We start from the raw sequence: 55,651 nt of genomic DNA, 5'->3' as shown, positions 1-55,651 counted from the left end.
ACCTTTCGATTTTCAGTCGAACGCTCTACCAACTGAGCTACAGAGCCTAGGTGACTAGTCACCATGACGGCCGGAATTTCTTCCAACAATCAGAGCGACCCTGACGGGACTTGAACCCGCGACCTCCGCCGTGACAGGGCGGCGCGCTAACCAACTGCGCTACAGGGCCTTGCGTTTCTTGCTTTTGCAGTATCTCTACCGCTTTTTTCAAGGCTTCCAGCCTACCAGACTTTTTCAGCCTGTTTGACCAGTTCCTTGCGTACCCCCAACGGGATTCGAACCCGTGCCGCCGCCGTGAAAGGGCGGTGTCCTAGGCCGCTAGACGATGGGGGCCAGAACCCGTTCGGAACAAAATAAAAGGCGTCAAGCAAGGCTTTCCGTCTTTGTCCTTTGCGTTTCTCCGAACTGGACTCTAAAACTATAGGGCCTCATCAGGAATTATCCAAAATCGGCGAAAAACCGCGCCGTTTGGCCGCCGTACAGGCCAAGATGGACGGATGGATGCCGTCGCAGCGCTCAATGAGATTGCTTTCTGGCTGGAGCGCGGACGCGCCGCCACGTTCAAGGTCCAGGCCTTTCGCAAGGCCGCGGCGGCCATCAGCGCCCTGTCTCCTGATGAGGTGGCTGAACGCGCCCGGACGGGCCGGTTGAAATCCATGAAGGGCATCGGGGACCGGACGTTCGCGGTGATCCGGCAGGCAGTGGACGGGCAGGTTCCGGACTATTTGGCCGACCTCCGCGAAAAAGGTGGCCAGCCGCTGGCCTCCGGCGGGGCCGGGATCAGGGACGCGCTCCGGGGGGACCTGCACAGCCACAGCGAATGGTCCGACGGCGGCTCCCCCATTGAGCTGATGGTGGCTGCGGCGGAGGTGCTGGGCCGGGAGTACCTCGCCTTGACGGACCACTCCCCCAACCTCACCATCGCCAACGGACTGTCGGCCGAACGCCTGCTGGACCAACTGGACGTGGTGGCGGCGGTCAACGGCAACGGCGGCAGCACCCGGCTCCTGACAGGAATCGAAGTGGACATCCTGGAGTCCGGCCAGCTTGACCAGGAACCGGAGCTGCTGGACCGACTGGACATCGTGGTGGCCAGCGTCCATTCAAAGCTGCGCGCGGACAGGAAGACCATGACCGCCCGGATGCTCGGCGGCATCCAGGATCCGCACACCAATGTCCTGGGCCACTGCACGGGCCGGCTGGTGGAGGGTTCACGCGGAACCCGGCCGCCGTCCGAATTCGACGCCAAGGAAGTGTTCGCCGCATGCGCGGAACATCACGTGGCCGTCGAGATCAACTCGCGCCCGGAACGGCAGGACCCGCCGGATGCCCTGATCCAGCTGGCACTGGAGGCCGGCTGCCTGTTCTCGATCGACAGCGACGCCCATGCACCCGGGCAGCTGGATTTCCTGCAGTACGGCGCCGAACGGGCCGCCCGCAACGGCGTGCCGGCCGAGCGGATTATCACCACCTGGCCGGTGGAAGAACTGCTTGCCTGGGCTGGCAAAGGATAAGGCCGGCGGCGAAGGCAGCCCCGGGGACCGCACGCTACTTGACGGCGTCGGCCAGCTTCTGCCGGAAGTCCGCCTTGGTGCTCAATGTCAGCTTCTCCCCGTTGAGGAAGAAGGTGGGCGTGCCGCTGACGCCCAGGGCATTGCCGTCGGCGATATCGGCCAGGATGCGTTCCTCGGTTTTCGGGTCGGCGACGGCGGCATCGAACTTTTCGAGGTTGAGGCCCAACTGCCCGGCATAGGTCCGGAACAGGGGCGCCTGGGATTGCTGGTTTCCGGCCCACTGCGCCTGGCTGTCGAACAGTTTGCCTGCCATCTGCTGGTACTGGCCCTGTTGCGCGGCAGCCTCCGCTGCCAGTGCGGCCTGGCCGGAATTGGGGTGGGCAGACAACGGAAAGTACCTGTTAACGAAGGTGATCCTGTCACCGAACTCGGCTTTGAGCTCCTCCACGAAAGGATGGATGGCGCCGCAGGACGGGCACTCGAAATCCAGGAATTCCACCAACTGCGCCTTTTCCTCGCTTGGCGTGGTGAGCCTGTGGCTGTCCGCCCGGACCAACTGTTCCACCCCGGTGGCCGGGGCTGCGGCCTGCGGGGGTTTGGTGGCGGTGAAGAGGGCGTACCAGGCGACGCCGCCCACCACAATGACGGCCAGCAGGATCCAGATGATCTTCCTGACAAGGCGCGGGGTATTACGGGCAGGAGCCTGGGGGGAGGACATAGTGGGCATCCTAGCCGAGGACACCGGCGTGACCGATTTCCGCCAGCCAGCGGCCCGTTGCCGCCGTACATTTGTCTCATGCCGCAAACCAGTCCCCATGAACCGCTGACCACCGCACAAGCAGCAGTGAAGCCCGTGACGGCCCTTGGCCTGGCCGCCATGGTGGTCACGGTGGTCCTGTGGGCGTCGGCGTTCGTTGGAATCCGGGCCATTGGCCCCCACTTCTCCCCCGGCTCCCTGACCCTGGGCAGGCTGGCGATTGCCGCCGTCGTGCTTGCCTTCCTGGTGGTACCGCAACTGCTCAGGAGCCGGGTCCTGCCCCGGGGACGTGAATGGCTGCCCATTCTTGCTTATGGCGTGATGTGGTTCGGCGGCTACAACGTGGCCCTGAACGCCGCCGAGCACATCCTCGACGCCGGTACCAGCGCCCTGCTGATCAACGTCAACCCCATCCTGGTGGCAATCATGGCCGGCATCTTCCTCAAGGAAGGCTTCCCGCGCTGGCTGCTCATCGGCAGCACCGTGGCATTCGCAGGCGTCGCGCTGATCGCCCTGGGGTCCGGGCAGCCACGTTCCGGGGAAAGTTCGACGGCGGACCTGGCCGGCGTGGCGCTTTGCCTCCTCGCGGCGGTGCTCGCCGCAGTCAGCGTCATCATCCAGAAGCCGGTGGTGCGGAAGTTCCCGGCGGCCCAGGCAACCTGGTTTGGCATCGTGGTGGGAGCTTTGTGCTGCCTGCCCTTCGCCGGCCAATTGGCGTCCGAAGTGCAGGCAGCCCCGCCACAGGCCACGCTGGGGCTGGTGTACCTGGGTGTCTTCCCCACCGCCATCGCCTTCACCACCTGGGCGTATGCGTTGTCCCTGGTGGACGCAGGGAAGCTTGCCGCCACCACGTACCTGGTCCCCGGCACCACGGTCTTCATTTCCTGGCTCCTGCTTGGCGAGATCCCCACCGCCTGGGCACTGGTGGGCGGCCTGGTGTGCCTGGTGGGAGTGGGGCTTACCCGGCGCCGCAGCCGGGACCGCGGACGGCAGCGGCCACTTCGGCGCTAGAGTCGGAGTATGCCAGCCAGCCTTCCGCCGGGGCTTCCGATTGTGCCCCTCGGCCCGGGTGAGCCGTCCGGGTTCACCATGTCGCCTGACGAGTTCGAGGCCGCCGTCCAGGATGCCCTGCACAGCATTCCGGACCGACTGGCACGGGCCATGGACAACGTGGCCGTCTTCATCGACGACGACTACGTGCCGGGACCGGGCGAAGACCCGGACACGGTGCTGCTGGGACTGTACGAAGGGGTTCCGCTGACGGAACGTGATTCCTGGTGGGAGGCCGGTTCCCTGCCGGACCGGATAACGATCTTCCGCGAACCCATCCTTGAAATCTGCGGGTCCAGGGACGACGTGATCCACGAAGTGGCCGTCACCGTGGTGCACGAGATCGCGCACCACTTCGGCATCTCCGATGACCGGCTGCACGAGCTGGGCTGGGGCTAGCCTTGTAGGCATGGGACACGAGCACAGCCACAACCACGGAATCACCGCCACCGGGCGGCACCGGAAACGCCTCGTGGCCGTCCTGGGGATCACGCTTGGCGTGGTGGTCATCCAGATCATCGGCGCTGTACTGTCCGGATCCCTCTCGCTGCTCGCGGACGCAGGACATATGCTGTCGGACGCGGCCGGCGTCACCATCGCCCTCCTCGCCTCCTGGATTGCGGGCCGCCCGGCAAGCGCCCAGCGGACGTACGGCTATCAGCGCGCAGAAGTCCTCGCGGCCCTGGCCAATGCACTGATCCTGATCGTGATCTCCGTGGTCATCTTCACCGAAGCGGTCCGCCGGTTCGGTGCGCCGCCGGAAGTGCAGACGGACATCATGCTTTTTGCCGCCATCCTCGGCGCCGTGGCCAACCTGGTGTCGCTCGTCATCCTGCGCACGGCACAGGATGAGAGCCTGAACGTCCGCGGCGCCTACCTGGAAGTGCTGGGCGACCTCCTTGGTTCAGTGGCCGTCATCATCGCGGCGGCGGTGATCATGCTGACCGGCTTCCAGGCGGCGGACACCATTGCTTCTGTCCTGATTGCCCTGATGATCCTGCCGAGGGCCTGGAGCCTGCTGCGGGATGTGGTGGATGTGCTGCTGGAAGCCAGCCCGAAGGGAGTGGAGGTGCAGATGATCCGCGAGCACATTTTGTCGGTGGCCGGCGTGACGGACGTGCATGACATCCATATCTGGACCATCACGTCCGGTGTTCCCGTCTTCTCGGCCCACGTTGTTGTGGAGGACGGAGTGCTCAACGCACGGGGCGCCGACCAGTTGCTAGATAAGCTCATCACCTGCCTGGGCTCCCATTTTGATACCGATCACTGCACCTTCCAGCTGGAACCCGCCAGCCACTCCGAGCACGAGACCCACCAGCACGCCTAAGCACGACACACCCCGCTGGCCAAGCTCCTAATGACATTGTTGTGGTTTATGTTATTGATGTGACTCCTGTTGCTAATGTGCATGTTGTCACGTAACCTCGGACTGCTGGGGAGCAGCTGAGGGGCATCGTCATGCCGCATCCAGAACCTCACTCCCGGCCTTACCGTTGCGAGGTCTCTGCAGATGGCTTTATCCGGATCCGGCCGCAGGACTGCCGTGCTGTGCGCCGCCGTCGTCCTTTTTGCATCCGTGGCAACACCGGCAGCCGCTGTACCGGCGCCATCTGCCCCGTTGACCGTTCCGGCCTCGCCAGACATCCCATCGCCCGAGGACATCGCTGCAGCAAAGGCCAGCGAGGCCGCAACGGCGGACCAGGTCAGTGCGATCGAGCGCATCCTTGCCGACGCGTCCACCGCCCAGCAGGCAGCATTCGCCGTGGCCATGCAGGCCAACAACTCGTACAGCGAGGCGCTGGTTGAACTGCAGCAGAGGACGGAAGCGGCATCCGTTGCCTCTGCCAGGGCGTCATCCGCCCGGGAACAGCAGGACAAGACCCGGAAGCAGGTGGGTCAGCTCGCCGGGGACCTGTACCGCAACGGGGGCCTGAACCCCACCCTCGGAACCCTTGCCAGCGGCGGGGAAAGCCTCCAGCAGGCAGCAACGCTCGAGGCCCTTTCAGCCAGCCGCAGCCGGGCCTTTGAAGCCGCGGACACCGCAGCCACCGCTTACCGTTCCCTCACCGCAGCTGCCGAAGACGCCACCAAAGCCGCAGACGACGCCGCGAAGACCGCCGAACAACGCAAGTCCCAGGCGGAACAAGCCAACGCCGCGCAGGTCAAGGCCGTGGCCGACGCGAAAGCGCAGCGGACCATCCTGGTGGACCAGCTGGCACAACTCCGCAACACCACAGTGGCGCTCGAATCGGCGCGCGTTGACGCACTGGAGAAGCAGCGCGAAGAGGCCCGGCTTGCGGCCTTGTCCGCCGCCGCCGACAAAGCCGCACAGGAAAAGGCGGCGAGGGATACCGCCGCACAAAATGAAGCAAGCCGGAACCAGGCTGCACAGAACCAGGCAGCGGGCCAGAACAGCCGTGCACAGGAAGCGGCACCGGTTGCTCCTGCGCCCGCTGCTCCCGCACCGCCTGCTCCTGCGCCGGTTGCGCCGGCCCCGGCGCCCGTTGCTCCAGCACCCGCAGCACCGGCTGCTCCGGCCCCCGCCCCGGCGGCTCCTGCGCCCGTTGCGCCGGCACCCGTAGCCGCCGCACCCGCGCCTGCACCGGCCCCTGCGCCTGCTCCCGCCCCGTCCACCGGATCAGGCACCTACGAGGCAGCCATCTCCGTCGCTTTGGGTAAGGTGGGGGCCCCGTACTTTTACCAGTGGGGCGGTACCGGCACCTATGGCTTTGACTGCTCCGGGCTGGTGCAGAACGCCTTTGCGGCAGCCGGCAAGTACCTCCCCCGCACGGCTTCACAGCAATACGCCGCCGCCCCGGTCCACGTTCCCATTTCGCAGGCGCGCCGCGGCGACCTGCTCGTGTGGGGTTCGGCGCCGAATTTTTACCACGTGGCCATTTACCTGGGTAACGGCCAGGTGGTGCAGGCACTCAACCCGCAGGAGGGCATCACCGTTTCCACCATCAGCTCCATGGTGGGCATGGACCTCTACCCCTATGCCGCCCGCTACTGACCGGCACGGCTGACCTTACCCATTGCGGGTCCCGCCTGAAGGGCCTAACTTTTCGCGCCGCCGTCGTCAGCTCAAAATGTCCTTGGTGACGAACCGGCCGTAGGCGAGCGCCCCGAACACTGCCACGTAGCCGGCCTGCAGGATGGCGTTGCTGGCAAAGGAATCCCACGCCAGTGGCTGGCGCAGCATGTCCCCGAAACCAAGCCAGTAGTGGCTGAAGAGCCACGGATGCAGCCACTCCAGCTGCGGCAGCTGGTCCGCGACCTGGGATACCACTGAAACCACCACCGTGGCGGCCATCGCTCCCACCGGCACCACGGTGAGGGTGGACAGAAACAGCCCGATGGCCGAGAGCCCGGCGAGTGACACAGCCAGGTAGGCAGCGATCAGCACTATGCGCAGGGCGGCTTCGGAGGGCTGGACCACCCCGCCGGAGAGCAGCGTCACGGGACCTACCGGGAAAAGGGCCGCGCCGATTGCTGCGCCCGCAAGGCCAACGGTCAAGGGCGCCACGATGCAGAAGGCCAGCGCGCCCGCGTATTTGACCAGGAGGAGCCGCACCCGCCCGGCCGGTGCCACCAGGAGGTAGCGCAGGGTTCCCAGGCTTGCCTCCCCGGCGATGGTGTCGCCCGCAACCACACCTACCGTGAGTGGCATGAACAACGGCACGGAAACCAGCATGGCGGTGAAGGCCACGAACAGGCCGTTCTGGGTGATCCGGTCAAGGAAGGCTGGTCCGCGCCCGGGCGGGACCGCGGACGAGACCTTCACCGCAACGGCAATCAGGACCGGGATGGCGGCGAGCGCCAGGAGCAGCGCCCACGTCCGCCGCCGGCCGAACAGGACCCTGAGTTCCGACGCCAGGAGGGACAACCCCGAACTGCGTGGCGCTGCAGCCGGGAGGGCAGTCCCGGCAGTATTCGGAATGTCCGCGGGCACACTACTGGGCAACGTCGAATCCTTCCCCCGTCAGGGCAACAAAGCGGTCCTCGAGGCTTTCACGCTCGACGGCGAATCCACGGACGCGGACGCCGGCCTGGACCAGGTGCGCCACGACGTCCTCGGGAAGCACTGCCGGGGACGGGGCGCCACTTGGCAGCGCCGCCAGGATTGTCCCGCCATCCGGTTGTGCCGGTTCACCCTGCCCGGGTTCAGCCTGGGGAGGGTCCGGTACCATCCCCAGCCCCGCCAGGACCTGGCGGGCTGCGCCGGCGTCGGGCGTCACCAGTCGGAGGCGGGTGCTCCCGGCCTGCCGCAGCTCGGCAAGGGGCCCCTGCGCCACGAGCTTCCCGGCGCTCATGACGGCAGCGTGGGTGCACATCTGGTCCACTTCGGCCAGCAGGTGGCTGGACACAAAAACGGTGGTGCCCTCATGCGCCAGCGACCGCACCAGGTTGCGGACTTCCCGGGTGCCTTGCGGGTCCAGCCCGTTGGTGGGCTCATCCAGGACCAGCAGGTCCCGTGGCGAGAGCAACGCGTTGGCAATGCCCAGCCGCTGCTTCATTCCAAGGGAGTATGCGTGCACCCGCTTGCCGGCGGCATGCTCCAGGCCCACGCGCTCCAGCGCCTGCTGCACCCGCCTTCTGCGCGTGGCGGGGATGGTGTGGGGGCTTGCGCTGTCGAGCCGGTGCAGGTTGGCGGTGCCGGACAGAAAGGGATAGAAGGCGGGTCCTTCCACCAGCGCGCCCACGCGCGGCAGCACGTCATGGAGCTTGCCGGGCATTTCCTGTCCGAGCAGGTTCACCGTTCCCTCGGATGCGGCAGCCAGGCCGAGCAGCATGCGGATGGTGGTGGTCTTGCCGGAGCCGTTGGGCCCCAGGAAACCGAAGACAGTTCCGTGCGGGACGGCAAGGTCCACATGGTCGACGGCGGCCTGCCGGCCAAAGTGCTTGCTGAGCCCGCGCGTCTCGATCGCCAGGCCGGAGTTCACCGGGCCGGGCCCCGTCCCGCCACCACTCCCCCGTCGGTCCACCACTTACTGGGCCGCTGCTGCTGCGGCCTGCAGCCTCTCCGGCGGCACCATTCCGGCGAAGATCCGTCCGTCGTCCGTGACCAGGACGTTGAGCAGGGCGGTGGAGAGCAGCCGGCCGCCGGGGACGGCGACGGCGGCCTGGGACAGCAGCGGGTCTTGCAGCAATGAGTCAGCTGCCGCAGCGGACCCACGGGCTGTGCCCAGCACGGTCTCCCAGCCAGTGCCGGTCACAGACACGTCCTTCCTGGCGTCTGGATGCATGCCGCCTGGGCTGTGCACATCCGGGGCGTCACGGGGCTTGTCCGGAACGGGAAGTTCCTTGACCGTGCTGCCCGGGGGCGGGGTGAAGTTGAAGACGGACTGGTCCGGAGCGTCCAGCGAGAGGCTGGTGAACCCGGAGCGGAACGCGGGAGTGTCCGCCCCGCGTGCGGTCACCTGGAGGGAAAGCGGCATTCCGTTTTCACCGTCGACGGCGATGGCCACCTTGCCTACCAGGGTCGCGTCGGTGCGCGGTTCAATGAGCAGGTTGTAAGCGGCGCGTCCGGCAACGGAAACGTCCGGTCCCACCGAAACGGCGGTGGTGGGGTCAACCTTGGCCAGGAATTTTTGCGCGAGTTCTGCCGGCGTCGGCGTTACGCCCGCCATGTGGTGGTCCTTGGACAGCGACGGGTCCTGGGCATGCTCCGGCAGGGTCACGTGGGCGGCTGTGTTGTCTTTGGATGAATAGAACCAGACGTCGCTGCCGTGGCGGACAACGTCCCGTTCGGCCAGTTGGTCCATCACCTGCACGCGGGCATTGTCCTTGCCGTCCAGGTAAACGCGCGCGGTGTGCTTGCCTGACAACAACTCAATGACGGAGGCGGCGCTCCCGGCAGCGGCGGGAGCGGATGGCTTGCCGGTGGCCGGCAGCCCGGGAAGTCCCAACTCAGCGGACTGTTCCACCGTCCCGGAGAACGAGTGCACCTGGTGGCTTGCCGCCAGTTCCAGGACCTGCGCGGGCGTCTTGGCCGGGAGCGGGTTGCTGGCACCGGCCGGAAGGGAGCCGGCCAGGGCGCCGGCAGCGATCACCAGCGGGGCCGCGACGGCGGGCAGCCACCGCAGCCACATCCGGCGGCCGTCCGTGACGTTCCGCCATGACCGTTTTTCCTGCGATCGTCCGCTGGAATCCAGCGTGTTGGAGCCCATAGGTAAAGACTACGCCGGTGCAGGTGGATGGGGGCCACCCGCAGCGCCCCCGTCCTGCACCGCGGGCCCTGGTGGCTCCGGCACCACGGTGCCCGCACCGCCGTCGACCGTTATCTTTTGGCCCGTGCTGATCAGGCCGGTGGCATCTGCGACCCCGACCACCGCGGGGATCCCGTATTCCCTGGCCACCACGGCACCGTGTGAATTGGCGCCGCCCATCTCCATCACCAGTCCTCCCGCCGTCAGGAAGAGCGGTGTCCAACCGGGGTCCGTTGACGGGGCTACCAGGATTTCACCCGGCTCAAGGCGGGCTCCGACCGGATCCAGGATGACGCGTGCCGCAGCAGTCACGGTTCCTGCCGAGGCAGGGCTGCCGGTGAGCGTACCTTCAGCCGAGATCCCGACGCCGGTCCGCACCGCTTCGGGTTCGGTCCCGTCCGAGAGCAGCACCCGGGGAATGTGCCGGCGCCTGAGCTCCTGGGCGTAATCCTGCCGGCGGCTAGCCACAAGCGCCCGGAAGTCCTGGACGGCCACTCCATTGGCCGCGGCGGTCCCGGACAATGGGACCCCGGACAATGCCTTCCTGGCTTCGGCAAAGTCCAGGAAGAACACGTCGTCCTGACGTTCGATGGTTCCGGCCTGCGCCAGCTCACTGCCCACCAGCAGCAGTTCCCGGCGGACTTCCGCAAGGCCTGCAACCAGCTGGTACTTTGGCAGCTCGCGCAGGCCGGCCAGCAGCCGTGCCCGGTGCAGCGCGGCACGCACCAGCCTTCCCCTGATCCGGCCGCGGGCGGCGGCGCGGGCAACGAGCAGGTCCACCTGCGCTTCCGCGTCTTCGATGGCCTTGCTGAACTGGGCATCGGGCGCCAGGGCAGGGTCCTCCAGCCGAAGGTAGTTGGCAAGGATTCCCAGGATGTGTGCCGGTTCCTCCGACCACCGCGGCAGGCCGACATCAATTTCAGCCACCGCGCGGTGTCCGTATCTGTCCAGGAACCGGGCCAGGCCTGCGTCGAGGCGAGGCGGCAGTTGCCCGGCCTGGAACGCGGCCGCCAGGACGTTGGGGTCACCCGTCATCAGCGCGTCACGTGATTCACGGTCTTCCCGGATTTCCCTGGCAAGATGCCACAGTTCCAGGTCCATTTCGGTGGTGACGTTGTTGGGCAGGCCACGGATCACGGGCTGCAGTTCGTCCCAGGCATTTCCGCCCAGCAGCTTCCCCGCAACGCCGAGCATCGCAAAACCCACGGCGGGGAGGGGAAGAATGGCCGGAACAATCGGGAACAGGCGCCGCCGCAGGAGCAACTCGACGTGGTCAAGGCGTGCCACCGCGCCCTCACCGCCGCCGAAATGCAGCGACGCCTCGAAGTCCTGCGTGAAGCGGTCCAGCCGCCGGAGGGCTGCCGCCGGCCGGAACAGCGCCCGGAGGAAGGTGCCGGGAACCTTGGCGCGGGCGGCGGCGGGGGCAACGTGACGCAGCAGCCCGAAGGGGCTCTTCGTGATCACCGAAAAAGCGGGGTCCTCGAACAGCTGCCGCATGACCGTCGCGGTCCGGGCTTCCATGATGTCGAAAACCCGGGGAACCAGCCAGCGGCCCGCCGTGCTGCGGATGGGAGTGGTGAAGTCGACGTAGATCCGCTGCCCGGCTTCCGCGTAGGGGGATGGCCCGCCCCGGGGATCAGGAACCGGGAAGCCGGCAGCTGTTGCTATGGAGGAGGCGATGAGGCGCACCGCCGCGAGGCCCATGGGGGTAAGCGGCCGGGTAAGCCCCTGGGCCAGGCTGAAGCAGAGATAGGCCCTGGTCCCCCGGGTGGCGGACCGGCCCTCAGGGATCCTGCCGGCGGCGCCGTTGCTCCTGGGGACCGGGTACAAAGTGGTGATCGGCCTGGACTGCGTGAGCCACATGCCCCCGGAACGGTCGATGGCCCACTCCGTGTCCTGGGGGGCGCCGAAATGATCCTCGGCCTGCAGGCCGAGACGTGCCAGACCTGCAATGTGCCAGTCCGTCAGGCAGGCAGCGCCAGTGGCCGAGGAAACATTCCGGGTCTGCGTCCCGCCACCGGGCAGGGGCCGTACCTCTACGCCCTTGTCGCCCAGCGTCCGCTCCAGGACCTTGCCGCTCAGGGCATCCACCACGAAGTGGTCCGGATTGACGGCGCCTGAGACAACAGCCTCACCCAGGCCCGGGCTGGCATCGATGACGATCTGCCGCCTGCGGCCGGTCAGGGGGTTCGCCGTGAACATGACGCCGGCCGCATCAGCGTCCACCATCCGCTGGACCACCACCGCGAGCGCCACGCCTGCGGGGTCGATCCCGAGGCTTGCCCGGTAGGCGGTTGCCCGGTCCGTCCACAGCGACGCCCAGCAATTGCGGACGGCTTCGAGCAGGGCGGGTACGCCGATGACGTTGAGGTAGGTGTCCTGCTGGCCGGCGAAGCTGGCGAACGGCAGGTCTTCCGCGGTGGCCGAGGATCTGACCGCCACCGGAACATCAGGGCCGAGGGCCGCGTAGGCCTCTTCCACCGCCTGCGAAACGGCCGCCGGAATCGGCGTTGCCCGGATCGCGGCACGTGCCGCTCCAGCCAGCCCGGCTATGTCGGGCGGTTCCGCAGCCCTGGTCTGTGCTGCGTCCCGTCGTGCGGCCGGCGCTGATTCCACGAACGCCGCATGGACCGCGGCCAGCGCGGGAGGCAGGGATCCGGGGACGCCGAGTGCCTGCCGGTAGGCGTCGGTGGTGAGGCAGAAACCGTCCGGGACCGGCAGTCCGGCGGACAACAGCTCTCCGAGGTTGGCCGCCTTGCCGCCTGCCAGGGGCAGCATTCCGGCATTGAGCCGGCGCAGATCCAGGACCAGTCCGGCGTCCGTGCCGGTGCCGGCTGTCCGCAACCCTGCCTGCTCCATGTTCCAGATCCCTTATCCGAGGGGCCGGTATTCCGGTGGTGCCTTGCTGCCGGGCCGGTGCCGGCTAGGCGGCGTCGCCCAGGATGGGACCGAACCGCGCACGGTCCGCCAGGCGGGGGTCCTCCCGGTCCGGGACCACCATCACCGGTCCCTTGGCGTGGTGGAGCACCCCGTCCGATGTTGAGCCCAGGAGCATTCCGGTGAAGCCGCCGCGGCCGCGGGTACCCACCACCACCAGCTCCACGTGCCGGCTTTCCTCCACGAGCACGTCCACCGGCGAACCGTCCTTGAGTTCGTAGCCGGCCTGCAGGTGCGGGTAGTGGCTGCGGAGCCACGCCATGCCGGCTTCCAGGGTGACCCGGATATCGTCAAACAACGCTTTCCGGTCCATGGGTGCGGGAACCCACGCCAGGGAACCGCTGTACTGGGGGACGGCGCAGATCACGCGGAGCGAGGCACCGAGCCGTTCGGCCTGGTCGGCTGCTTCCAGGACCGCAACACGTGCCTGCTCGGAGCCATCGACGCCGACCACCACCACGTTCTCCACGGGCCTGTGCCCGGACTTGGCCTGCTCTGCCTTGACGCGGCGGTCCTCCGTGCTTTCGCCCAGCCGGTCGGAGCAGAACAACGGGACCGTCACCGTGGGGCATTTTGCATGGGCCGGCAGGGCGCTGCTGACGGATCCCAGGAGGCGGCCCACGAAGCCGCCGCGGCCGCGGGTGCCCACCACCAGGAGTTCGGCGGTTTTGGAGATTTCCAGCAGCACTCCTGCGGCGTCGCCGTTCTCCACCGCGGAACTGACGTCGATGTCGTAGGCGGAAACCTTTTCCATGGCCTGCTTGGCGATGGCTTCGGCACCCTCACGGATGACGGAATCGTCCACCGTGGCATAGCCTCCGTCCAGTCCGGAAGCGGCGAAGATCGGCACGGAATAGGCGGTGACGATATGGAGCGGACGACGACGGCGCTGGGCTTCCCGTGCGGCCCACACCAAGGCGCACTGGCCATGGTCCGAACCGTCGACGCCCACCACGATGCCGTGCGGAGCGGCAGAAGCACCACCACCGTCCCGGGCCGGGTCCGGGTGCAACTCTCGTGAGCCCATGGGGGCCGCCTCCTCGCGATACGCCTGATGTTGCGGCTATTCTGCCAGAAAACGGACCGCCCGCCGCGCATCCAGGTCTCCAGCGGTGCGGGCAGGAAAAGGGCCGTTCCCGTTTCCCACTATTCTCCGTCCCCCAAGGCTTAGCAAGCCTGTTCAGGGGCGGTAAGGCGGGGTTATCCACAGGCCCTCGCGGGCGGTCCGGAAAGCGCCTTCACGTTAGCGGGAATGTTTTCTTCATTGGGCTATCCACGGCCGCATTTGTTCTGTAGTCTTCAGGACATTGTTGGTCCGGGACGCCAACTGCAATTTGCTGCGTGGACTGTCCCGGCCATGCGCTGCGGCCGTACTTGGGGTAACGGGACGCGGGCCGGCGAGGATGCCGGCACCTGCCGAAAGCTTCGAAGGAGGGAAGACTGTGGTGTCAAGCATGCCCGGGGATGCCGGGACCGAACAGACCACCACTGTGGTCATTGGCACCGGCCTGTCCGGGCTGGCCGTCGCCGCAGAGCTGCGCCGCCGCGGCGTGGACGCCATCGTGGTGGACGGACTGGACATCCTCGGCGCCCGCCAGCCCGCAAACACCTCCTCGCTGCAGCGCTGCGATGCCGCGGACAGCGACACTCTCCGGGAGCGCAACGAGATCCTGCGCCACCTGCGCAACTACGCGGCAAGCCACAGCGTGGATGTCCGGAATACAACCCGGGCGGTCCAGCTGACCATGCTGGAAGGCCCCGCGCATGGCGCCGCTCCGCAGTGGCAGGTGCACACACCCACCGGCATCCTGGTGGCCGACCACATCGTCCTGACCAGGTGCGCGCACAGCCAGCTGCGGCGCATGCTCAGTGACTTCGGGATTGCCGTTGGCCGGAACGTGGCAGCGGCCATGCGTGCCATCGGCATCTACCTGGTGGGGGTGGGCGAGCTGATTACGCCGTCCCCCAAGGAGGTACTGCGCCAGGCCAAGACGGTGGGCCAGGCCATCTCCGCCAAGGTCAACCCGGACAGCGGACCTTCATCCGGCGGCGCCTTCCCGGCAACGGGAAGCTTTGCGGTGCTGACCTGCTGACGGCCTTCCCGGTGCCCGCCGCCAGGCTGGACCCGTCCGGACCTGCCGCCCGGGGCTACCCCCGGCTGTCCTCGGCGCTGTTCCCGTCATCCCCTGCGTCCCCGTCGCCGGTGAGCCGGCGCCGGGCCATCACGCCGAGGGCCACCAGCAGCCCCACGGCGACGACTGCAAAAAGCAGAATGCTCCACTGGAAGGGCTCGCCGGCATTGGCAGGCCCGGATGGTTCCTCCGTTACCCCGGGCTGTGCCGTTCCCATCCCTGGAACCGCGCCCGCCGCCGTCGGGCTTCCCGTTGCGGACGTTCCGGACGCCGGGGCGGCGCCTGACGCCGCAGTGAAGGTGAACGTGCCCTCGATGGGGTGGGAGTCCGAGCCCACCACGCGCCACGCCACGGTGTACTTCCCTGCCGGGGCGCCCGGCCGCAGCTTTTGCGTTGCCACGTTGTCCGCAATCCGCGCCGCCCCTTCCGCCCATTCGGTGCCGCCGGCGTCCTTGACAGAGAATGATGAGCCGATGCCCAGCGGCTTGTTGCTGAAGGTTACGGAAACCTCGGCGGGCGGGGCCGCCAGTGCAGCACCCTGGGCGGGACTGGTGGACTCCGCGGCATCATGGGCGGAGGCCGGCCCGGCAAGGCCCAACAGTGCGGCCGCGAGGACCAGGGCAAGGAAACCGGGCACAAGGCCCGGCAACGGGCGGCGGACTTGGCGCATGGTGGGGCTGCTCCTGGTGTTGGCTTCCTTACAGACTAGGCGCATTTGCAGGCCCACTCCCTGCCGCACCCTTAGGATGCAGGTATTCCCACACACTTCCCCGGAGGACTAATGCTTAAGCAAGGCTCTGCCCTGGACCGGTATTTCAGGGTCACCGAGCGCGGTTCCAACCTTTCCCGTGAGATCCGGGGCGGGTTCGCCACGTTCTTCGCCATGAGCTACATCGTGGTACTGAACCCACTGATCCTGTCCGGTCCGGATTCGAATGGCACCACGCTGGGCTTCACCGCGGTGGCCGCTGTCACCGCGTTGGTGGCGGGCATCCTGACCATCCTCATGGGCGCCTGGGGCCGGCACCCCTTTGCTTTGGCCACCGGCCTGGGCGTGAATGCCTTCGTGGCTGTCACTGTAGCCACAAACCCGGGCCTCACCTGGCCGGACATGATGGGCCTGGTGGTTCTCTCCGGCGTCACCATGCTGATCCTGGTCCTCACCGGTTTCCGCACCGCCGTCTTCAAGGCGGTACCGGACGGCCTCAAGACGGCGATCGTGGTGGGCATCGGCCTGTTCATCGCCCTGATCGGTCTGGTCAATGCCGGGTTCGTGCGGCGCATCCCTGACGTTGCAGGCACCACGGTGCCCGTCGGGCTGGGCTTTGAAGGCAAGCTGCTGGGCTGGCCCACGGCCGTTTTCGTTTTCGGCCTGATCCTGACCATCGCCCTGGTGGTACGCAAGGTCAAGGGCGCCATCCTGATCGGCATCATCACCTCCACCGTGCTGTCCGTGATCCTTGAGCTGACCCTGCACATCGGGCCCAGCTTCGACGGCAAGAACTTCAACCCCCAGGGCTGGTCCCTGGTGGCACCGGCATTCTCCGGCTGGGCCGCCCCTGACCTCTCACTGATCGGCAAGGCCAACCCCTTCGGCGCCTTCGAGCACCTCGGCTTCGTGGCCGCAACACTGCTGGCCTTCGTGATCCTGCTCAGCATTTTCTTCGACGCCATGGGCACCATGGTGGGCCTGGCCAACGAAGCCGGCACGGTGGACGAGCACGGCAACATTCCCGACGTCGACCGCGTGCTCCAGGTGGACGCGCTCGGCGCCATCATCGGCGGCGGCGCTTCCGTCTCCTCCAACCAGATCTACGTCGAAGCCGGCGCCGGCATCGGCGAAGGCGCCCGCACCGGCGTCGCCTCGATCGTCACCGGCCTGCTGTTCCTGGTGGCCATGTTCTTCACCCCGCTGATCAACCTGGTGCCCTTCGAGGCCGTGGCCCCGGCCCTGGTGGTGGTTGGCTTCATGATGGTGTCCCAGGTGGGCAAGATCGACTGGCAGGACTGGGGCATCGCCATCCCGGCGTTCCTGACGTTCACCCTGATGCCGTTCACCTACTCCATCGCCAACGGCCTGGGTGCAGGCTTCATCGCCTACGTGCTGATCCGCACCGTCCAAGGCCGCGTCAGGGACATCCACCCGCTGATGTGGGCCGTTGCAGCTGCGTTCGCGCTGTTCTTCGCCATCGGCCCCATCGAGGCCGCACTGGGCATGTAACTCCCAAGGTATGGACACAGGGCTGGTGCGGCAGATGCCGCGCCAGCCCTTTTGTTTACACCGGCGTGTTCGGTGCCAGCCCCTCATCGCCGGACACCGCCAGGGCCTTCCTTTGGCGCAGCCGGTCCAGCCGGTTCATCAGCGGCGAAGTGGTGGCGCCATGGATCACGATGGACAGCGCCACCACCAGCCCAATGAAGGACCAGAGCCAGTGTGCCTGGTCCCCGAAACTACCTTCGCCCAGCGCGTAGGCCAGGTAGTACAGCGACCCGATTCCGCGGATGCCGAAAAATGAGAGTGCCACGCGTTCCCGCGGGCCGGTCTTGCCGCCCAGCAGGCCCAGCCAGCCGGCCAGCGGCCGGACCACCAGCAGGAAGGCCAGTGCCACCAGCACCTCCGTCCAGCCGATCCCAGCGAGCAGCCCGCGGGCGATGGCGCCGCCGAGCAGGACCAGGATCACCACGGTCAGGAGCCGTTCCAGCTGCTCCACGTAGGAGTGGAGCACCCGGTGGTAGCCGTGGGTGCGTTCAGCGGCCCGGATGGTCACGGCGCAGACAAACACCGCAATGAACCCGTAGCCCTGCACCATCTCCGTCAGTCCGTAGGCCAGGAACGTTGCCGCCAGGGCCACGAAACCTTCGGAATGGTTGGACAATCTGAGGCTTTCCGCCCGGGCGGAGAAGAACACCCGGGCGAGCAGCTTGCCGGTGAGGAAACCCGCCAGGAGCCCGATGGCCAGCCGCCACAGGACGTCCGTCCCGAACCATTCGCCGAACCAGGCGGACGGGTTTGCCCCGGCGATGCTGATGGCAATGGCCAGGTACACGAACGGGAACGCCAGGCCGTCATTGAGTCCGGCTTCGGAGGTGAGGCCGAACCGGACTTCATCTTCCTTGTCGGTGTATTCGTCCTGGTCCGCGGGTTCGCCCACCTGGACTTCGGACGCCAGGACGGGGTCGGTGGGGGCAAGGCTGGCGCCTACCAACAACGCCGCGCCCAGCCCCAGGCCCAGGAACCACATGCCCAGCAGGGTCAGGGCAAGGATGCACAGCGGCATGGCGACGCCCAGGAGCCGCCATGTGGTGGACCATCGCTTGCGTCCCACCGGGCGGTCCAGGGCCAGTCCGGCGCCCATCAGCGAGATGATCACGCAGATCTCCGCGAGGTGCATGACGAAGTCGCCGTGTTCCACCGGGTCCGGGTCCGGCAGCGAGGGAATCAGCGCGAACGCTCCCATGCCGGCGCCCAGGAAGACCATGGGCATGGACAAGGGCATATCGCGCAGCAGCTTCGGCAGGACCGCGGCGATGAAGACGGCCAGGCCGGCGGCGGCAAAAAGGATGTCTGGGGCTTCGAACATGGGGAAAAGGCTCTCCAGCCTGGAATGGTGGCGTGGATCCGGAAGCGGACACACCACGCTTCGATGGGGCGGACTGCTCTCACCATATCCCCTGGACCCCGCATCTCCCCGGCGCACGGGTTCTTGGATCCCGGACAGGACGACGGCGGCGCTGCTGGTTTTCGTGCCCGGCATGCGGTGAGCTTGAGGCATGTCCCTCCAGCTTCCCGCCGTCGACGTCCCGCCCCAGCCCTGGACCGGAAGGTTCGACGGCGACGGCCCCGGCCACCGCCGCTGGTGGCAGGCCGTGAACCAGCCCGGCAACGCCACGGCGGGAGCCGCGGGCGCGGACGTTGAGGCGGGGGCGGCGGCCGGCAGGCCCGTGGCCCTGCTGGGCTTCGCCAGCGACGAGGGGGTACGCCGGAACAAGGGCCGCACCGGCGCGTCCGCCGCCCCCGCAGCGTTGCGGAAGGCGCTGGGTCCGTTGGCTTTCCACCTGGACCGTCCGGTGTCTGACATCGGCGACGTAGCGGTAGCCGGGGAGGACCTGGAAGCCGGTCAGGAACGGCTTGGCCGGGCGGTGGCATGCCTGCTCGATGCCGGCCACCAGACCGTTGTCCTGGGCGGCGGACATGAGACTGCCTACGCGAGCTATCTCGGCGTCACTGCATCACCGGCTGTCCGGGACGGGCAGCGCCTTGGCGTCCTGAACCTCGACGCCCACTTCGACCTCCGTGACGAGCCCATGCCCAGTTCGGGGACTCCGTTCCTGCAGATGGCCCGCGCCGAAGCGGACGCCGGGCGCGAATTCCGGTACGCCGTCGTCGGCATCTCGGAGCCGAACAACACCCGGGTCCTGTTCGACACCGCGGATAAGCTGGGCGTGCGGTACCTGCTGGACGAGGACTGCGACGCGGACCGGGTCCGGGGCTTCGTGGCCGCGTTCCTGGCGGACATCGACGTGCTGTACCTGACCATTGACCTGGATGTGCTGCCCGCCGCGGTGGCGCCCGGCGTGAGCGCGCCTGCAGCCTACGGCGTGCCGCTGCCTGTCATTTCTGCGGTGTGCCGGCAGGTGGCGCAGAGCGGAAAGCTCCTGCACCTGGACGTGGCGGAGCTAAACCCTGCGTTCGACGTTGACGGCCGGACCGCCAAAACCGCTGCGCGTCTGATCAACACCCTGCTGCGGTGAAGAATGCCGCCGCCTGGCCTCAGGATCCTTTGAGGACGTACCGCCGTTCCGGCCGGCCCACGCCGTACTTGAGCCGCACCTCCAGCGTGCCTTCGTCGTGCAGGTACTCCAGGTAGCGGCGCGCGCTGACGCGGGAAGTGCCCAGCTCCTGGGCTACTTCGGCGGCCGAGACGTCACCGGCGGCGGCGTTGACCGCCGCCTCCACCAGCCTCAGCGTCTCAATGCTGCAGCCCTTGGGAAGTGGACGTTCGCTGCGGTCAAGGCCGAACACGCGGTTGACGTCCGATTGCTCGGCCACGTCCTTTGAGGCATCCAGGCTTTGGTAGGCGTTGCGGTAGTGCTCCAGGCGCTCCTGCAGGTCTGTCTGCGAAAATGGCTTGATCAGGTAATGAACAATGCCGCCCCGCAGCGCCTTCCGCACGGTTTCGACCTCCCGTGCGGCACTGATGACCAGCACATCCAGCTCCGGTGCCACGCTGCGCAGGCGCTGCATCAGGTCAAGGCCGTTGATGTCCGGCAGGTGGATGTCCAGCAGTACCAGGTCCGGCTTCAGCCGTTCGGTTTCCGCAACGGCCTGGGCGCCGGTATGCGCGGCGCCCACCACCGTGAATCCGGGCGTGCGCTGGATAAAGCCGGCGTGCACCTTGGCCACCATGAAATCGTCATCGACGATCAGGACCTTGATCATGGCTGGGTACTCCCTTGTTTCAGCACGGCGGTAAAGACAGCCCCATTATCGTTTGCCACCGTCAGGTTCCCGCCACTGCGGCGGCACACCACCCGGCACAGCGCCAGCCCAAAGCCGCGGCTGCCGGCCGGTCCGGGTTCCTTGGTGGTGAAGCCCTGGCGGAAAATGTGGTCCGTGGAGCCGCCAGGAACGCCGGGGCCGTTGTCCCGCACTGTCACCACAACGTCTTGTCCGGCCTTGCCCTCCACCAGCACCCTGACGGCTGCCTGCGGAAGTCCGCTGACGGCGTCGAACGCGTTGTCCACCAGGTTCCCCACCACCGTGGTGAGGTCCCGGGACAGCTCGTCATCCACCTTGTCCAGTACGGAGTCGGGGTCCAGCTGCAGGGCAACGCCGCGTTCGGTGGCGAGGCTCGACTTGGCAATCAGCAGGGCAGCGAGCGCGGGATCCTTGATCCGGCCGGTCACTTCATCGTTGAGCCGGGTCCGGTCCACGGTGGCACCGTTGACGAACTGGACCACGGAATCGTACTCGCCGATCTGGATGAGGCCGGAAATGACGTGCAACTGGTTGGCGAACTCATGCGCCTGGGCCCGCAGGGTGTCGGTGGCGGTGCGGGTGGTGCCCAGTTCCTGCTCCAGTTCCGAGAGTTCCGTGCGGTCGCGAAGCGTGGTCACCGAGCCAATCACCTTGCCCCGGGATTGGATGGGCACCCGGTTCATCACCACCAGCCGGTCCCCCACGAGCACCAGCTGGTCCGGCCCGGGCTGGTCACGGGTGAGGACTTCCTTGAGGGCGGGTTCGACGGCGAGGCCCGCCACCCGCTTGCCCACGCAGTCAGGCGGGAGTCCCAGGAGGGCACGCGCACTGTGGTTGGCCACCGTGATCCGCTCGTTCAGGTCCAGCGCCACCACCCCCTCCTTGAGGCCGTGCAGCATGGCTTCGCGGTTTTCCACCAGGCTGGTGATCTCGCTCGGTTCCATCCCCAGGGTCTGCCGCTTGACCCGCCGTGACAGCAGCAGGGAACCGGCGATGCCCAGGACGCTCGCAACGCCAAGGTAGGTGAGGAGATTGGGCACCGCATCACCCAGCCGCTCGAGCACGGTGGGATAGTTACGGCTGATGGAGGCGATGCCGATCATCCGGCCGGTGTCGTCCAGGACCGGAACGTGGGCGGACAGGAGCGGGGCGGGCGTCCCGCCCACCACTCCGGTCCAGGCCCTGCCTTCCATCACCCTGCTGGCGCCGAGCTCCAGCGGCTCGCCCAGCAGGCTGGGGTCCGAGGATGCCACCACGGTGCGGTCCAGTCTTGCCAGCGCCACCCGGGATGAACCGGACACGATCCGCACGGATTCCGCCACCGCCGGGAGCACGGCCCCGCCCCGCGGTTCAGCGTTCGGGAGGAGCTCGCGCACGGTCGGGTTGCCGCCCAGGGCCTCGGCGGCCGAAAGGGCACGCCTGCCTTCGATCCGTTCAAAGGCCGCAGCGGACTGGGCCAGGGAAATGGCCACGACGCCCACCAGGACAGCCAGGACAATGAGCAACTGCAGCAGAAGGTACTGCCCCGCGAGGGACATTCCTCGTCGTCGAGTCACAATGGGCTTCCTGGTGTTTGCTGGTGGGCCGGGGTTGTCCGGCGGCGCTGCCGGCGTCTTCTTATGCGCGCAAAAGTACGGGGTGCAGGGCCGCCGGTGGTACCGGGAACTATATCCCAAAGCCCGCGGCAGGGCGGTTGTGGGGTTTTGGAAACGTGAACGCAATGAACACAACTTTCTCTGCGTACACAAGAGCGATCCCGGTCACGGACACCCCTAGCATCGAAACCACAAGTCAGCCGCTGCTGATCAGATTTGTTTTGAGAGAAGAGGAACCCATGCGCCAGATCCGCGCATTGCGAATTGCCGCCGTTGCCGCCGGCATCGCCCTGATGGCCACCGGTTGCGGTGCCACCAGCAAGAGCTCCACCGGTGCCGAGAGCTCCGGCGCCGCTGCCGGACCCATCACCGGCCTGCAGATCATGGTCCCCAACACCCCCGGCGGTGGTTACGACACCACCGCCCGCGCCGCCGCAAAGGTCCTCGACGACGAGAAGATCTCCACCAACACGGAGGTCTTCAACCTTGCGGGCGCCGGCGGCACCGTTGGCCTGGCCCGCGTCGTGAACGAGAAGGGCAACGGCGACCTGGCGATGCTCATGGGCCTGGGCGTGGTGGGCGCCAGCTACACCAACAAGTCCGAGTCCAAGCTGACCGACACCACTCCCCTTGCCCGGCTTATCGAAGAGCCCGGCGCGATCATGGTGGGCAAGGATTCCCCGTACAAGACCATCGATGACCTGGTGAAGGCGTGGAAGGCTGATCCCGGCTCCATCGCCGTGGGCGGCGGCTCCTCCCCGGGCGGCCCCGACCACCTGCTGCCGATGCAGTTGGCCGGTGCCGTGGGTATCGACGCCACCAAGGTCAACTTTGTCTCCTACGACGGCGGCGGCGACCTCCTGCCCGCCATCCTGGGCAACAAGCTGGGCTTCGCCGCTTCCGGCGCCGGCGAGTTCCTGAAGCAGATCGAATCCGGTGAGGTCCGCGTCCTGGCCACCTCCGGCGAGAAGCGCCTGGAAGGCGTGGACGCACCCACACTGAAGGAATCCAAGATCGACCTGGTGTTCACCAACTGGCGCGGCGTTGTGGCCCCTCCCGGAATCAGCGACAAGGACAAGGCTTCCCTGATCGCCGCCCTGGAGAAGATGCACGGCACGGCCGGCTGGAAGGAAGCGCTGAAGACCCACGGCTGGACCGATGCCTTCATCACCGGTGACCAGTTCAAGACCTTCCTCACCGAGCAGGACAAGCGGGTGGCGGACGTCCTCACCAAGCTTGGGTTGGCGTGACCTCCCTGACCACAGGTCTCAAAGGCCGCTCCGAGCTGGGAGTTGCACTCCTGCTCGGGGCGGCCGGCGTCATGGTCTTCCTGGACGCCAACGGCCTGGTAACCCCGTATTCCAAGTCCGACCCGGTCGGCCCCAAGACCGTGCCGTTCATCGTGGCCGGACTGCTGGTGGTTTGCGCCGTGCTGCTGGCCATCAACGTCCTCCGCGGCGGCCAGGGCGAGGCTGAGGGCGGCGAAGACGTCGACCTCACGCACCCCGCCGACTGGAAGACCGTCCTGCGGCTGGCCGGCGCCTTCATCCTGAACATCCTGCTGATCGACTGGGCCGGCTGGGTGATCTCCGGAACCATCCTGTTCTGGGGCAGCGTCCTGGCCCTCGGCAGCCGCCGCTACGTCCGGGACGGGCTGATCTCCGTGGCCCTGTCCCTGCTGACCTTCTACGGCTTCTACCTCGGCCTGGGCATCGCGCTGCCGGCCGGCCTCCTGGAAGGAATCCTCTAAATGGACGTCTGGTCCTCCCTGATGGACGGCTTCGCCACCGCCCTGACCCCCATGAATTTCCTGTACGCCGTCATCGGCGTCATCCTGGGCACCGCCGTCGGCGTCCTCCCCGGCCTGGGCCCGGCCATGACCGTAGCCCTGCTGCTTCCCGTCACCTACGCCCTGGAACCCACCAGCGCCTTCATCATGTTCGCCGGCATCTACTACGGCGGCATGTACGGCGGTTCCACCACCTCGATCCTCCTCAACACCCCCGGCGAATCGTCCTCTGTGGTCACCGCCATTGAGGGCAACAAAATGGCAAAGGCGGGCCGGGCGGCGCAGGCGCTTGCGACGGCGGCAATCGGCTCGTTCGTCGCCGGCACCATTGGCACGGCCCTGCTGGCCGTCTGCGCACCGGTTGTGGTGAAGTTCGCCGTGAGCCTCGGCGCGCCCAGCTACTTCGCCATCATGGTTTTGGCCCTGCTGGCCGTCACGGCCGTGCTCGGCTCGTCGCGGCTGCGCGGTTTCGCTTCCCTGGGCCTCGGCCTGGCCATCGGCCTGGTGGGCATGGACTCCGTGACCGGCCAGCGCCGCCTGACCTTCGGCCAGCCGCTCCTGGCGGACGGCCTGGACATTGTTGTGGTGGCCGTGGCCATCTTCGCCGTAGGCGAGGCCCTTTGGGTCGCCGCCCACCTCCGCCGCACTCCCCTGCATGCCATTCCCGTGGGCCAGCCCTGGATGGGCAAGTCCGACTGGAAGCGCTCCTGGAAGCCGTGGCTGCGCGGTACCGCCTTCGGCTTCCCGTTCGGCGCACTGCCGGCTGGTGGCGCCGAGATCCCCACCTTCCTCTCCTACGTCACCGAAAAGCGGCTCAGCAAGCACCCCGAAGAGTTCGGCAAGGGTGCCATCGAAGGTGTGGCCGGCCCGGAAGCAGCCAACAACGCTGCTGCCGCCGGCACCCTGACCCCCATGCTGGCCCTGGGCCTGCCCACCAATGCCACCGCCGCCGTCATGCTGGCCGCCTTCACCTCGTACGGCATCCAGCCGGGTCCGCAGCTCTTCGAAAGCCAGGGACCCCTGGTGTGGGCACTGATCGCCAGCCTCTTCATCGGCAACCTGCTGCTGCTCCTGATCAACCTGCCGCTGGCACCGATGTGGGCCAAGCTCCTGCAGCTTCCCCGGCCGTACCTGTACGCGGGCATCCTGTTCTTCGCCACGCTGGGCGCCTACTCGGTGAACCTGCAGGCGTTCGACCTGGTGATCCTGCTGGTCCTGGGCGCGCTCGGATTCATGATGCGGCGCTTCGGGCTTCCCGTCCTGCCGCTGATCCTCGGCGTCATCCTGGGCCCGCGGATCGAAGGGCAGCTCCGCAAGACCCTGCAGTTGAGTGCGGGTGACCCGGCAGGGCTCTTGAGCGAGCCGATCGCCGTCGGGATCTATGTCATCATTGGCCTCATCCTGGTCTGGCCCTTCGCCTACAAGCTGTTCCGCCGCAGCCGTCCGGAGCGCAAGCCCTTGGTTCCCGCCAATTCGGGCGCGGCGGATTACAGCGACTGAGCGGGCGTGCCAGCCGGCAAACCCATCTACCCACATCGAGCAGAAACTAAGGAGACACCATGACCGTCGTTGTGGGCTACGTCCCGACCCCCGAGGGCGAAGCTGCCCTGACCCAGGCCATCACCGAAGCCCGGAAGAGCAACAGCACACTGGTGCTGATCAATTCCTCCAAGGGTGAGTCGACGGTGGACAGCCGTTTTGCCCCGGATGGCGAGATCCAGGACATCGAGCAGCGGCTGGCCGGCCAGGGCATCAAGTACGTGATCAAGCGGCCGGTCCGCGGCCATGATGCCGCGGCTGAGGTGCTGGACGCCGCCGAGGAACACAACGCCGAACTGATCGTGATTGGCCTTCGCCGCCGCACCCCCGTGGGCAAGCTGATCATGGGCAGCACGTCCCAGCGCATCCTGCTGGAGGCGGACTGTCCGGTCCTGGCCGTAAAGGCGGGCTAGGCCGGAACGGCCGCCGGTGCCCGGAACAGCTCCTGGCGCTGGCGGCCCAGGCCCTCCACCTCCGCCTCCACCACGTCGCCCGGCCGGAGGTAGGGGAAACGGCCGCTGAGGGCCACCCCCTGGGGCGTTCCGGTGAGGATCACGTCGCCCGGCTCCAGCCGCATGTACTGGCTGCAGTGGTGGACCAGCGTGGGCGCATCGAAGATGAGCTCCGACGACGAAGAATCCTGGCGCGGCTCACCATTCACCCAGCTGCGCAGCCTCAGGTTGCCGCCGTCGATCCCGTCTGCTGGAACCAGCCAAGGCCCCAGGGGCGTGGACCCGGGAAGGGACTTGCCCTTGGTCCATTGACCGGCCGCTCCGGGCAACTGGTATTCCCGCTCCGACAAGTCATTGGCCGTGACGTAGCCGGCAATGCACGCGGCGGCTTCTTCCACCGAGCCGAGGTAACTGGCTTCCCTGCCGATCACGATGCCCAGTTCCACTTCCCAGTCGTAGTGGGTGGATCGGGGAGGCATCGGGGCGGGGTCGCAGGGCCCGGTGACGGTGTTGCTGGGCTTGAGGAAGACGACGGGGATTGTGGGCGGCTCGGCACCTGATTCGGCGGCGTGGGCTGCGTAGTTCATCCCGATCCCCACCACTGAGCCCGGCCGGGCTAAGGGGGAACCAATCCGGAGTGCAGCCACGCCTTCCAGGACGGGCAGTTCCCCGGCCTCCAGTGCTTTGCGCACGTTGGCCAGGCCGCCCGAGCCAAGGAACGCTCCATCCACATCAGCGGTAAGGGGCAGCAGGCTGAAGTACCGGTCGGTTCCGTCCGCCGAAGACACCAGCACGGCAGGCTGTTCACTGCCGCTTTCGCCCAGGCGCATGATCTTCATACCGGATTCTCCTCAAGCTGTATCGATCGGGGTGCTTCCGGGCTTGCGGGCCCGCCATTCCATGGTCGTCGATCACGGGTCCGGGCAACGAACGGACGCTTTATGACTGCACCTCTCCAGCTGGAATAGGACAGTCATCTGACATCTAGCAGGAGCAGTCGGTAGAATGGTGGAGCCACCCCGGCACGAAACACAGAAAGTTCAGTAATGACTACAGCCACTTTGGAGCGGATCCCCGCCGCTGCCGAGCCCACGGGAGGACCTGCCGTCCGGTCCCTCAGCCTGGAATTCTCCAGCGCCAGCGAGGTCCACGCAGGACTGGAAAAGGCCGTGGCCGAGATGATTGAGGTGGCAGCAAAGGATGCCGAGTGCGGCATCCGCGTCACCCGCCTGCACCCGGGAAGCTACACGGTAGCCCTGGATGCATCAGTGCCTTTCGGCGAAACGTATGAGTCCTTCGCCGCCTGACCCGCCCTACCGGCCGTCACGGCCTCACCCGGACCACAGCCGCCAGGGTGTCCGGCAACGAAAAATCCCCGCTCTGCCGTACGGCAGTGCGGGGATTCTTGTTTGCTGCTGGCGGGACTGTTAACCGCGGCGGACCTGCACCCCGTCAGACTTCAAAAAGAGCTGCTTTTCAGTGGGACCGGCCGGCACAAGCCACAGAACGTTGCCGCTCTGGGACACTTCCTCCACCTCCCCGGCGGCTACAACATGTGCCTGCTTGATGATCTCGACGTGATCGCCGGGCTGGAGGGACCTCCAGTCCGAAACCACGGCGGAATGGGCATTTCGCTTCGACAGGACTGCCCCACGTGCTTTCATGTGAACTTCTACCCCTTTGTATCGTTCTGCTGCCACAGCCTCTTTGATGTGACTTTCACTACATCTTCAGTTCTACTACACTCCCGGCGCCACGGTGGGCCGTGGCGCCGGAAATTCCACCTTTTGGACGGACAGTCCAAAAGCGCTGAAGATTCTTCGCTGTCAGGCCAGCGGCCCGACGGCGGATTCGGCCGCGCGGAGCACGTCACCTGAGGCCACCAGGCGGTCCGCCGCTTCCAGTTCCGGTGACAGGAACCTGTCCGTCCCCGGCCCCTCCACCACCTCGCGCAGCGCGGCCACCACAGCGGTACCCGCTGGCCCCGGCGTCAGGACCCCACCGGAGAGCTGGGTGCGGATATCCAGAGCGCGGGCCGAGGTCACGAGTTCGATGGCAAGAACGCGGCGGAGGTTCTCCACGGCCTTCCGGAGCTTTCGCGCCGCGTGCCAGCCCATGGACACGTGGTCCTCTTGCATGGCGGAACTCGGGATCGAGTCCACGGACGCCGGAACGGCAAGCCGCTTGTTGTCCGAGACCAGGCCGGCCTGCGTGTACTGGGCGATCATCAGCCCGGAGTCCACGCCGGGGTCGGCCGCGAGGAAAGCCGGCAGGCCATGCGAGCGGGCAGGATCGAGCATGCGGTCAGTCCGGCGTTCGGCGATCGAGCTGAGATCGGCCACCGCGATGGCCAGGTAGTCCAGGACGTAGGCCACGGGCGCGCCGTGGAAGTTGCCGTTGGAGCTGACCCGGCCATCGGGAAGGACCACGGGGTTGTCGATCGCTGCAGCCAGTTCCCGCGTGGCCACCAGTTCCGCGTGGTCAACGGTGTCGCGGACGGCGCCGGCAACCTGCGGGGCGCAGCGCAGCGAGTAGGCATCCTGCACCCGGGAATCCCCCACCCGGTGTGAAGCAACGATGGGCGAATCTGACAGCACGCGCAGCATGTTGTCCGCACTGGCGGCCTGGCCGGGGTGCGGCCGAAGCGCGGCGTGCAGCTCGGGCAGGAACACCTGGTCGGTGCCCAGCAGCGCCTCGACGCTGAGCGCGGCGGTGATGTCCGCCGTCGTCAGCAGTTGCCGAAGGTCGGCGATGGCCATGAGGAGCATGCCCAGCATGCCCTCGGTGCCGTTGACCAGCGCCAGGCCTTCCTTTTCGGCCAGCGTTACCGGCTCGATGCCGTGTTCTGCCAGCAGCTCAGCGACCGTCCGCTCTCCCCGCCCGCCGTAGGTCACGCCGTCGGGCCCTTCCGCCTCCCCTTCGCCCATCAGGACCAGGGCGCAGTGGGACAGCGGCGCCAGGTCACCGGAGCAGCCCAGCGAGCCGAACTCGCGGACCACCGGGGTGATGCCGGCGTTGAGGACGTCCACCATGGTCTGCAGGACCACGGGGCGGACGCCGGTACGTCCGGAAGCCAGGGTCTTGGCGCGCAGGAACATGATGCCGCGGACCACTTCCCGTTCCACGGCCGGGCCCATGCCGGCGGCGTGGCTGCGGATCAGGGACTTCTGCAGCTGCGTGCGCAGTTCGTTGGGAATGTGGCGGTTGGCCAGGGCGCCAAAACCGGTGGAGATGCCGTAGGCGGGGACGTCGCTGGAGGCGAGGTCGTCAATGTGGGCGCGGACCTTGGCGACGGTGTCCAGGGCGTCCGGGGAGATGGTCACCTTGGCGTCGTGGCGCGCGACGGCGAGTACATCCCCGGGCGTAACGCCGACGGAGCCAAGGGTGACGGTCAGTGGTTCGTGAGTAATGGCTGTCATGGAAAGTTCCTTGTTGTATTCCCATCGACTGCTCCGTACTTGTCGTTTTGGAGGCTCTAAACGACACCTACGGAGCAACCGATGAGGGGTGGTCCGGGGTCAGCGGGTTTCGGCGGGGCTCTCTTGCATCGGGATGCGGACGCCGCGCTCTTTGGCGACGTCGAGGGCGCGCTCATAGCCGGCGTCGGCGTGGCGGATGACGCCCATGCCGGGGTCATTGGTGAGGAGGCGTTCGAGTTTTTGGGCGGCGAGGTCGGTGCCGTCGGCGACGGAGACCTGGCCGGCGTGGATGGAGCGGCCGATGCCGACGCCGCCGCCGTGGTGCAGGGACACCCAGGTGGCACCGGAGGCGGTGTTGAGCAGGGCGTTCAGCATGGGCCAGTCGGCGATGGCGTCCGAGCCGTCCTTCATGGCTTCGGTTTCGCGGTACGGCGAGGCGACCGAGCCCGAGTCCAGGTGGTCGCGGCCGATGACGATGGGCGCCTTGACCTTGCCGTCCTTGACCAGCTGGTTGAACAGGAGGCCGGCCTTGGCGCGTTCGCCGTAGCCGAGCCAGCAGATGCGTGCCGGCAGGCCTTCGAACTCGACGCGCTCCTGGGCGGCGTCGATCCAGCGGTGCAGGTGCTTGTTCTCCGGAAAGAGCTCCTTGATGGCTTCGTCCGTGACGCGGATGTCTTCCGGGTCGCCGGACAGGGCAACCCAGCGGAACGGGCCAAGCCCTTCGCAGAACAAAGGCCGAATGTAGGCCGGGACGAAGCCCGGGAATTCGAAGGCGCGGGTGTAGCCGCCCTTGCGGGCCTCATCGCGGATGGAGTTTCCGTAGTCGAACACTTCGGCGCCGGCGTCCTGGAATTCCACCATTGCCTGCACGTGCCGGGCCATGGATGCCTGGGCCTTCTTGGTGAACCCTTCCGGATCCGCCTCGGCTTCGCGGTGCCACTCCTGCACCGAAATGCCTTCGGGCAGGTAGGACAGGGGGTCGTGGGCGGAGGTCTGGTCCGTGACGATGTCCACGGTGAGTTCGCCGGCTTTGTGGCGGCGCAGGATCTCGGGGAAGACTTCGGCGGCGTTGCCCACGTAGCCCACGGACCAGCCGCGGCGTTCCTCCTTGGCCTTGAGCACCTTGGCGATGGCGGCGTCGAGGTCGGTTTCCACCTCGTCCAGGTAGCGTTTGCCGGCGCGGCGGCGCAGGCGGGTTTCGTCGACGTCGACAATCAGGCAGGCGCCGTCGTTCAGGGTGACGGCGAGCGACTGGGCACCGCCCATGCCGCCGCAGCCGCCGGTGAGGGTCAGCGTGCCGGCGAGGGTGCCGTTGTCATCCCCGGTGAGCTTGCGGGCGATCGCGGCGAAGGTTTCGAAGGTGCCCTGCAGGATGCCCTGGGTGCCGATGTAGATCCACGAACCGGCGGTCATCTGTCCGTACATCATCAGGCCCTCGGCCTCGAGCCGGCGGAATTCGGGCCAGTTCGCCCAGTCGCCCACCAGGTTGGAGTTGGCCAGCAGCACGCGGGGAGCCCACTCGTTGGTGCGGAACACGCCCACCGGCTTGCCGGACTGGACCAGGAGGGTTTCGTCCTTTTCCATGGTTTCCAGCGTGCGGGTGATGGCATCAAAGGCGGCCCAGGAGCGGACGGCCCGGCCGGTGCCGCCGTAGACCACCAGATCGTCCGGGCGCTCTGCCACCTCCGGGTCCAGGTTGTTCATCAGCATGCGCAGCGGGGCTTCGGTCTGCCAGGACTTGGCGGTGAGCTCGGTGCCGCGGGCTGCTTTGACCGGGCGGGCACCGGTGGTGAAATCGGCGGGTGCCATGATGGGCTCCTTTTCTTGGTGTCTGAGATTTCGAAGAAGTTCTGTAACAACTAAAGCGCCTGGAGAAGGGGCTTCACAGGGCTTTCAAGGGGGTGGTGTCCGGAGTCCCAGACAAGCCCCTGCCTCGTTTTTAGACAGCCTTATTTGACCGGGCGTCCGTGGATTCGGACGGAGAGTTCGTCGGCCACTTTCTGCACCCGGGCGGCCAGCACCGGCCACTGGTCATGGGGCAGTTTGTCCTCCAGGAAGGTGACTGCGACGGCGGCGGTGGGCCACCCCAGATGGTCCGTGACGGCGGCGGCGATGGAGCCGAAACCGGGCGTCACCTCCCCGTGTTCGGTGGCATATCCACGCTGCCTCACCTGGTCGAGGTGCGAGGACAGCGCGGAATACTTCATGATGGCGCCCTCCACCTCGTGCCGGGCCGAGAAGGCCGCTGCATTCGGATACAAGGCGCGCACCTGGGACTTAGGCAGCGCTGCCAGGATGGCCCGGCCACTGGCGGTGAGGTGGCTGGGCAGCCGGACGCCGACGTCCGTCACCAGGGAAGGACGGTTCTTGGCGCGCTCCTCCACGATGTACAGGACGTCGCGGCCATGCAGGACGGCAAGGTGCGCACTCTCGCCAATGGTGTCCACCAAACCCGCCAGCAGGGGGCGTCCCAGGCGGGACAGCGGCTCCTGCCGGGAGTACGCCGAACTGAGTTCGAATGCGCTGATGCCCAGCCCGTACCGCTGCTCCTCATGGAGATGTAGGACGAAGCCATTGGCCTCCATCACCCCCAGCAGGTGGTAGACGCTGGACCTGGGCAGGTCAAGGCTGGACGCGATCTGGGATGCGGCCATGGGGCCACGCCGCGAAGCCAGCAGTTTGAGGATGCGCAGCGTGTTCTCGGCGGCAGGAACTTTTGACGCCTTGACCGCGGCGCGCGGCGCTTCGCTGTCTCTGCTTAGTACAGTGCTCATGGCCTGGAAGGTTCTTTCTGCGTAGCTATGTCCGGTATCCCGTACTTAAGCTTGCGCCCTCCGCAGGCTTTCGAAGTTCGGGCAACCGCACGCGCTGTCTGAGATACCAGACGCCTTCCGGTGAGCCGCGAGTTACGTCCCTGAATACCCCGCAGACAGCCTCACTTTCAAGACGTCAATCCTCGCCTGGATCCGCGCGACGTCTTCGAGCTGGCCCAGGTAAAAGCCCTTCCTGGCCACTGCATCCACGGTGCGGCCGTAGGACGATGGCGGGCTATTTTCCGTGGTTGCCCACCGTGCCAGGGCACCCCAGAGTGTCCATCGGATTACCTCAAGAGCTTGTCTGTTTGCGGCGTCCCAGTCCGCTTCGCTTTCCATGCCTCCAGCGTCACGGACGGGCCCGCCAGGATCATCCTGCCTTCGTGCCTATGTGGATAACCCGGCCGAGTTCAGATGCTGAGCACAACTTTGCCGCGTGCCCGCCCCTCGTGGAGGTACCGGACGGCGGCCGGCGCTTCGGCAAGGGGAAAGGCTTTGTCCACCGCGGGCTTGACGCTGCCGGCTTCCATCAGCGATGCAAGAGCCTCCAGGTCCAGGTGCGTTTCCTTTGCCACAAGCCCTTTGAACTTCCGGCCGGAAAACAGGGAGATCAGTGGGGCAACAAGGGACCGCTCAAATCCGCCGGTCAACTTGCTGCCCCCTTCGCCACCAATGATCACCAGGGTGCCCTTGCGTACGAGCAGGCGGCGCAGGAAAGACAGCGGGCGGTTTCCCGCCGCGTCCAGGATAAGGTCGTATACCTTTCCGGCGCCCGCGATATACGTCTTGGTGTAGTCCACCACGGCATCCGCCCCGAGGGAACGCACCAGCTCAACCTTGCCCGTGCTGCACACGCCTGTCACCTCTGCTCCGAAGGCCTTGGCCAGCTGGACCGCAAAGGAGCCCACTCCCCCGCCCGCGCCAAGGATGAGTACCTTCTGGCCGACGGTGACCTGGCCGGCGTCACGGACAGCCTGCAGGGCGGTGACGCCGGAAATTGGCGAAGCCGCCGCTTCTTCGAAGGTGAGGTGGGACGGCTTGCGGGCCACCTTGTCATCCTTGGCGCAGACATACTCGGCAAAAGATCCCTCGCAGGTCCCGAACACCTCGTCCCCAGGAGAAAAACGGGCCACCCCAGGCCCCACGGCTCCCACAACGCCGGCCACTTCCCGGCCGCGCACGGGAACTTTCGGCTTCTTCAGGCCGTAGCCGAAAAGCCGGACCAGATACGGCAGCCCGGTCATCAGATGCCACACGCCTTGGTCCACGCCCGCTGCCCGCACCCGGATCAGCACCTCACCGTCGGCGGGCTCCGGCCGGGCGATGTCCCGCAGCTCCAGCACGTCTGCCGATCCATAGACGTCCTGCACGATTGCTTTCATCATCGATCTCCTTCGGGCTGCTGGTCAGGGAGCACAAGGTGAAGCAGGGCATCCGCCCGGTTACCGGCGGCCCCTCACGGTATGGAATAGCCGGAGTCGAGTCAAGGGGTGTGCGGGGTGGTCGGGAAAAGAAACTGTTCGTCTGGAATGAAAGACACCAACCCGCCGTGAGCCCCATCACGGTGCTCCCGAAAATGGTCTGCTGGTTAGCGGCTCCCCTCCCAATGACGAGAAGGTATTTGCATGCAACCAGCTCCAACCCCAACCCGGAACGAAACCGCGGCGGAACAGCACAACCCTAGGGCCGTCGTCGGACACGTCCTCACCAGGGGCCTGAACGTGCGGCACATCCGCTTCATGGCCCTGGGATCGGCCATCGGCACCGGCCTCTTCTATGGCTCTGCGTCCGCCATCCAGAAAGCGGGCCCGGCCGTCCTGCTGGCCTACATCATCGGCGGCGCCGCGGTCTTCATGGTGATGCGGGCCCTCGGCGAGATGGCCGTCCGGCACCCGGTGTCCGGTTCCTTCGGCCAGTACGCCAGCCGCTATCTCGGCCCGCTGGCAGGCTTCATCACCGGCTGGACCTATGTGTTCGAAATGGCCATCGTAGCCATCGCGGATGTCACCGCCTTCAGTATCTACATGGGCTTCTGGTTCCCGCAGGTGGACCGCTGGATCTGGGTCCTGGCGATCATCTTCTTCCTGGCCGGACTAAACCTGCTGAGCGTCAAGGTCTTCGGCGAACTCGAGTTCTGGTTCTCGCTAATCAAGGTCGCGGCCATCATCGCCATGATCGCCGGCGGCGCTGCCATCATCGTCTTCGGCTTCCAGGCGGCCGATTCAACCGTTACCCCCGGCCTGGGCAACCTCGTGGAACATGGCGGGGTCCTCCCGTTCGGCTTCGAAGGGCTGCTCGCTTCCTTCGCCGTGGTCATGTTCGCCTTCGGCGGGATCGAAACCCTGGGCATCACCGCCGGCGAGGCCGCCGACCCCAAGAAGGTCATCCCCAAGGCAGTCAACACCGTCCCCGTGCGCGTCCTGCTGTTCTACGTCCTCACCCTGGGCGTCCTCATGAGCCTCTTTCCGTGGGACCAGATTGGCAGCAACGGCAGTCCCTTCGTCCAGATCTTCAGCGGCTTGGGCATCCCCGCGGCACCCCACATCCTGAACGCCGTGGTGATCACCGCCGCGCTCTCCGCCATCAACAGTGACATCTTCGGTGCCGGCCGCATCCTCTTCGGGCTTTCCAACCAGGGCCACGCGCCGGCTGCCTTCGGCAAGGTCTCCCGGCACGGCGTCCCCTGGATGACTGTGGTCATGATGGCGGGAATCCTGCTGGTGGGCGTGGTCCTCAATGCAGTCATTCCGGAGGACGTCTTCCTGGTGATTGCCTCGATCGCAACGTTCGCCACGGTCTGGGTATGGGTGATGATCCTCGCGTCCCATGTGGCGATGAAGCGGGAAATCGCCCGCGGCGGACTGCCGGCGTCGGAATTCCCGTCCCCGTGGTGGCCTGCCGCATCGGTCCTCACCATCGCGTTCATGGTGCTGGTGATCGCCGTCCTGGGTGCCTTCGAGGACACCCGCATTGCCCTGTACGTGGGCGCCGCCTGGCTGGGACTGCTGGTGGTGGCCTACAGGCTGTGGATTAAAGGTGACGGCCGACGCCGTGCCCACCTTGAGGACCAGACGTGGCCGCTGCCGGTGGTCAGGACTGTCCGCGACGGCGGGTAGGCACGTCCGGTAACGCCAAAGGTGCCCGGCCCCTACAAGGGGCCGGGCACCTTCGTTTTCCGCTGCCTTATGCCGTGGCTGCGGCGGACCGGACCGCCTGGCTGAGCGACGTCGTCGGACGCCCAATGAGCTTCCGGAGGTCGCCGGTGCTGACCAGGAGGTCACCGCGCGCAATGCCCAGATCCGAATCAGCGAGGATCTCCGCGAACGTCTCCGGCACCCCAACGCCGGTGAGCAGGCCAACGTAGTCGTCGGCGGGCAGGTCGTTGTAGCTGATGGTCTTTCCGGTGGCAGCGCTGATCTCGGAGGCGAGGTCCGCCATGCTGAAAGCCTCATCGCCGCCGAGCTCGTAAACCTTGCCGGCCTGGTCATCGGCCACCAGGACCGCGGCGGCGGCGTGGGCATAGTCGGCCCGTGCGGCCCCGCTGACCTTGCCCTCCCCGGCACTGCCCGCGAGCGCGCCCTGCGCGAGCGTTCCCGGGAGCTGCTCGGTGTAGTTTTCCAGGTACCAGCCGTTCCGCAGCAGGACGAAGGGGATACCGGATTCACGCAGCAGCGCCTCCGTGGCCTTGTGTTCGCCGGCCAGTTTCATGGAGGTGGTGTCCGCATTGGCGATGCTGGTGTAAGCCAGCAGCTCCACGCCTTCGGTCTTGGCGGCATTAATCACGGTGCGGTGCTGTTCCACCCGCTGCCCCACTTCGCTGCCGGAGATCAGCAGCACCCGCCGGGCGCCACTGAGGGCGGCGGCCACGGAACCGGCATCGGCGTAGTCCATCTGCTGCACGCGGACCCCGCGTGCAGCGAAATCCGCCAGCTTTTCCACGGACCGGCCGGCAGCCACGATATCCGCAGCCGGTACGCCCTGCTCGAGGAGGGCTTCAAGAACGTGGCGGCCAAGCTGTCCGGTGGCGCCTGTCACAACAATGCTCACGATGGTTCCTTTCGGGAGTTTTACTCTGTCCAAGGGCACAACCAAGGCGCGGCGGCAAAACTTCCCGATGGAGAGTACGCACTTCGAGGTAAGGTACTGACCCAAGAGTAAGTAACCATACTTCCGGTAAGCTGATGGGCATGGAAACAGCGCCGCACGCGGCTCCCCTCCCCCAGGCCTTTGCCGACGGCGTGTTCCCGGCCGGGTGCCCCAGCCGGACCCTGCTGGACCACATCACCAGCAAATGGGGTGTCCTGATCCTGATTGCACTGTCCGAGGGCGACCAGCGGTGGAGCGACCTGCGGCGGCGGGCCGAGGGCATCAGCGAGAAAATGCTGGCCCAGACGCTTAAGACGCTGGAGCGTGACGGCCTGGTCAGCAGGAGGGCCCAGCCTGTCATTCCGCCCCGGGTGGATTACAGCCTCACGGAGCGGGGCTACGAATTGAGCGCCCTCCTGGTGCCGCTCGTGGCCTGGGCGTTCGACAACGCCGAGGACATCATCAACGGAGTTTCCCAAAGCAAGTAATGCCCCTCCGGAAACTCGAGTACCTGTTACTGATGTTGCTGGTGTGATTAGCGCCTAGCGTGGGCGTACGGTGGCGGCCGGAATGGGAGGACCATCCTCTGCTGGGAGCGTTCCGGCCAACCAACACCGTTAGCGGGCGGCAGGCTGCCGCCTGGAGGAGTTGGTGACATGGCCAGGGACGACTACGCACCGGATCTTTCGCATTTGGGCCAGCCGCTCAGCGTCGGCGATGCCCTGGCCCGGGCCCTGCGCCGGACACGGGACACCTTCAGCCCGCGCTGCCCTTACCGGGTGGGTGACACTGTCATCGGCGACGACCCCTTCAGCGGCAGGCGCGAAGGGGTCGTCGTATGGCGGGACCGGCGTTCAGTGGGGGTGAAGACCACGTACGGCGTCTTCTTCTTCGACCACCGGCTGGTCAGATTGCTGGATTGAGGTTGGCGCGGGGCCGGCCCAGGCAGGCCTACCGCGCGGACCAGCCCCCATCCATCGTGTAGCTGGCGCCGGTGACCATGCCCGCGTCCGGGGATGCCAGCCATGACACCAGGGAGGCCACCTCTTCCGGCTCCACCAGGCGCTTGATGGCGGACTCGGTGAGCATCACCCTGGACAGGACCTCGGACTCGGGAATGCCGTGCACCTGGGCCTGGTCCGCGAGCTGCTTTTCCACCAGCGGCGTGCGAACGTACCCGGGGTTCACGCAGTTCGAAGTGACACCGTGCTCCCCGCCCTCCAGCGCCGTCACCTTGCTCAGCCCTTCCAGGCCGTGCTTGGCGGAGACATACGCGCTCTTGAACGGGGAGGCACGGATACCGTGCACCGAGGAGATATTGATGATGCGGCCGAACTTGTTGGCGTACATGTGCGGCAGTGCCGCCCGGATCAACAGGAACGGGGCCTCCAGCATCAGGGCGATGATCCTGCGGAACTCTGCTGGATCGAACTCCTCAATGGGGCTGATGCGCTGGATCCCGGCATTGTTGACCAGGATGTCGCAGTCCAGGCTGAGGGTGGACAGGGCGTCAACGTCCAGCAGGTCCACACTCCACGCGGTGCCGCCCACCTCATCGGCAAGCGTCGCCGCAGCGGCGGAGTCGACGTCGGCCACCACCACTTTCGCTCCCCGTGCGGCAAGTGCACGCACGCACGCAGCGCCGATTCCGCTGGCACCGCCGGTGACCAGCGCCTTGCGTCCATTCAACGTGTTGTCCATGGCAGTTCTCCTTTGTGCGCCCGAATGGTCCATCATCAGCTCAAAAATTCAGGAGGCGTCACGGCCGGCCCGGGCCGTGCCGCCCAGCAGCGGCTCAGCGTTGCGTGGCGCTGAGCAGTCCCTCGCGGGCGGCGTCTTCCTTGTCCACGTCCTCCAGGGCAATGCCCTTGGTTTCCTTCAGGCTCAGGACGGCCACGCAGGTGATGGCGCAGGCCACAACCAGGTAGATGGCGGTGGGCACCCAGGAGCCGGTGTCCTTGAGCCACTGGGTGGCCAGCAGCGGCGCCAGCGAGCCGGCGAAGATGGAGGTGACCTGGGATCCGAGGGAGGCGCCGGAGTACCGCATGCGGGTGGGGAACATCTCGGCCATGATGGCCGGCTGCCCGGCGTACATGAGGCCGTGCAGGCAGAGGCCGATGGTGACGGCAAGGACGATGACCAGGGCGTTCCGGGTATCGAACATGGGAAAGGCGAAGAACGGCCAGGTGGCACCCAGGATGGCGCCGGCCAGGTAGACGGGCTTGCGGCCGATCCGGTCCGCCAGGCGGCCGTACTGCGGGATGACGGCGAAGTGGATGACGTGCGCGATCAGCAGTGCCAGCAGCAGCGATGAGGTGTCGTACTTGTGCACGCTCTTGAGGTAGACAATGGCGAAGCTGACCACCAGGTAGTACATGATGTTCTCCGCGAACCGCAGGCCCATGGCCTGGAAGATGCCCTTGGGGTACTTGCGGAGCACCTCGAACACGCCGTAGCTGACAGCCTGTTCCTTTTCGACCAGTTCCTTGGCTTCGAGGAAGATGGGCGCTTCGCTGACGTTGGTGCGGATGTAGTAGCCCACGAAGACGATCACGGCGGAGAGCCAGAAGGCCACGCGCCAGCCCCAGCCAAGGAAGGCTTCACTGGTGAGGGTGGTGGACATGATGTACAGCACCAGGGTGGCCAGCAGGTTGCCCACCGGAACGGCGGCCTGGGGCCAGCTGGACCAGAACGCGCGGGTCTTGTTCGGGCTGTGCTCGGCCACGAGGAGGACCGCGCCGCCCCATTCGCCGCCCAGCGCGAAGCCCTGGATGAACCGCAGGAACACCAGCAGCGCGGGAGCCAGATAGCCGATGTCGGCGAAGCCGGGGAGGCAGCCCATCAGGAACGTGGACACGCCGATGATCACGATGGTGAGCTGCAGGGTGGGCTTGCGGCCCAGCTTGTCGCCGATCTGGCCAAAGACGATCCCACCGAGCGGCCGCGCGACGAAGCCCACGGCGTAGGTGAGGAAGGCCTGGATGATCCCGTCCAGCTCATTGCCGGTGGCGGGGAAAAAGTACTTGCCAAAGACCAGGGTGGCCGCGGTTGCGTAGAGGAAGAACTCGTACCACTCCACCACCGTCCCCACCATGGAGGCGGCAACGATTTTCTTCAGTCCCGATCCCTTGGGTGCATGCCCGGCCTCGTTGGCCCGGCGTTGCTCAATGCTCATGGTTCTCCTCAGTGTCCACATTGACACGCGCTGTGATCTCCAGCACAAGTGACTCAGATGAGTATTGCTGCACAATCGGGACACTTCAATGCCCAAAGCGGCACGAAACCTGTGCACAATTGCAGATATGAACGCCAATCCCGATGACCTCCTGGTCCTGCTCGCGGTGTCACGCTCCGCAAAGTTCACGACGGCGGCGCAGGCGCTGGGCTTGAACCACACCACGGTTTCCCGCAGGATCGCCGCCCTGGAGAAAACGCTCGGCGGCCGGGTGCTGTCCCGGGCCGCGGGCGGCTGGGAACTCACGGAGCTCGGCGAACGGGCCGTGCGGGCGGCGGAACAGGTGGAGGAGGTGCTGGGCACGCTGGGACCGGCCGGCCAGGCACCCGACCCGATTGCCGGCGTCGTGCGTATGACCGCGACGGACGGCTTCAGCGCCTACATTGCCGCTCCGGCCGTGGCGCGCCTGCGCCGGGACCATCCGGGCCTGAGCGTGGAGGTGGTGACCATGACCCGCCGCGCCCTGCAGCAGCGGTCCGGGCTGGACATCGAGGTGGTGGTGGGCGAGCCGCAGGTGCACCGCGCGGAGGCCATCCGGCTGGGCGAATACCGCCTGGGGATGTATGCCTCCCGCGCCTACCTGGCGGAGCATGGAACTCCGGCCACTGTGGCCGAGCTCAATGCGCACCCGCTGGTCTATTTCGTGGATTCAATGCTGCAGGTGGATGACCTCGACGCGCCGCGGCGGCTGGTTCCGGCCATGCGGGACGGCCTCACCTCCACCAATGTGTTCGTCCATGTGGAGGCCACCAGGGCCGGGGCGGGCGTCGGGTTCCTGCCGTGCTTCATGGCCGACCTGCACGATGACCTGGTCCGGCTGCTGCCCGACCAGATCGGCGAGCTCCTCCCCTACTGGCTGGTCCTGCGCCCGGATTCGCTGCGCCGCCCCGCCGTGGCCGCCGTCGTGCAGGCCCTCCGGGAACGCATGGCGGAACACCGCGAAGCGCTCCTGGGCAAGGGAAATTCCTCATCGACTGCTGAGTAACTGCCGTTTAGGGGCCCCAAAACGGCAGTTACTCAGCAATCGACGGGGGTGGCGGCGGGTCGTGGCGGACTGGTGCCCCCGCGGCGAAGGCCCGGACCTGGGCGTCGTCCCAGAGGTGCGCCGGCACGGCACCGCCCAGCAGCCGGCGCCGGAGCTGGGGGTCGTCAACGATCGGCTCGTCGCTGCCCGCCATCACCATGTTTCCGTACCGCCGGCCCTTCAGCATGGCGGGGTCGGCAATGATGACCGTGTGCTTAAAGGCGGCCGCGATGGTGGCCGCGTCCTCGCGGGCATTCCGGAGGTCGGGGGCGTCCCCGGAATTGGCCACGTACAGGCCGCCCGGGGCAAGGACCCGCTTGACGTGCTGGTTGAATTCCGTGGTGGTCAGCGGGCGCGGGGTGTGGGCACCGGCAAAGACGTCGCGGATGATGAAATCCCGGGTGTGGGCCGTCAGGGTCTCCGTCACGGCCCGGGCCTCGCCCACGCGGATCCGGAGCAGCGGCGCCTTGGGAAGGGCGAACCAGTTGCGGACATACTCGGCGAGCTTCCCGTCCAGTTCGACCACCACCTGGCGGGCGTCCGGGTACGCCGCGGCGAAGTAGCGTGCCATGGAGCAGGCGCCGCCGCCCAAGTGCAGTCCGCGCAGTTTCGCCGACGATGCGTCCGACGGCGGCCAGCGGGACTCGACGAGCGCGGCCATCCACCGCATGTACTCGAAGTCCAGGAACAGCGGATCGGCGAGGTCGATGTGCGAGCTCATGACCCCGTTGATCTTCAGGAGCCAGCCGGTGGAGTTGTCCTGGTCCGCCACCAGTTCGCAGTCACCGGTATCGATGTAGTAGACGCCCTCCACCGGACCGCTTTGGCGGGAGCCCGCAGGAACGTCCACCACACCGGCCACCGCACGGATGCTGTTCCGGCCGCCTGACTTTCCGCGTTTTGCCATTACCCGTGCCGCGCTTCAGTCATGCTTCAACCTTAGTTGGTGGGCACTGCCCCTTCGCCGTCGCGGATCCGTTTCACCACCGCGGTGGTGGACCGTTCAGCCACATAGTCCAGGATGGCTACCCGGCCGCCGTACTCTTCCACTGCCGGGGACTCCGCCAGCATCCCGGGCGTGTAGTCCCCGCCCTTGGCATAGACTTCGGGCCGGAGCCGCCGGATGAGCGGGGTGGCGGTGGGGGTGTCGAACACCGTCACGTAGTCCACGCAACTGAGCGCGGCCACCACCGCTGCGCGGTCCGCCATGTTGTTGATGGGCCTGCCCGGGCCCTTGAGCCTGCGCACCGAATCATCGCTGTTCAACGCCACCACCAGGATGTCGCCCAGCTGCTTGGCCTGGTTGAGGTACCTGGTGTGGCCGCTGTGCAGCACGTCGAAGCAGCCGTTGGTCAGCACGATCCGCTGCCCCTGCGCACGGTGCACCTCGATCTGCCGCTCCAGTTCGTCCCCGGTCAGGGCAGTATCGGCGAAGGCCTCCAGGTAACGGCTGAGCTGGGCGGTGCTGCACACGGAGGTGCCGGGCTGGTGGACCACCACGTCCGCGGCCGACTGGGCCAGGTCCAGGCTGGCGGTCAGCGGCAGCCCGGCGGCACGGGCCAGGGTGAGGGCGGCCACGAAGGTGTCCCCTGCCCCGGACGCCTGCTTCTCAGCGGCCGGCCGGGCCCACGTCCGGTGCCGCACGCCGTCGGGCATCAACAGCACGGTTCCGTCCCGGTCCAGGGTGACCACCACGGCCCGCGCACCGGTTTCCTGCAACAGTGCCGCAGACTCCGCGGCCACGGCTTCCACCCGTTCCTGGCCCTCCGGCAGTTTCTTGTCCAGCAGCCGGGCGGTTTCCTGCGCGTTGGGGGTCACCAGGTCCGGCCGCACTGCGGCCCAGGGACGCGGATCATGGGCGTCAACCACCACCAGCGGACGGTCGGCGCCCACCGTGTCAGCACCCAGGACACCGGCAAGTGCCGTGCGGACGGGGTCCGCCACGACGCCGGTTCCGTAGTCACATACCAGCACGGCGTCCTGGCGTTCGACGGCGGCACGCACCGAGGCGGCGAGCGCGGCCAGCGCGTCGGCCGGGACGGTCCTGGCCGCGTCATCGAGGCGCAGCATCACCTGTCCGCCGCTGCTGATCCGGATCTTGGTGGTGGTCACCATGTCCGGGTGGGTATGCAGGTGCCGGACGTCGATGCCTGCTGCAGCAAGCTGCCCGCGGAGGTCCTCGCCGGCGTCGTCGGAGCCGATGATCCCTGCCACCGACACTTCCGCTCCCAGGGCGGCCAGGTTCATGGCGGTGTTGGCTGCGCCGCCGGGAACCGATTCGCGGGACTGAATATCCACCACGGGCGCCGGGGCTTCCCGGCAGAGCCGCTCGATGCTGCCGCTCCACCAGCCATCGAGCATCACATCGCCGATGACCAGGATGGAGGGCTGTTCCGCGGCCAGCCGGCCGGGGAGCCAGTCGGACAGTGCCCGCTGGGTGGACAGGTCGATGGATTCCGGGGACTCGCTCATGGCAGGTCCTGTTCCTCGATGACGGAACCGGCTCCCGAGCCTGACGGTGCCGGCGGAGCTTCAACGTGCACCACCTTGACCTGGCTGAACTCGTCCAGGAGTTCAGGCCCGTAACCGAACCCCGCGCCGCTCTCGCCGCGGGGCTGGGCTGCGCCGCCGGGGGCACCGCCGAACACCGCATTCACCTTTACGGTCCCCACGGGGAGTGCGGCCACCGCCTGCTGAATGTGCGCGATATTGCCGCTCAGGACGGTGGCAGCCAGTCCGTACCGGCCGCTGCACGCCAGGCGCAGGCCGTCGTCGAAGGTGTCCACCACCTGCACCGGAGCCACGGGTCCGAAGGTTTCCTCGGTCATGACCTGCATGGTCTCGGTGCAGTCCAGCAGGACGGTGGCCGGGTAGAACGACCCCGGTCCGTCGGGAAGCGCACCGCCTTCAACCGCCCGCGCCCCCTGCGCCAGGGCCTCGGTGACGTGGGCATGGACTGCGTCGCGCATCCGCAGGTCAACCAGCGGTGCCACGCTTCCGCTGCTGTTCCGGAGCGCAGCCTCCGCCTCCAGGGCTTTGGAGAACTCGGCGGCGATGTCCTTGTGCACGTAGATCCGTTCCACGGACGTGCAGATCTGGCCGCTGTTGCTGAAAGCCCCGATGGCAGCCTGCTGCGCGGCCCACCTGGGGTCTACGTCGCGGTCCACCAGCAGGGGATCGTTGCCACCGTTTTCCCTGAGCACGTGCGCACCCGTGAGCGCAGCGGCCCGGGCGATCCGTGCACCCGAGGCGCTGGATCCCACGTGGGCGATCACGTCCACCTCAGCCTGTGACAGCGCCGCACCCACGTCGGCACCGCCGGAGATGGTCTGGAAGACGCCGGCTGGAAACGCCGGTGCCAGGACCTCGCCCAGCGCCTCCCCCAGCCGGGGGCAACGCTCGCTGGGTTTGTGGATGACCGCGTTGCCCGTGACCAGTGCGGCGCCGATCAGCCCGCAGGCCACAGCCACCGGATCGTTCCACGGAGTCAGCAGGACGGCGACGCCCCGGGGTTCGGCCAGCGTGTAATCCGAGGCCAGCCGGTTGCCGCGGAGGCTGCGGCCGCGGTGGACCGGGCCCAGTTCCGCGTACTGTTCCAGGGTGGAAACGCCGGCGGCAATACCTGCCAGCGCTTCTTCCTCCGGACGGCCGGTTTCGCTGGCATTCAGCCCCGCGAGCTCCCGGGCCGCTGCCGCCAGGGCTTTGGCGGCCGCCTTGAGGGCTGCGCCCCGTTCGGCAGGTGCGGTTGCCGCCCAGCCCGCTGCCTCACCGCGCGCCACGCTGACGGCATGGCTGACTGCCTCCGGCCCCGCTTCGGGCACCGTCCAAAGCACTTCACCGGTGCGCGGATCCTGGATGGTGATGCCGGAGCCCTCTGCTGTCCGGGTGCCTGCGGTTGTTTCAGTGGCTGTGGTGGGCATGGTGTTCCTCCCGCCTTTCAGGTGCTGGATATGTCGTTATGTCGCTGGTTCGGCTGCGGCCGTCAAGAGTGCAGTGGCCGGTGGCGGCTTAGGGCCAGGAGCCCTCTTCCTCGTGGCAAATCAGCATTTCGCGGACCTCGCAGCCGGTGGGCTGGTTAAGGGCGAAGAGGATGGCCTGCGCGGTGTTGGCGGGGTCATTGAGCCGGGAATCGTCCTGCGGCTTGTACTGTTCGGTGCGGTCATCGAAGAACCGGGTCTTCATGCCGCCGGGAATCATGGTGGTGACGCCGATTTCGCCACCGGTTTCCGCGGCCAGTGCGTGGCTGAACCCCACCACGCCGAACTTGGAGGCGCAGTAGGCGGTGGCATCAGCCACGGCGCGCTTTCCCAGGGTGGACGCCACGGTTACCACGCGGCCGTGGGTTTCCTTGAGGTAGGGCAGGGCGGCGCGCACTACCGAGACGGTGCCCATGAGGTTGACGCCGATGACCTTTTCCCACTCGGTCGCCTCCACGTCGGCGAGCTTGCCGCAGCGGTCGATGCCGGCGGCCGTGACCACCGCGTCCAGGCCGCCAAGGGTCTCGGCGGCTTCGCGGACGGCCTTCTCCACGGCTGCCCGGTCGGCAACGTCCACCTCGAACGCCTTCACGCCCGAGACGCTGCTGATGTCACGGTCCAGGACCACCGGGGTGCCGCCTGAGCGGAGGACGGCGTCGACGACGGCGGCTCCCAGTCCGGAGGCACCTCCGGTAACCAGGACGCGGCCGGGGGTGGTGGATGCGTTTGCAGTTGCTTCTGCGGTCATGGTGTTCCTTTCAAGAGGGAAAACAAGTCAAGGGGCAAAAATGAACGGGCTGGGCGGTTCAGCTGACCTTGGCGAGGGCGTCCGCCAGGCCGGTGGTGGAGCGGGCGGGATGGAAGGGGACGGTGAGGCAGCGGCCGCCCCAGCTTTCCACCAGGTCCGCCTCCGGGAGCCGGGCTCCCTTGTAGTCGCCGCCCTTGACCCAGATGTCGGGACGGAGCCGGTCCAGAGCGGCCTCGGGCGTGTCCTCGTCGAAGACCATCACCGCGTCCACGCATTCCATCGCCAGGAGCAGTTCCGCCCGGTCGTGCTGGCCGATGATGGGACGCTCCGGCCCCTTGAGCCGCCGTACCGAGTCGTCGGAGTTGAGGCACACGATCAGGCAGTCCCCCAGCTCGCGGGCTGCCGTGAGGGACCGAATGTGGCCGGCGTGGATCAGGTCGAAGCAGCCGCCGGTGGCAACAACCTTTCCGCCGCTTTCGCGCACCGAGCGGGCCAGCAGCAGCGGTTCCGTGGTCCGCCGGCCGGCGGCCGGCGCCGAATGCCCGGCGGCAGCATCTGCAGTGTCCGGCAGGGCCGAAACTCCCCCGGCCGCCAGGAAATCCGCGGCGTCATGCACTGCCAGGGCCGCCGCGTCGGGCAGGTCCCGGCCGGCGAGGAGGTGCACGGCCAGGCTGGCTGCCAGGCGGTCGCCTGCCCCGCACGGATCACCCGCCTCCACGCGGGGCGCAGGAACGGCACGGGCAGCAGCATCCCCCTGCCGCAACAGGACCGCCCCTTCCTCGCCCTTGGTCACCAGCACGGCCTGGCTGCGCCACCGCTTGAGCAGGATTTCCGCCACGGCGTCTGCCGAGCCTGCCGCGCTTCCGGGACCGGCCTGGACGGCCTTGGTGGCTTCGGAAATGTTCGGAGTCACCACGGCCACCCCGGGCACGGGTTCCGGCCCGGAGGGGTGCGGGTCCCAGATAATCGGCACGTCATCGGCGAGCCGGGCCAGCACGTCCCGCAGCTGCGGGTTGGCAGCCAGCCCCCTTCCGTAGTCTGCAACGATGACCACGCCGGCGTGTTCCACGGCGCGGAGCATGGCGGGGCTGACATCCGGAACGGGCGTCTTTTCACAGCCCTGGTCAAAGCGGACCACCGGATGCGAACCCGCCCGGACCCTGGTCTTGACCGGCGAGGGATAGCCGCTGGTCCCTGCGACGAGCCGCACCCCGGCGAGGTGCGCACGCAACTGGCTGCCGGCGTCGTCATTGCCCAGGACTGTCACCAGCGTGACGGGCCAGCCGTCCTGGGCCAGCATGCGCGCCACCAGGCCCGCACCGCCGGCGCGGCGGCGCACGCCCGAAACGTCCACGACGGGTACAGGGGCGTCCGGGCTCAGCCGGGTGGCTTCACCGGAAAGGTCGACGTCGAGCATCACGTCGCCCACAACCACGATCCTCATGGCCGGCCCCCTCTCGGGAAGCCGGGGACAACGGCTGGAGTGTGGCGGGCAACTTCAAGGTCGAAGGCGCGGCAGATGGCATGCAGGGCGATCAGGTGCCCCTCCTGGGCGTTGGCGTTGAGGGCGTCGATCATGACGGCCTCATCGCAGGCGTCCGCCAGCGGGTTGGGTCCGCAACCGGTGAGCGCCCAGGTGGTCACGTTGAGCCGGGACGCCGTTTCCGCGGCGCGCAGCAGGTTGGGGCTCTTGCCGCTGGTGGACAGCAGCATCAGCACGTCGCCGGAACGGGCATGGGCCCGGACCTGCCGGGCGAAGACCTCGTCGTAGCCGTAGTCATTGGCGATCGCGGTCACGGCCGACGACTCGGCATGCAGGGAGATGGCGGAGAACGGGACCCGCTCGCTGTCGAACCGGCCCACCAGTTCGGCGGTGAGGTGTTGCGCCTCCGCGGCTGAGCCGCCGTTACCGGCGGCCAGCAGCCGCTGCCCGCGCAGCAGGCGCACCGCCAGCTCCACGCCCCAGGCGGCGAGCCTGCCGGACTGGCTGCGGAGCGACTCCAGGGCAGGAACCACGTTGTCCAGGTGGGTGCGCACGGCATCGGCGCTGGCGGCATCCACGAAGGTGGCGCCGGGGAGCACCGCAGGCAGCGACGGGGCCGCAGTCAGGGTGCGGAGGTCTGCCTGCCGCAGGGATGCCTCGCGCACGGACGATTCACGCAGGGATGATTCGGCGGTCACAGAGCGGCTCCTTCCATGGGTACATTGCCGGCCGAAGCGCCGGCCTGGGCGCCGGCGATGGCCAGCTGGTAGGCCTTTTCGGTTTCCGCTGCCACCCGGTCCCAGGAGTACCGGGTGCGGGCGCGGCGTTCTCCTGCGTGGCCGAGTTTTGTTCGAAGGGCAGGGTTTTCCAGCAGCAGTGACAGGGCCGAGGCGATGGCCTCCGGATCCCGCGGCGGGACGTGCAGGCCGGTGGTGTGGTCCACCACCGTGTCCCGGAGCCCGCCAACCGCTGCTGCCACCACGGGGATGCCGCAGGCCATGGCCTCCAGCGGAACGATGCCGAACGGCTCGTACCAGGGTGCGCACACCACGGCGTCGGCGCTGCGGAAGATGCCGGGCATCTCCGAACGGGATACCTGCCCCTGCAAGGTCACCTGTTCAGACACGCCGAGCTGGGCGGCGAGGTCCAGCAGGCGGCGGATTTCGGGGTCGGCGTGCATCACGTTGGTGTCTCCGCCGCCGCCCACGATCAGGAGTTCGACGTCGTCGAATCCTGCCGCCTTGAGGTACGGGAGCGCGCGGATCACCAGGTCCACGCCTTTGCGTGGCACCAGGCGCCCCACCGACAGGATGCGGTAGCGGCGCTTCCGCGGTGCCGCCGGGCCATCCGCCGAGAAGAAGCCCAGATCCACGCCGCAGGGCGCGATGGAGATCTTGCCGGTGGCGATGCCCATGGCTTTCAGCTCGAAGACCTCGTCGGAGCAGGTGGCGATGATCCGGTCCGCGGAACGGCCCACGCCGGGTTCGAGCCAGCGGCGCGCCTCGGGGCTGGTATCTTCGGCGCCCTGGTGCCGCCGCTTGACGGTGCCCAGCGCGTGGAACGTTTGGAGCATGGGCACGCGGTACCCGGTGTCGGGCCGCCTGGCGGCGTCCAGGGCGGCAAGGCCGGACATCCAGAAGTGGCCGTGCACCACGTCCGGCGGCCGGTGCCCCCAGTCCCTGGCCACGCCATCCGCGAGTTCGCCCATGTAGGGCAGCAGCTCATCCTTGGGCACGTGCCGAGCGGGCCCGGCGTCCACGTGGACCACTTCAAGGCGGCGCCCCACCCGGACCCGTGCGGGGAGCTCCGTTGCGTCCCTGCGGGTATAGACGGTGACATGGTGGCCGCGCTTGGCAAGGGCCTCGGACAGCGCGGCAACGTGAACGTTCTGTCCGCCGGCATCCACCCCGCCCAATGCCGCCAGCGGACTGGCGTGTTCGGAAATCATGGCGATCTTCATGGTGTCTTCCTCTCCCGCGCCGGAACGAGGATCCGCTCGTCCGGCCGCTCGTTGACGGTGTGCCGCGGCCGGATCCGCAGGTCCGCCAGCAGCCCGTCCCACCGGTGCTGGAACTTGCCCAGGCCGTATCGCTCCAGCGCCGCCTCCCGGGCGGCGACTCCCCGCCGTCGGGCTTCCTCCGGATTGGCCACCAGCCGCGCGGCACAGCGGAGCAGCTCGTCGACGTCGGCGGAGACGATGCCCGCTTCCTGCGGCACCGCCCGCGGAGCCTCAGTGGTGGCCAGCACCACCACCGGCATGCCCAGGTGCATGGCTTCCAGCAGGGACAGCCCCAGCGAGGTCCAGCGCATGGGGTGGACATAGACCCGGCAGCGGGCGAGTTCCCGGTGCAGTTCCCGGGTTTTCAGGTCGCCCCGGGACGTCAGACGCGAAGCCTCGATTCCGGTGGCTTCTGCCAGGCCTTCGGTCTTCATGCCGAATACCTGCAGCGGTGCCACGGACGCGAAGGCCGGCAGCAGGTCCGTTCCTGTGACCCGGCCGCGGCGCACCGGTTCGTTGACCACTACCCCCAGTTCCGGCAGCTCACCGGTGTAGAGCTGTCCGGGGTCCGGGATTCCGTGCTCGATCACGGTGGTGGGAGCGGAGCCGTTGTCCCACGCCAGCCTGTTGAAGTGGGTTACGTGGACCAGGGGGATACTGTTTTGGTCCGCGAGCGGGTGGCTGGTGTTGGGGAAATTGCCTTTGGGCGTGTTGTGCTCCACGAACACGGCCGGAAGGTCGACGCCCGGCATCCGGCCCAGGGTGCGGGCCACTTCGTCGATCTCTTCCGGGCGCTGGAGGACCACGGCGTCCACCGCGTCGGGGTCGAGCGTCGCCAGGTCCACCTCCCGCACCGATTCCGGCCAGTCCCTGCCGGCGCGGCCCAGCCCCCACGCTCCACCTCCCGGCAGGACGGGAAGCAGGTACTCATGACGGCCGCGGACAAAGGCGTCCGTCCAGGAACCGTGGACATGCCAGAGCAGGATTCTCATCTGTTGCGGGCCTTTCTACGGGTGCTGACGTGGGTGCTGAAGGAGCTCACTCCGCTGATCAGGCGTTCCACCGCTGCCACCACTTCCTCCGGCGATACCGAGTCGAGGCAGGGGTGGCCCGGCACGGGGCAAACCCGGGCGCGGGACATGCGGCAGGGCGCGTTCTGGTCCCCGAGGAGTTCCAGGGGCACTCCATAGGGGGCCCAGCGGATGGCCGGGACCACGGGGGAAAACAGGCACGCCACCGGTGTTCCCACGGCGGCGGCCAGGTGGGCCGGGCCGGTGTTGCCGCTGACCACGGCATCGGCGCCGGCCATGACGCCGGCCATGGTGGAGAGGTCGGTACGCCCGCCGAGGTCCAGGGCCGAGGGGCCGGCCACCGTGGCGGTCAGCGACTTTTCGCCGGGGCCGCCGGTCACCACCACCCGGTAGCCCGCGCCCTGGAGGAGTTCGACGGCGGCGGCATGGTGCAGCGGGGGCCAGGCCCTGGCGGGGACGGCGGCTCCGGGATGGACCACTACATAGGGTTCCTCACCTACCAGGCCTGTCACGTCCGGTACGGACTTCACGTGCAGCTTCCCGTCGTCTCCGGCGGGGAGCCGGAAGCCCGCTGCCCCGGCAATGCCCAGTGCCCGCTCCGCCTCAGGCTGGTCTTCAGGGAAGTCCTCACCCGGTTTGAGGCGGACATCCAGCAGGGAGCCGGCGTAATCGGTGGAGGCGCCGGTGATGCGCTCCACGCCTGCCAGCCGCAGCAGCAGGGCCAGCGGCAGCGGCGACTGGTGGAAGGACGTGAGGATGACCGCTTCGGTGATCCGGGAATTACGGACGTATTCGATCAGCCGGTCCGCGTGCGGCCCGGTCATTTTGGGCGCCGGGTTCATGATCCAGGGACTGTCCCAGGTGTAGACCTCGGCCACGCCCGGGAGCAGCGCCGCTGCCGCTTCACCCTGCCGGCCGCACAGCATCACCACATGGTTGGTGCTGCCGCCATACTGGGCCCGGCCGTTGGCCACCGCCCGCACGGCAGGGCCTGACAGCAGGACGTCGCCCATGCTGTCCAGCCGGGCCACCAGGACGCGCCCCATCAGGGCGTCCCCTGCAGCAGGCCGACGGCGGACGCCAGGTCCGGGGCCACCAGGCGCGCCGCGGCCACTTCCTCGGCACGGGTCACGGGTGTGGGAACCAGGACGCCGGTGGCACCGGCCGCCTCGGCAGCACCCACGTCGGCGCCGATGTCCCCGATCAGGGCGGCTTCGGACGCGTGGATGCCCAGTTTGCGGCAGGCGCTGTGGACCATGCCCGGGGCGGGTTTGCGGCAGGCGCAGCCGTCCTGCTCGGCATGCGGGCACACTTCCCACACGTCGAAAGGGCCGAGCAGTTCTTCCACCCGGGCATTGACTTTTGCCACGTCCGCGGCCGTGAGCAGCCCGCGGGCAATCCCCGACTGGTTACTGACCACACCGGTAGCGATGCCCTCAGCCCGCAGGCTATCCAACACTGCCTTGGCGCCGGCCATTGGCCGTACTTTGCCGGGGTCCCCGTTGTAGGGCACATCGACCACCAGGGTCCCGTCCCGGTCGAACAGGACAGCCCGGAGCTTGGACGTTTCAGAGCTTCCCATAAACGAACTGTTCCCTCCTGCTGCTGCTCTAAACAGGGACACGGGGTTTTTCAGCCGCAGGACCGGGTTCTCTTGCGCGGCTGAACAGGCAAGATAGGAATTTCGTTGCTGCAGATACCCCTTCCCGGCCCCCCGCCGCCTCCTCCGCGCACCCGCCGGTGACGTGCCTCCGAAGCCGCCGCCCGCCGTCGTCCGTTCCCTGTTGCCCGTGCAGGACCGGCCTTACCTGGTCCTGGTACCGCCCAGGCGGCGGCCGGCTGCACCCACGCCGGCGTGCCCGTTCCTTGCCTCCCGGAAGGACGCCATGTGGTTGGCTGACCGCTCTGCCTGCGCAACCCGGGATGACGCTGCACTGCCCGCAGTGTCTTCCCTCGCGCCGAACTGGGCACTGGCCTCAAGGCGACGCTGAAGCTCCACCAGTACCTTGGCCAGGCGTCGGGACACCTGCATCTGGGACATTCCCAGCCGCTTGCCCAGCTGCACCTGCGTCTCCTCGCAGAAATACCGCCGGTACAAAAGCTCCCTGTCCGAATCGTCCAGGTCCTGCATGGCGTCACGCAGGCAGGCGAGTTCCTCGAGCCGTTCCAGGGGCGTCTCAGGGCAGGCAAGGACCTCGCCGATGGACGGGGCATCCGAGTTGGGGTTCACGGCGTCAAGGGAATCCGGGTGCATGCTGCTGGATGCCGAGATGGCCTCCTGCACCTCCGCCGGATCGGTTCCCAGCTCACCGGCCAGTTCCTCAACGCTCGGGTTCCGGCCCAGCGACTGGGTCAACTCCGGCTCTGCCCGGAACAGCCGGGTCCTCAGGTCCTGGATATGGCGCGGCGGGCGCACCACCCACGTCCGGTCACGGAGATACCTCTTGAGTTCGCCGGTGATGGTGGGTGCGGCGTAGGCAGGGAAACTCTCACCCTTGGCTTGGTCGAAGCCGCGCGCGGCCTTCACCAGGCCCAGATAGGCCACCTGGTTCAGGTCCGCCCGCTCCCGGCCACGGGCCTCAAAGCGGGCGGCAAGGGCTTCGGCGAGGTCCAGGTACCGTAGGACCAGGTCGTTCTCGAACGTTTCCCGCAGCCTTCCTGAGGTGGCGGGAGGAGTTTGTTGTTGTGCCGGCTGGGAGTGTTGGCGGTGGACAGGATCGGCGTCCACGGCAAATGCGGCAAAGGATTCGGGCATGAGTGTTGGTTTCCCTCGGTCTGGTTCCGAAAGCCTGCGGCAAGACTTAGAAGTAGGAAATCATAAGGTTGCTTATAAAACAATGCTTCTCCGCTATAGGCTCGTCATGTAAGGCCGCAACCAGTCCAAACCTGCCAAGGAGTCGTTGCCATGCGCATTGCCATCACCGGGGCCAGCGGAAATGCGGGAACAGCACTGCTGCGCAACCTGCAGGGCCACCTCGCCCACAAGCCAGGCAGCCTGCAGCTGGTGGGGATCAGCCGCAGGCTGCCCGACACGTCCCGGGAGCCCTATAGCGGCGTGGAATGGCACGCCCTCGATGTGGGCCTGGACCAGGACAGGCCAGCGCTGGAGAAAGCACTTGAGGGGGTTGACTCGGTGGTCCACCTTGCGTGGCAGATCCAGCCGAACCGCAACCTCGAGCTCCTGCACCGGACCAATGTCACCGGCACGAAGAACGTCCTCGATGCTGCGGCAAAAATGGGTGTGAAGCAGGTGGTGTGTGCGTCGTCCGTTGGCGCCTACAGCAAGGCGGACAAGGACCAGCGCAGGGACGAGTCCTGGCCGGCCTCAGGAATGGCGGGCTCGCACTACAGCCGGCATAAGGCCGAGCAGGAAAAGCTCCTTGACCAGTTCGCGGCCGCGGAGCCGGAGATTTCCGTCGCCAGGCTCCGGCCGGCGCTCATCTTCCAGGGCAAGGCGGGAAGCGAAATCGGAAGGTACTTCCTGGGGAACATCTTTCCGCGCCTGGTACCGCGGAAACCCTGGGTTCCACTGCTGCCGGCCCCGGATAACCTGATCTTCCAGGCGGTCCATGCTGACGACGTGGCAGAGGCCTACTGGCGGGTGGTGGACCAGCGGGCCAGCGGTGCCTTCAACATCGCGTCCGAGCCGGTTTTGACCCCGCAGGAACTGGCCCGCATCCTGGGCGCCAAGAGAATCCTCCCCATTCCCATGCGGCTGCTTCACGCCATAGTGGACCTTACGTGGCGGGCACGCATCCAGCCCACGGACTCGGGATGGGTGGAGATGGCGGCGGGGGCGCCCATCATGGACACCAGCCGGGCGCAACGGATCCTCGGGTGGGAACCACGGGTGTCATCGGTGGACGCCGTCAAGGAACTCCTCGCGGGCATGGGAACGGGGAAAGGCGTCAAACCTTCCCCCGTCCTCAAACCGCGGCGGCCCTAAACCCCAGCCACCCTCCCGCCGGCCTTAGATGCGCGGATTTTCCTCCCCGCGGACATCACGCCCAGCGGAGGTGCCGGTATTTCCCGTCGCGGTGTTTTCCGCGTCGCGATTGCGCCGCCGCCCGGATTCTGCTTCCGTCACTTCTGCGGGCCTATCCGTCCCGGCGCCGCCGGGAAGGGTGTCATGGCTTCCGCGGTCATCCCGTCCCGCGTCGGCATGGCGGCCGTCCCTGTACGCCGCGTCCCGGTCGCCATCACGGACAGCACCTGCGTCGGCAGGTCCACGCCCGTCATGTCCGGCGTCACGGTACTCGCGCCGCTCCTCAGTGCCCTCAACGCGGTCCCGCCGGCTGCCATCGCTTCCGACATCGGGATCGAGTTCATCCGCCTTCCGGGTGCGGCTGGCGACGTCACCCCGCAGGGACTGGGCCTCGTGGGCCCGCTGCTCGGCTTCCTGCCGAAGGCGGGCCGCGTCAACCTGCGCCTGCTCTGCATCGGCACGCGCGCGGATGGCCTTGGCCTCGCGCTCGCGGGCGTCGATTTCCATGTTCTCGGCTTCACGCCGGATCTCGGCGGCCTTTTCCCGGTGCTCCTGGTCGCGTTTCTGCTGCATGGCCTTGCGGCGCTTTCCGCCGGCCAGAAGGAGCACCACGATCAGTGCCACCACAACAATGGCAACTATCACCCATACCCATGGAGCTGTATCCATGTTTCCCACCACTTTCCACTTCGTTGTGACCGGGCAGGCCCTCGCCATTCCGGCTGACATTTTTGGAACGGTTATAACTCGCTTAGCAAGGGTACTTACTTTTTATTAGTAACCATGCTTATCATTTTACGGCCAGTATTGCTGGTTCTTGATCAACAACCGGCCTTCTTGGAAAGAGAGAGCGAAGATGACAGAGAACCAATGGCCCGAGGACCCCGCTTACACGACTCCTCCGGGCAGTACAGGAATCCCCGGTGAGCGGGAGGCCACTACCTTCCCGTCAACAGCCGGCCCCTACACGGGCGAGGCCGGAACCGGCTACGCCACCACCGATCAGACCTCTGCGTCCTCGCGTAAAGAGGCTGCCAAGGAAGAAGCAGCCGACGTGGCCCGCACTGCCGCCGGGTCTGCCCAGAATGTAGCCCAGACGGCCAAGGGCGAGGCCGCTAACGTTGCCCACGAGGCCAAGGCCAACGCCCAGGACCTGTTCCACCAGGCGAAGTCGGGCCTGACCAGCCAGGCCGGCACCCAGCAGCAAAAGGCCGCCGAGGGCATCCGCAACATTTCCAGCCAGCTGCACAGCATGGCCAGCGCACCGGACCAGCAGGGCATGGCCAGCGACCTGATCCGGCAGGCAGCCGATCGCACGTCCTCCATGGCGTCCTGGTTGGAGAACCGGGAGCCCGGTGACCTCCTGAACGAGGTCCAGCGGTTTGCCCGCAACCGGCCCGGCATGGCGTCCTGGTTGGAGAACCGGGAGCCCGGTGACCTCCTGAACGAGGTCCAGCGGTTTGCCCGCAACCGGCCCGGAACGTTCCTGCTCCTCGCCGCCGGCGCCGGCGTCCTGGCCGGACGCCTCACCCGCGGCCTCACCGCAGGCGCCCCCGACTCGTCCACCGGCACCGGGGCTGCGGGCCTTTCCGGCCAGTACTCCGGGACCCCTTACGGTGACCAGTACAACCGGACAACCCCCGTTGCCGGCGGAACCGTTCCGCCGCCGCCGGTCCAGCTCCCCGGCCCGGCCACCACGACAGCAGGTTACGACGGCGGCGCACCGGGCAGCAGCTACCCCGAGGCAGCGGGTCCGGCCAGCGGCCTCGACAGCCCGCAGCTGGTGGAGGAGCCCTGGTCCGGGAACCAGCTGTCCGACGACCCGCTGCGTGACCGCGCACTCGCCGACGATCCCATGGCGAACGACCCCCTCACCCAGGACCGCACCCGGGGTGGCCAGACGGGTGGTCTGTGATGAGTAGCCAGATTCCGGAGATGCCGCCGAGTGAGGCGCATATGAAGGCTGACAACGCGTCGCTGGGTGAGTTGCTGGGGGATGTGACCCGGGACCTGTCCACGCTGATGCGCCAGGAAGTGGAGCTGGCCAAGGCCGAAGCGAAGCAGTCCGCCACCCGTGCAGGGAAAGGCGCCGGCATGCTCGCCGGCGCCGGCGTGGGCGGGCACTTCGTGCTGCTCTTCCTGTCCCTGGCCCTGATGTGGGCCCTGGGCGCCATCATGCCCCTGGGCTGGTCCGCGCTGATCGTCGCCGTGATCTGGGGCATCATCGCCGCGGTCCTGGCCTCCATCGGCCGCAAGGAACTCAAGCAGATCAAGGGCCTGCCCCATATACGTAAAAGCTACGCGGCGGCACTGTTCTTTCACCGCCTCCGCAATTTCGTCCACGCCGTGACCTACGGCGCCGCTCCGGCCCGCAGCATGCCGGCCGACAACGGCG

The 55,651-nt window shown here is 67.4% G+C and carries 51 protein-coding genes, 3 tRNA genes and 1 pseudogene (1 of these 55 cut by a window edge); 20 read left to right on the top strand and 35 right to left on the bottom strand.

Going from position 1 to position 55,651, the window contains the following annotated elements:
- The 3 genes from ASG86_RS17025 to ASG86_RS17015 form a co-directional block, all read right to left on the bottom strand.
- A tRNA-Phe gene (locus tag ASG86_RS17025) sits at positions 1-47 on the bottom strand; it reaches 29 nt to the left of the window's first position.
- 48 nt (positions 48-95) lie between these two features.
- Positions 96-169 (bottom strand) — tRNA-Asp (locus tag ASG86_RS17020).
- 91 nt (positions 170-260) lie between these two features.
- Positions 261-333, bottom strand: a tRNA-Glu gene (locus ASG86_RS17015).
- A gap of 164 nt (positions 334-497) precedes the next feature.
- Here ASG86_RS17015 and ASG86_RS17010 point away from each other — a divergent pair.
- Positions 498-1,514, top strand: a complete 1,017-nt coding sequence (locus ASG86_RS17010; protein WP_056337058.1) for a PHP domain-containing protein — start codon at positions 498-500, stop codon at positions 1,512-1,514.
- Positions 1,515-1,548: 34 nt separating this feature from the next.
- On the opposite strand, the gene ASG86_RS17005 is transcribed toward ASG86_RS17010, so the two are convergent.
- On the bottom strand, positions 1,549-2,232 hold the full coding sequence (locus ASG86_RS17005; RefSeq protein ID WP_056337055.1) for a DsbA family protein: 684 nt from the start codon (positions 2,230-2,232) through the stop codon (positions 1,549-1,551).
- Positions 2,233-2,310: 78 nt separating this feature from the next.
- On the opposite strand from ASG86_RS17005, the gene ASG86_RS17000 reads away from it, so the two are divergent.
- The 4 genes from ASG86_RS17000 (at position 2,311) to ASG86_RS16985 (ending at position 6,337) form a co-directional block, all read left to right on the top strand.
- The gene (locus ASG86_RS17000) at positions 2,311-3,282 is read left to right on the top strand and encodes a DMT family transporter (protein WP_056337052.1); all 972 of its coding nucleotides are present in this window, start codon (positions 2,311-2,313) and stop codon (positions 3,280-3,282) included.
- Between the two features lie 9 nt (positions 3,283-3,291).
- Complete coding sequence (locus ASG86_RS16995) at positions 3,292-3,720, top strand: metallopeptidase family protein (RefSeq protein WP_056337049.1); 429 nt, start codon at positions 3,292-3,294, stop codon at positions 3,718-3,720.
- A 10-nt stretch (positions 3,721-3,730) separates the two neighbouring features.
- A complete protein-coding gene (locus tag ASG86_RS16990; protein WP_056337045.1) occupies positions 3,731-4,651 on the top strand; it encodes a cation diffusion facilitator family transporter in 921 nt (306 codons plus the stop codon).
- Between the two features lie 183 nt (positions 4,652-4,834).
- A complete protein-coding gene (locus tag ASG86_RS16985; protein WP_056337042.1) occupies positions 4,835-6,337 on the top strand; it encodes a C40 family peptidase in 1,503 nt (500 codons plus the stop codon).
- 66 nt (positions 6,338-6,403) lie between these two features.
- Here the strand turns inward: ASG86_RS16985 and ASG86_RS16980 are convergent, their stop codons facing one another.
- The 5 genes from ASG86_RS16980 to ASG86_RS16960 all read right to left on the bottom strand — a co-directional run bounded on the left by ASG86_RS16980 (position 6,404) and on the right by ASG86_RS16960 (position 13,497).
- Positions 6,404-7,288 (bottom strand): ABC transporter permease, encoded by an 885-nt coding sequence (locus ASG86_RS16980; RefSeq protein ID WP_082566828.1) that lies wholly within the window; start codon positions 7,286-7,288, stop codon positions 6,404-6,406.
- Positions 7,278-8,267 (bottom strand): ABC transporter ATP-binding protein, encoded by a 990-nt coding sequence (locus ASG86_RS16975; RefSeq protein WP_235565217.1) that lies wholly within the window; start codon positions 8,265-8,267, stop codon positions 7,278-7,280. The genes ASG86_RS16980 and ASG86_RS16975 overlap by 11 nt, the downstream gene beginning before the upstream one ends.
- 45 nt (positions 8,268-8,312) lie before the next feature.
- The gene (locus ASG86_RS16970; protein WP_056337466.1) at positions 8,313-9,416 is read right to left on the bottom strand and encodes a LolA family protein; all 1,104 of its coding nucleotides are present in this window, start codon (positions 9,414-9,416) and stop codon (positions 8,313-8,315) included.
- An 87-nt stretch (positions 9,417-9,503) separates the two neighbouring features.
- Positions 9,504-12,392: a PEP/pyruvate-binding domain-containing protein gene (locus ASG86_RS16965; protein WP_056337039.1), complete on the bottom strand. Its 2,889-nt coding sequence runs from the start codon at positions 12,390-12,392 to the stop codon at positions 9,504-9,506.
- A gap of 64 nt (positions 12,393-12,456) precedes the next feature.
- Entirely contained in the window at positions 12,457-13,497 is a 1,041-nt protein-coding gene (locus tag ASG86_RS16960) for a universal stress protein (protein WP_056337036.1), read from the bottom strand.
- Between the two features lie 427 nt (positions 13,498-13,924).
- Here ASG86_RS16960 and ASG86_RS16955 point away from each other — a divergent pair, with 427 nt between their 5' ends.
- The gene (locus tag ASG86_RS16955; protein ID WP_056337034.1) at positions 13,925-14,563 is read left to right on the top strand and encodes an NAD(P)-binding protein; all 639 of its coding nucleotides are present in this window, start codon (positions 13,925-13,927) and stop codon (positions 14,561-14,563) included.
- Between the two features lie 55 nt (positions 14,564-14,618).
- Here ASG86_RS16955 and ASG86_RS16950 read toward each other — a convergent pair whose 3' ends face one another.
- On the bottom strand, positions 14,619-15,272 hold the full coding sequence (locus tag ASG86_RS16950) for a copper resistance CopC family protein (RefSeq protein WP_056337031.1): 654 nt from the start codon (positions 15,270-15,272) through the stop codon (positions 14,619-14,621).
- Between the two features lie 111 nt (positions 15,273-15,383).
- Here ASG86_RS16950 and ASG86_RS16945 point away from each other — a divergent pair, with 111 nt between their 5' ends.
- A complete protein-coding gene (locus tag ASG86_RS16945; RefSeq protein ID WP_056337028.1) occupies positions 15,384-16,823 on the top strand; it encodes an NCS2 family permease in 1,440 nt (479 codons plus the stop codon).
- A gap of 55 nt (positions 16,824-16,878) precedes the next feature.
- On the opposite strand, the gene ASG86_RS16940 is transcribed toward ASG86_RS16945, so the two are convergent.
- On the bottom strand, positions 16,879-18,183 hold the full coding sequence (locus tag ASG86_RS16940; RefSeq protein WP_056337025.1) for a cation:proton antiporter: 1,305 nt from the start codon (positions 18,181-18,183) through the stop codon (positions 16,879-16,881).
- 190 nt (positions 18,184-18,373) lie between these two features.
- Here ASG86_RS16940 and hutG point away from each other — a divergent pair, with 190 nt between their 5' ends.
- Complete coding sequence (hutG, locus tag ASG86_RS16935; protein WP_056337021.1) at positions 18,374-19,354, top strand: formimidoylglutamase; 981 nt, start codon at positions 18,374-18,376, stop codon at positions 19,352-19,354.
- A 19-nt stretch (positions 19,355-19,373) separates the two neighbouring features.
- Here the strand turns inward: hutG and ASG86_RS16930 are convergent, their stop codons facing one another.
- Both ASG86_RS16930 and ASG86_RS16925 read right to left on the bottom strand, forming a co-directional pair.
- Complete coding sequence (locus ASG86_RS16930; RefSeq protein ID WP_056337018.1) at positions 19,374-20,042, bottom strand: response regulator; 669 nt, start codon at positions 20,040-20,042, stop codon at positions 19,374-19,376.
- A complete protein-coding gene (locus ASG86_RS16925) occupies positions 20,039-21,619 on the bottom strand; it encodes a sensor histidine kinase (RefSeq protein WP_056337015.1) in 1,581 nt (526 codons plus the stop codon). Before ASG86_RS16925 ends, ASG86_RS16930 begins: the two co-directional genes overlap by 4 nt.
- A 296-nt stretch (positions 21,620-21,915) precedes the next feature.
- Between ASG86_RS16925 and ASG86_RS16920 the strand changes: the two genes are divergently transcribed.
- The 4 genes from ASG86_RS16920 to ASG86_RS16905 are packed head-to-tail and all read left to right on the top strand — an operon-like array spanning position 21,916 to position 25,417.
- Positions 21,916-22,926 (top strand): Bug family tripartite tricarboxylate transporter substrate binding protein, encoded by a 1,011-nt coding sequence (locus tag ASG86_RS16920; RefSeq protein ID WP_056337012.1) that lies wholly within the window; start codon positions 21,916-21,918, stop codon positions 22,924-22,926.
- Positions 22,923-23,426 (top strand): tripartite tricarboxylate transporter TctB family protein, encoded by a 504-nt coding sequence (locus ASG86_RS16915; RefSeq protein WP_056337009.1) that lies wholly within the window; start codon positions 22,923-22,925, stop codon positions 23,424-23,426. Before ASG86_RS16920 ends, ASG86_RS16915 begins: the two co-directional genes overlap by 4 nt.
- A complete protein-coding gene (locus ASG86_RS16910; protein WP_056337006.1) occupies positions 23,427-24,965 on the top strand; it encodes a tripartite tricarboxylate transporter permease in 1,539 nt (512 codons plus the stop codon).
- Positions 24,966-25,024: 59 nt separating this feature from the next.
- The gene (locus tag ASG86_RS16905) at positions 25,025-25,417 is read left to right on the top strand and encodes a universal stress protein (RefSeq protein WP_056337001.1); all 393 of its coding nucleotides are present in this window, start codon (positions 25,025-25,027) and stop codon (positions 25,415-25,417) included.
- Here ASG86_RS16905 and ASG86_RS16900 read toward each other — a convergent pair.
- Positions 25,414-26,295 (bottom strand): fumarylacetoacetate hydrolase family protein, encoded by an 882-nt coding sequence (locus tag ASG86_RS16900; protein WP_056336998.1) that lies wholly within the window; start codon positions 26,293-26,295, stop codon positions 25,414-25,416. The two genes, ASG86_RS16905 and ASG86_RS16900, sit on opposite strands and share 4 nt — an antisense overlap.
- Positions 26,296-26,502: 207 nt before the next feature.
- Here ASG86_RS16900 and ASG86_RS16895 point away from each other — a divergent pair, with 207 nt between their 5' ends.
- Positions 26,503-26,763 carry a hypothetical protein gene (locus ASG86_RS16895; RefSeq protein ID WP_056336995.1) on the top strand — a complete coding sequence of 87 codons (261 nt, stop codon included), beginning with the start codon at positions 26,503-26,505 and terminating at the stop codon, positions 26,761-26,763.
- 120 nt (positions 26,764-26,883) lie between these two features.
- Here ASG86_RS16895 and ASG86_RS16890 read toward each other — a convergent pair whose 3' ends face one another.
- The 6 genes from ASG86_RS16890 to ASG86_RS16865 all read right to left on the bottom strand — a co-directional run bounded on the left by ASG86_RS16890 (position 26,884) and on the right by ASG86_RS16865 (position 33,073).
- Positions 26,884-27,120 carry a hypothetical protein gene (locus tag ASG86_RS16890; RefSeq protein ID WP_056336992.1) on the bottom strand — a complete coding sequence of 79 codons (237 nt, stop codon included), beginning with the start codon at positions 27,118-27,120 and terminating at the stop codon, positions 26,884-26,886.
- Between the two features lie 162 nt (positions 27,121-27,282).
- On the bottom strand, positions 27,283-28,875 hold the full coding sequence (hutH, locus tag ASG86_RS16885; RefSeq protein WP_056336989.1) for a histidine ammonia-lyase: 1,593 nt from the start codon (positions 28,873-28,875) through the stop codon (positions 27,283-27,285).
- 99 nt (positions 28,876-28,974) lie between these two features.
- Positions 28,975-30,684, bottom strand: a complete 1,710-nt coding sequence (gene hutU / locus ASG86_RS16880; RefSeq protein ID WP_056336987.1) for a urocanate hydratase — start codon at positions 30,682-30,684, stop codon at positions 28,975-28,977.
- Positions 30,685-30,824: 140 nt separating this feature from the next.
- On the bottom strand, positions 30,825-31,649 hold the full coding sequence (locus ASG86_RS16875; RefSeq protein WP_056336985.1) for an IclR family transcriptional regulator: 825 nt from the start codon (positions 31,647-31,649) through the stop codon (positions 30,825-30,827).
- Between the two features lie 132 nt (positions 31,650-31,781).
- Positions 31,782-32,027: a hypothetical protein gene (locus ASG86_RS16870; protein ID WP_056336982.1), complete on the bottom strand. Its 246-nt coding sequence runs from the start codon at positions 32,025-32,027 to the stop codon at positions 31,782-31,784.
- Positions 32,028-32,098: 71 nt separating this feature from the next.
- A complete protein-coding gene (locus ASG86_RS16865; RefSeq protein ID WP_327019834.1) occupies positions 32,099-33,073 on the bottom strand; it encodes an NAD(P)-dependent alcohol dehydrogenase in 975 nt (324 codons plus the stop codon).
- A 240-nt stretch (positions 33,074-33,313) separates the two neighbouring features.
- Between ASG86_RS16865 and ASG86_RS16860 the strand changes: the two genes are divergently transcribed.
- Positions 33,314-34,804: an amino acid permease gene (locus ASG86_RS16860; RefSeq protein ID WP_056336980.1), complete on the top strand. Its 1,491-nt coding sequence runs from the start codon at positions 33,314-33,316 to the stop codon at positions 34,802-34,804.
- A 67-nt stretch (positions 34,805-34,871) separates the two neighbouring features.
- Here the strand turns inward: ASG86_RS16860 and ASG86_RS16855 are convergent, their stop codons facing one another.
- Entirely contained in the window at positions 34,872-35,735 is an 864-nt protein-coding gene (locus ASG86_RS16855; protein ID WP_056336977.1) for an SDR family oxidoreductase, read from the bottom strand.
- Positions 35,736-35,875: 140 nt separating this feature from the next.
- Between ASG86_RS16855 and ASG86_RS16850 the strand changes: the two genes are divergently transcribed.
- Complete coding sequence (locus ASG86_RS16850) at positions 35,876-36,262, top strand: winged helix-turn-helix transcriptional regulator (protein WP_056337459.1); 387 nt, start codon at positions 35,876-35,878, stop codon at positions 36,260-36,262.
- Positions 36,263-36,430: 168 nt separating this feature from the next.
- A complete protein-coding gene (locus tag ASG86_RS16845) occupies positions 36,431-36,697 on the top strand; it encodes a hypothetical protein (RefSeq protein WP_056336975.1) in 267 nt (88 codons plus the stop codon).
- A gap of 28 nt (positions 36,698-36,725) precedes the next feature.
- On the opposite strand, the gene ASG86_RS16840 is transcribed toward ASG86_RS16845, so the two are convergent.
- On the bottom strand, positions 36,726-37,475 hold the full coding sequence (locus tag ASG86_RS16840; protein ID WP_056336972.1) for a 3-hydroxybutyrate dehydrogenase: 750 nt from the start codon (positions 37,473-37,475) through the stop codon (positions 36,726-36,728).
- 94 nt (positions 37,476-37,569) lie between these two features.
- Positions 37,570-38,949, bottom strand: coding sequence for an MFS transporter (locus tag ASG86_RS16835; protein ID WP_056336969.1), 1,380 nt, complete (start codon positions 38,947-38,949; stop codon positions 37,570-37,572).
- 127 nt (positions 38,950-39,076) lie between these two features.
- Here ASG86_RS16835 and ASG86_RS16830 point away from each other — a divergent pair, with 127 nt between their 5' ends.
- Positions 39,077-39,994, top strand: coding sequence for a LysR family transcriptional regulator (locus ASG86_RS16830; protein WP_056336967.1), 918 nt, complete (start codon positions 39,077-39,079; stop codon positions 39,992-39,994).
- Positions 39,995-40,022: 28 nt separating this feature from the next.
- Here the strand turns inward: ASG86_RS16830 and ASG86_RS16825 are convergent, their stop codons facing one another.
- The 11 genes from ASG86_RS16825 to ASG86_RS16775 all read right to left on the bottom strand — a co-directional run bounded on the left by ASG86_RS16825 (position 40,023) and on the right by ASG86_RS16775 (position 52,026).
- Complete coding sequence (locus tag ASG86_RS16825) at positions 40,023-40,940, bottom strand: spermidine synthase (RefSeq protein WP_056336964.1); 918 nt, start codon at positions 40,938-40,940, stop codon at positions 40,023-40,025.
- Between the two features lie 32 nt (positions 40,941-40,972).
- Positions 40,973-42,505: a D-glycero-beta-D-manno-heptose 1-phosphate adenylyltransferase gene (rfaE2, locus tag ASG86_RS16820; RefSeq protein ID WP_056336961.1), complete on the bottom strand. Its 1,533-nt coding sequence runs from the start codon at positions 42,503-42,505 to the stop codon at positions 40,973-40,975.
- The gene (locus ASG86_RS16815) at positions 42,502-43,953 is read right to left on the bottom strand and encodes an aldehyde dehydrogenase family protein (RefSeq protein WP_056336958.1); all 1,452 of its coding nucleotides are present in this window, start codon (positions 43,951-43,953) and stop codon (positions 42,502-42,504) included. Before ASG86_RS16815 ends, rfaE2 begins: the two co-directional genes overlap by 4 nt.
- A gap of 88 nt (positions 43,954-44,041) precedes the next feature.
- A complete protein-coding gene (locus ASG86_RS16810; RefSeq protein ID WP_056336955.1) occupies positions 44,042-44,758 on the bottom strand; it encodes an SDR family oxidoreductase in 717 nt (238 codons plus the stop codon).
- Between the two features lie 58 nt (positions 44,759-44,816).
- Positions 44,817-46,202 (bottom strand): PfkB family carbohydrate kinase, encoded by a 1,386-nt coding sequence (locus tag ASG86_RS16805; protein WP_056336952.1) that lies wholly within the window; start codon positions 46,200-46,202, stop codon positions 44,817-44,819.
- On the bottom strand, positions 46,199-46,849 hold the full coding sequence (locus tag ASG86_RS16800; protein ID WP_056337456.1) for a D-sedoheptulose-7-phosphate isomerase: 651 nt from the start codon (positions 46,847-46,849) through the stop codon (positions 46,199-46,201). Before ASG86_RS16800 ends, ASG86_RS16805 begins: the two co-directional genes overlap by 4 nt.
- An 86-nt stretch (positions 46,850-46,935) precedes the next feature.
- Positions 46,936-48,201 carry a glycosyltransferase gene (locus tag ASG86_RS16795; RefSeq protein WP_056336949.1) on the bottom strand — a complete coding sequence of 422 codons (1,266 nt, stop codon included), beginning with the start codon at positions 48,199-48,201 and terminating at the stop codon, positions 46,936-46,938.
- Positions 48,198-49,232 (bottom strand): glycosyltransferase, encoded by a 1,035-nt coding sequence (locus ASG86_RS16790; protein WP_056336946.1) that lies wholly within the window; start codon positions 49,230-49,232, stop codon positions 48,198-48,200. The genes ASG86_RS16795 and ASG86_RS16790 overlap by 4 nt, the downstream gene beginning before the upstream one ends.
- Positions 49,229-50,317, bottom strand: coding sequence for a glycosyltransferase family 9 protein (locus ASG86_RS16785; RefSeq protein WP_056336943.1), 1,089 nt, complete (start codon positions 50,315-50,317; stop codon positions 49,229-49,231). The genes ASG86_RS16790 and ASG86_RS16785 overlap by 4 nt, the downstream gene beginning before the upstream one ends.
- Entirely contained in the window at positions 50,317-50,853 is a 537-nt protein-coding gene (locus ASG86_RS16780) for a D-glycero-alpha-D-manno-heptose-1,7-bisphosphate 7-phosphatase (RefSeq protein ID WP_056336940.1), read from the bottom strand. The genes ASG86_RS16785 and ASG86_RS16780 overlap by 1 nt, the downstream gene beginning before the upstream one ends.
- A gap of 222 nt (positions 50,854-51,075) precedes the next feature.
- Complete coding sequence (locus tag ASG86_RS16775) at positions 51,076-52,026, bottom strand: sigma-70 family RNA polymerase sigma factor (protein ID WP_056336937.1); 951 nt, start codon at positions 52,024-52,026, stop codon at positions 51,076-51,078.
- A gap of 150 nt (positions 52,027-52,176) precedes the next feature.
- Between ASG86_RS16775 and ASG86_RS16770 the strand changes: the two genes are divergently transcribed.
- A complete protein-coding gene (locus ASG86_RS16770) occupies positions 52,177-53,217 on the top strand; it encodes an NAD-dependent epimerase/dehydratase family protein (RefSeq protein WP_056336934.1) in 1,041 nt (346 codons plus the stop codon).
- 24 nt (positions 53,218-53,241) lie between these two features.
- Here the strand turns inward: ASG86_RS16770 and ASG86_RS16765 are convergent, their stop codons facing one another.
- Positions 53,242-53,925, bottom strand: a complete 684-nt coding sequence (locus ASG86_RS16765) for a hypothetical protein (RefSeq protein ID WP_156386212.1) — start codon at positions 53,923-53,925, stop codon at positions 53,242-53,244.
- Positions 53,926-54,112: 187 nt separating this feature from the next.
- On the opposite strand from ASG86_RS16765, the gene ASG86_RS16760 reads away from it, so the two are divergent.
- Together ASG86_RS16760 and ASG86_RS16755 are read left to right on the top strand one after the other, a co-directional pair.
- Positions 54,113-55,171 carry a hypothetical protein gene (locus tag ASG86_RS16760; RefSeq protein WP_056336927.1) on the top strand — a complete coding sequence of 353 codons (1,059 nt, stop codon included), beginning with the start codon at positions 54,113-54,115 and terminating at the stop codon, positions 55,169-55,171.
- Positions 55,171-55,539: pseudogene (locus tag ASG86_RS16755) on the top strand (phage holin family protein); the annotation flags it as partial. The gene ASG86_RS16760 and the pseudogene ASG86_RS16755, both read left to right, overlap by 1 nt.
- Positions 55,540-55,651: the final 112 nt, after the last annotated feature.

Origin of the sequence: Arthrobacter sp. Soil764 (assembly GCF_001428075.1) — a bacterium.
In the GTDB taxonomy this organism is placed as follows: domain Bacteria; phylum Actinomycetota; class Actinomycetes; order Actinomycetales; family Micrococcaceae; genus Arthrobacter.
The sequence above is the reverse complement of the archived record's forward strand: the minus strand, read 5'-3'. Positions and strand labels throughout refer to the sequence as shown.

Excerpts from the sequence above, each read along its gene's own strand:
- rfaE2 (WP_056336961.1), bottom strand. The coding sequence starts at position 42,505 with ATGAGCGAGTCCCCGGAATCCATCGACCTGTCCACCCAGCGGGCACTG.
- hutH (WP_056336989.1), bottom strand. The coding sequence starts at position 28,875 with ATGACAGCCATTACTCACGAACCACTGACCGTCACCCTTGGCTCCGTC.
- ASG86_RS16895 (WP_056336995.1), top strand. The coding sequence starts at position 26,503 with ATGACTACAGCCACTTTGGAGCGGATCCCCGCCGCTGCCGAGCCCACG.
- hutG (WP_056337021.1), top strand. The coding sequence starts at position 18,374 with ATGTCCCTCCAGCTTCCCGCCGTCGACGTCCCGCCCCAGCCCTGGACC.
- ASG86_RS16970 (WP_056337466.1), bottom strand. The coding sequence starts at position 9,416 with ATGTGGCTGCGGTGGCTGCCCGCCGTCGCGGCCCCGCTGGTGATCGCT.
- ASG86_RS16945 (WP_056337028.1), top strand. The coding sequence starts at position 15,384 with ATGCTTAAGCAAGGCTCTGCCCTGGACCGGTATTTCAGGGTCACCGAG.
- ASG86_RS16960 (WP_056337036.1), bottom strand. The coding sequence starts at position 13,497 with ATGGGCTCACGAGAGTTGCACCCGGACCCGGCCCGGGACGGTGGTGGT.
- ASG86_RS17010 (WP_056337058.1), top strand. The coding sequence starts at position 498 with ATGGATGCCGTCGCAGCGCTCAATGAGATTGCTTTCTGGCTGGAGCGC.
- ASG86_RS16955 (WP_056337034.1), top strand. The coding sequence starts at position 13,925 with ATGCCCGGGGATGCCGGGACCGAACAGACCACCACTGTGGTCATTGGC.
- ASG86_RS16940 (WP_056337025.1), bottom strand. The coding sequence starts at position 18,183 with ATGTTCGAAGCCCCAGACATCCTTTTTGCCGCCGCCGGCCTGGCCGTC.
- ASG86_RS16770 (WP_056336934.1), top strand. The coding sequence starts at position 52,177 with ATGCGCATTGCCATCACCGGGGCCAGCGGAAATGCGGGAACAGCACTG.
- ASG86_RS16815 (WP_056336958.1), bottom strand. The coding sequence starts at position 43,953 with ATGCCCACCACAGCCACTGAAACAACCGCAGGCACCCGGACAGCAGAG.
- ASG86_RS16865 (WP_327019834.1), bottom strand. The coding sequence starts at position 33,073 with ATGATGAAAGCAATCGTGCAGGACGTCTATGGATCGGCAGACGTGCTG.
- ASG86_RS16925 (WP_056337015.1), bottom strand. The coding sequence starts at position 21,619 with ATGTCCCTCGCGGGGCAGTACCTTCTGCTGCAGTTGCTCATTGTCCTG.
- ASG86_RS16875 (WP_056336985.1), bottom strand. The coding sequence starts at position 31,649 with ATGAGCACTGTACTAAGCAGAGACAGCGAAGCGCCGCGCGCCGCGGTC.
- ASG86_RS16905 (WP_056337001.1), top strand. The coding sequence starts at position 25,025 with ATGACCGTCGTTGTGGGCTACGTCCCGACCCCCGAGGGCGAAGCTGCC.
- ASG86_RS16795 (WP_056336949.1), bottom strand. The coding sequence starts at position 48,201 with ATGAAGATCGCCATGATTTCCGAACACGCCAGTCCGCTGGCGGCATTG.
- hutU (WP_056336987.1), bottom strand. The coding sequence starts at position 30,684 with ATGGCACCCGCCGATTTCACCACCGGTGCCCGCCCGGTCAAAGCAGCC.
- ASG86_RS16790 (WP_056336946.1), bottom strand. The coding sequence starts at position 49,232 with ATGAGAATCCTGCTCTGGCATGTCCACGGTTCCTGGACGGACGCCTTT.
- ASG86_RS16985 (WP_056337042.1), top strand. The coding sequence starts at position 4,835 with ATGGCTTTATCCGGATCCGGCCGCAGGACTGCCGTGCTGTGCGCCGCC.
- ASG86_RS16990 (WP_056337045.1), top strand. The coding sequence starts at position 3,731 with ATGGGACACGAGCACAGCCACAACCACGGAATCACCGCCACCGGGCGG.
- ASG86_RS16835 (WP_056336969.1), bottom strand. The coding sequence starts at position 38,949 with ATGAGCATTGAGCAACGCCGGGCCAACGAGGCCGGGCATGCACCCAAG.
- ASG86_RS16965 (WP_056337039.1), bottom strand. The coding sequence starts at position 12,392 with ATGGAGCAGGCAGGGTTGCGGACAGCCGGCACCGGCACGGACGCCGGA.
- ASG86_RS16860 (WP_056336980.1), top strand. The coding sequence starts at position 33,314 with ATGCAACCAGCTCCAACCCCAACCCGGAACGAAACCGCGGCGGAACAG.
- ASG86_RS16870 (WP_056336982.1), bottom strand. The coding sequence starts at position 32,027 with ATGGAAAGCGAAGCGGACTGGGACGCCGCAAACAGACAAGCTCTTGAG.
- ASG86_RS16995 (WP_056337049.1), top strand. The coding sequence starts at position 3,292 with ATGCCAGCCAGCCTTCCGCCGGGGCTTCCGATTGTGCCCCTCGGCCCG.
- ASG86_RS16910 (WP_056337006.1), top strand. The coding sequence starts at position 23,427 with ATGGACGTCTGGTCCTCCCTGATGGACGGCTTCGCCACCGCCCTGACC.
- ASG86_RS16900 (WP_056336998.1), bottom strand. The coding sequence starts at position 26,295 with ATGAAGATCATGCGCCTGGGCGAAAGCGGCAGTGAACAGCCTGCCGTG.
- ASG86_RS16805 (WP_056336952.1), bottom strand. The coding sequence starts at position 46,202 with ATGAGGATCGTGGTTGTGGGCGACGTGATGCTCGACGTCGACCTTTCC.
- ASG86_RS16785 (WP_056336943.1), bottom strand. The coding sequence starts at position 50,317 with ATGGGGCGCGTCCTGGTGGCCCGGCTGGACAGCATGGGCGACGTCCTG.
- ASG86_RS17005 (WP_056337055.1), bottom strand. The coding sequence starts at position 2,232 with ATGTCCTCCCCCCAGGCTCCTGCCCGTAATACCCCGCGCCTTGTCAGG.
- ASG86_RS16890 (WP_056336992.1), bottom strand. The coding sequence starts at position 27,120 with ATGAAAGCACGTGGGGCAGTCCTGTCGAAGCGAAATGCCCATTCCGCC.
- ASG86_RS16950 (WP_056337031.1), bottom strand. The coding sequence starts at position 15,272 with ATGCGCCAAGTCCGCCGCCCGTTGCCGGGCCTTGTGCCCGGTTTCCTT.
- ASG86_RS16930 (WP_056337018.1), bottom strand. The coding sequence starts at position 20,042 with ATGATCAAGGTCCTGATCGTCGATGACGATTTCATGGTGGCCAAGGTG.
- ASG86_RS16780 (WP_056336940.1), bottom strand. The coding sequence starts at position 50,853 with ATGGGAAGCTCTGAAACGTCCAAGCTCCGGGCTGTCCTGTTCGACCGG.
- ASG86_RS16765 (WP_156386212.1), bottom strand. The coding sequence starts at position 53,925 with ATGGATACAGCTCCATGGGTATGGGTGATAGTTGCCATTGTTGTGGTG.
- ASG86_RS16850 (WP_056337459.1), top strand. The coding sequence starts at position 35,876 with ATGGAAACAGCGCCGCACGCGGCTCCCCTCCCCCAGGCCTTTGCCGAC.
- ASG86_RS16775 (WP_056336937.1), bottom strand. The coding sequence starts at position 52,026 with ATGCCCGAATCCTTTGCCGCATTTGCCGTGGACGCCGATCCTGTCCAC.
- ASG86_RS16825 (WP_056336964.1), bottom strand. The coding sequence starts at position 40,940 with ATGGCAAAACGCGGAAAGTCAGGCGGCCGGAACAGCATCCGTGCGGTG.
- ASG86_RS16830 (WP_056336967.1), top strand. The coding sequence starts at position 39,077 with ATGAACGCCAATCCCGATGACCTCCTGGTCCTGCTCGCGGTGTCACGC.
- ASG86_RS16810 (WP_056336955.1), bottom strand. The coding sequence starts at position 44,758 with ATGACCGCAGAAGCAACTGCAAACGCATCCACCACCCCCGGCCGCGTC.
- ASG86_RS16920 (WP_056337012.1), top strand. The coding sequence starts at position 21,916 with ATGCGCCAGATCCGCGCATTGCGAATTGCCGCCGTTGCCGCCGGCATC.
- ASG86_RS16760 (WP_056336927.1), top strand. The coding sequence starts at position 54,113 with ATGACAGAGAACCAATGGCCCGAGGACCCCGCTTACACGACTCCTCCG.
- ASG86_RS17000 (WP_056337052.1), top strand. The coding sequence starts at position 2,311 with ATGCCGCAAACCAGTCCCCATGAACCGCTGACCACCGCACAAGCAGCA.
- ASG86_RS16840 (WP_056336972.1), bottom strand. The coding sequence starts at position 37,475 with ATGGACAACACGTTGAATGGACGCAAGGCGCTGGTCACCGGCGGTGCC.
- ASG86_RS16845 (WP_056336975.1), top strand. The coding sequence starts at position 36,431 with ATGGCCAGGGACGACTACGCACCGGATCTTTCGCATTTGGGCCAGCCG.